Raw genomic sequence first — 47,160 nt, 5'->3', positions numbered from 1 at the left:
CAATTAGTCGCATATTGTTTCAAAAATTGAAACTTTAAGAGTTTTCGTGTGGATTTGAGCGGTCAATCGAACGTATGGTTCTCCCCCAACTGAGAGACCGATTCGAGCGATAGCCTGATTGAAGCGCTAGCGCCGGGTTGGATACCAACAATCCGAGACCCGCATTCAATGCAGCCTACCGTCAGAAACGCCGTTGCCAATCCAAACCACGTCACGACCAACCGCTATACCGTGGAGATCCCCGGTACGAAGCTCTCGCTGTCTATTGTTGAATACGAGTTGGTCGAGCGCTTCAACGAGCCCTTCTGGACCAATATTGTTGTTACTTCACCGAACATGGCGATTTCCGGCGCCGAGTGCATCGGACGCTGGTCCATCTTCCATATCGACGCGGAAGGTTCTTTTGCTTGGTCGTCGTCAGCACGAGAAGTCGAGAGGCTGCGCACGCTTCACGGGGTAGTCGGCAGTTGGGAACACGTTTCATCGAGCGCCGATGAAGCCACCTATCGGCTATTTATCAAACCGCGTTTCGCGCTACTGCGCCAGACCACAGATTCGCGGGTGTTCCTTGACGCAAGTCTCAAGGACATCATCAACGCGTCAATCATCGACGACAAAATTTTTAACCATTGGGATATCGAATGGCAGTTTGAAGGTAACGAACCGGTCTTCGAACAGGTCTTGATGTACGAGGAGTCCATTGAGGCGTTCATCTCGCGCTTGTGCCGCAAATACGGTGTCTTCTATTACTTCAAGCAATCGGACGATCAAAACGGCGCTCGCCGGGAGACGATCGTCTTCGGCGATTCAGCAAAGGGATATGTTCGAGCGCTCGAAGTGCCGCTGCTGGGTGAGGCAGGGCTGACGAATACCGGACAGGAATCGATCCATACGCTGCGCACTTTGCGCACCTCTGTTCCCGAAACCATCAGCTTACGGGAACACAACTACCGCATTCCGGATGATCCGCTTAAGGCTGAAGCGAGCGTTGCCTTTGAAGACCGCTCGGTTATCGGCACGATTCGACGCAGCAACGAGCACCATGAATCGCAGGCCGATGGAGAAGCCGTTGCCAACCTCCGGCGCGAGGAACAGATTGCGCGCCAGACAACCTATGCCGGCACCAGCAACGTCGTTGGCTTGACACCGGGAATGGTTGTGCGACTGACCAATCGTGAACTGCCCGATGCGAAGTATGGGCTGGTGATTACGTCGGTGACGAGTCGCGGCGCACGCGGCAAGGCATTCGTGAACGAGTTCGAGGCAATCCCGTCGCACCTGCCATATCGGCCTGAATACGATCCGCAAAAGCACTGGCGCTGGATGCCAGGCCCGGTGAAGGCAGTGATCGAATCACGTTACGCCGACGAATATGCGCATCCGGACGAGCACGGCCGGTATCAGGTGAAGTATGGCTTCGATTGGCGCGAGACGAAGCCTGGGTTTAGCAGCGCGCCGCTGCGGCTCTTGCGATCTTCGGCGTCGTTCACCAGCGGTTCGCATGATCCGCTTTTGCCCGGCTCTGAAGTAAGGGTGGACTTTACTGGCGGGGATATTGATCGTCCGGTAATCGTGGGCGCCGTACATGATTTTCAACGCACCGACATTGTTTACGGCCGTGAGGGATGGAATACGCGTTCGATATGGCGTTCGCCACTGCGCCGTAACGACGTGCGTTTGGAAGACTTCAAGGGGCACGAAGGCGTCAAGGTCGCGACGGTGTTTCAGAATACGTCGGTAAGTCTCGGGTTTCTGGTCGATCGTGAGAAGAAGGAGAGGGGGCAGGGGCTTGAAGCGACGACGCAGGGTTGGGCAACCTTGCGCGGTGCCAAAGGTGTATTGCTGTCCGCTGACGGGTTAACGAGCCCGGGTGCACCTCATCTTGAGATGCAGGCTGCGTTGGCGCAATTGCAGTCCGCCTTGGGCGAAGCATCGGCGTTGCGCTCGGCGGCTGAGCGGGCAACGGCCGAACTTGCTGAGGTTAAGGCCCAGCAGGTTCAACTGGAGAGCGCTTTCAAGGACTTGCAGAAGGCCGTCATTGTGCTGTCGGCGCCCGACGGTATTGCAGCCGTGACACCTAAGGGTATCCATCTTGCGAGCGGCGAGCATTTGACTGCCGTCGCGGGCAAAAACGCTGACTTTAGCGTCGGAGGAAATTTTACGATTGCGGCGACTAAGGCGGCTTCGATATTCGCTCATCAAAACGGCATTAAGGCGCTGGCGGCAAATGGCAAAGTCGATGTGCAGGCGCAGAACGGTGCCATGAATCTCATTGCACACGATGGCATGAGCATTACCAGCGCCAACGGGCGCGTGGTCATTACCGCGAAAGAGGAAATTCTACTCGTATGCGGCGGCTCGTATCTGCGGATTCGTGATGTGGGTATTGAAGACGGAACGCGTGGAGACCGGCTAATCCGCTCCGCGTCATTTCAGAAGGTCGGTCCACAAAGCTTGTCTTCCGCGATCCCATCGTTGCCAACGTCGACTGGGGATTACGACCAGGCTTTTGTCGTTCGTTGGGCGGGTACCCCGATCGTGGCTGCGAATACCAAGTACCAAATGTATTCGGAAGGAAAGCTGATCGCCGATGGCATCACTGGAGAGCACGGTGAGACGTTGCTCGGAAAGAGCCATGTTCCTCAAGATGTACTGATCAAATTACTGGACCGCTGAGAATGGCAGCAGATGAAAAAGTAGTGGGCACAGCGACGTCCTACATGACGCCGACGGACTACAAGCAACGCGCGCTGGTTGAGAGAAACGTGTGCGACAAGATGGTGCCGGCCGCCGCGGCGTCCATTGTCGGGACATGTCCGTACTACTACCGGCCGCTCCACGGCGAGTACTGGGAGACGGTTGAGAAGGTGAGCGTTTCGAGTACGTGGGAGGCGGTGAAGGCGTGGGCGAAGTTCTGGGATCCGTACAGGGATCACGCTACGTTTGCGACGCTCTTGCATCGACGGGAGAAGCTCATTGAAGCTGAGAGTACGGACTCGGACTGGTCGCGTCACGGGAATTTCATGATGCGTCATGTCGGGTGTGGACATAAGCCACCGGGTTACTACGTCAGCTACGGGTACTACTACTGTTCGACCTATGGGGCGAAGTTATTTCCAAAATTAAGTCCTTCAGGACAAGCGTGGCTGGTCCTCGCAAAAAAGAAACTCCAGGTGCATATGGAAGACGGACTTCATCAAAATATGACTGGAAACACGATAAAAATGACTAGCGAAAAGGGAAATCGTAACGTGCGAATGTCCCCGCCTCAATTCGGCCTCGAACTGAATGACGAGACTTTCACATCCTTCGCATTCGAAACACACCCGCTCGCGTACCTTGAGGGAGGTTTGGCTGATCTCGGTTTTTTAGACTTGTGGTACATCCTTGGGGAACCGAACATGCAGGAGTGGGGCGATGGTCGCACGTGGGGGCAGGCGAAGGAGAGTTCGTTTGGAATGGCAAGTATTGGGTTAAATAAGGTGGAAGAGTCGGCTAATAAATTTCGGTCCGAAACGAGCGAATTGGTCGATCGCGCATTGAACCGCTTGATGGAAAGGTGAAATGCACGCTACGTGGCATTGGAAAGTCCTGGTTTGTGGATTAGCGGCCGTTGTCGGCCTAACTTATGGGTATCGGAAGATGGCAGCAAGCTGGGAAACGGTCACGACGACCTTCACTAAAACCGACAAGCCGTATGGCGGCGGCGCTTTCCGTATTCACGGGAACGACGTATTAAGTTTAAAAACCGCTGATCCTGAGATTCACTACCACGTAGTTGGATTGGATAAAGGTTATGACGGGGCACAGGCGATTGCAGAAGAGCCGTGGGCAGAGGACTCCGGCGAGAGGCTTAGCCGTTCTACTGTTCGTATTTTGCGGGGCAAGCTTGACGATAACCTGACACGTGCCTTCGAACAACGCGGCCAGGACGCTGCCTGGTCGTACTCAAAAGACTGGAGCACGTTATACGTAAGCACGGGCTGGATGGACTATACAAAGCCCGTGCCGAAGGATGGCATGTCGCCGCAGATCACCAAGCTCTGGCGATCGCACGACAGCGGCAAGACATGGACACAGCTCACGTGGCCGGAGAACCAGAACATCGGAAAATTGCTATTCCTCGACCCATTGCGCGGTTATGCCATCGGCTGGGGGCCGCATATATGGCGCACAGCCGACGGCGGCCAGTCCTGGCAGGAAATCAAGATGCCGCCGCTGGCGACCCACTACGATCAACCGCGCAAGACATTCGACGCAGTGAATCTGGGTCCAAACGGGGTGTTGCGCGTGGCGTACTACGTAACGAGTCTTGGTGAGATTCGCACATCGAGCGTGGTCTGCCGGTTGGCGTGGGATTGGCAGGATTTTGAGCAGGATGCGGTGTTGCCACAGCAGACGGTGGTCGATCTGCAGTCGTCGCAGGAGGCCAGCGGAATCTACTCGCTTTATGCACTTTCGCGTCTTGGTCCGCCACGCAACTGGGATGACAGAACTGACAAGGGTCATCGCACGGGCGCTATATCGAGTTGGCTGAGCTACCAGCAGCCCGAGGTCAAGCAATCGCACACATTCGATGAACGGTTGACGCTTGATGGTTTGAGCGTGGGCACGCGCGGGGTTCTTCTAGTCTACGCGACTGATGCGACACGCGACGGCGCACCGCATGACTTTACGTTGAGCAGCACCGACTCGGGCAAGTCATGGAAGGAAACTGACGACGGAATCATGCAGGGCGGGTACTTCGACGCCGAGACGAATACGCAATACGGTTTGTATGCGTACACGCTCAAGAAACGCACGTTCTAGGAAAATGACACATCTCCTTCTCACCGCACTCAGGACCAGAAAACGATGACAAGACGCGCATACATCTGCAATGGTGACCGAACAAACGTGGAAGGTGTAGTTGAGGCGCCAAGACGCAACGACCTGCTCGACGGACGCGAAGCGGCGTACGAAGACGATCCGGTTTGGTGTCCGCAGTGCAAGACATACGGGCGGATTAGTTGCGTGGGCACAAGGTCGTCGAGCAAAAACGCAAGTGGTAGGGAAATGGCCCTTGCTAACGATCTGTGTCTTTGCAACTGCCAGCCCTATCCCGTGTTGATCGCGTCGCAAACGGATTCGTTTTCCGACGCTTAACCGGTGAATCGGGAAAAACTAACCGCCAATGCCTATCAACCTCTCAAACATCGGACCACCAAAGCCGTACCCAGTACGTGGGCTGAGGCTTCGTCCGTGGTTGTTCATCTGGGCTATGTGCTCTGTGTTCGGAGCCGTTGTGGTATTGCTGATCTGGTCAACCGGCACGCCGGCGCGGGGATTATGGTTTTGGCTGTGCATCCTCGGAGGTCCACAGGCCCTGTTCGCTCTCATTCTCGGTTTCACGCGCGCGGTCTATGAGACGGAACATCTGCATGCGCTCTACTACAACCAGCACAGGGAAAACCGGCGTCGTGTCCTCATTGCACGCGGACAGGAGCCACTTCTGATTCTGGCCTACGCATATCAATTCCCGCTGGACGGTCAGGGACTTGCACGAACGGTCATCGACGGACCGCCGATGCTCCGGACCCAACCACTGCAAGACGGTAGCACGGTAGTGCGACATACACGTCTGCTGGAAGGTCGATCGCATAGCGAACAGGTTGACTCTGTGCTTTCTCGGGTGCTGCAGCAAGCGCCCGTAACACCCTATGGCAAGCTCTATGCCCACCTTCTTATACCGATTTCGGAGCAGCTGCACGTGCTGGCAGCGATGGGCTCGAGTCGCTTGCCAACCGTGCAGCTCGTCGTAACCGGCGGCCACAAGACAGCGGGTCAATTACAGCAGTTACGCGCGGTGATTGCCGCCTGCGGATTACCGCCGTTCGATTGCAAGGTTGCATCGGATAGCGACGGATTGATGATTGCGGACGCGTGGCTCGACTCAACAACGCGCCGGCCCCTGCTGGTCATTGCAGCGCAGTTGCATGACCTGTCACCAGCAGAAAGCACAGAAGGCGGAGTCGCGGTTTTGCTAGCCAAATCTGGGATGCGCTTGGCTCTTATCGAACCTCTGGCTACTTTGCATCGTCCCGTTGCTGCGGCGCCGGATAGGCTGGCGGAGGGCGTTGTCGCCGCTGTTGGCTGGGGAAAGGCTGCCCCAGCTGCTGTTCGGCACACGTGGACAACCGGCATGAAAGGAGACGAAAACGTGCTCCTCTCAAGCGCATTCAGGCAAGCCGGAATGTTAGGCGTATCGGGAGCCGATGCACGACATGAGCCTGATCTTGCGATCGGTCATGCCGGTGGGGTTGCCCCCTGGCTCTCGGTCGCTGCGGCGACGGAATCAGGTCTGGATGGTCCACAAATACTTTTGAATCGCACGCAGACCATACAGGCAGCGATCCTTTACGCTCATAAGAAGCCTTCGCATGAAAATCGAGCAGACAAACCCGCCAATTGAGGCGGTCGCACCGACACCCGAGGTAAAGCCTATCGCTGTGTGGGGTTTCGCTCTGCTGGCTATCGTCCTAGCAGCTCTCGCGCTCGCGGTAGTTTGGGTAAAGGGCGACTTGGTGCACATCCAGGGAATCGAGGAAAAGAAGACCGCGTCGTTGTGGATTCTTGGCGTCCTCGTTGCGATATTCATGCTCCATGTCTGTGCGTCGGAAGCGGGCGCATATCGCGCAATGGGCTTGCTGTTTCGTCGCCAAGACCGGAGCGCATCGACGGAAGGGGATCTTGTCAAGCCGTCAAAATACGACCCACGCTTAACTGAGCTTCGCTCTGAACTCCATGCGCAATTCGGCTGGCGCTGGAAGTACCGCCAACCTTGGCTTCTCGTCACCGGCGAAGACGCGCTAACCGAAACAGTCGCACCGGGTCTGCGTCAGACCGGTTTTGTACTTACTGAACATGCGGTCTTGCTGCATGCATCGCCTGAGAACGTAGATGCGAAAACTTGGCGCGAGCAGATCAGCCGAATGCGTTGGCGCCATCCTATTGATGCAGTAGCGCACGTCATGCGCACGACCGATGCCAGTCGTCCCGACACCGAGCTTGCCCGCACCCTTGCGACCCAGGCAATCGATCTGAAATGGGCTGCTCCGGTCTACCTGCTCCATAGCGTGGAAGTCGGCGGCCGCCGCCCCGACACCTACGAGGCTGTCGGCCTGACCCTAAACGAGCCCTCGACTTTCTCATCCGATCTGTACACCATCATGCGCGGCAGCAGCCACCGCGGAACGCTTGCGTTGTTCGAGCCGCGCCGGATTCCCTACATGGCGCAGCTCTCGCAATACATGGACCATCAAAGCAGTCGGATCACCGCGCAATTCGATGCGCTGGTTGCATCGAAATGGCGTCGTGCGTCGCTTGCCGGCATGGTGTTCGCGCCTGCCTATGCGGCGTCATTTGTCATCGATCCCGATCAACCTGCGCTGCTACCCGCGTCGGTATTGCCAACGTGGCAGTTTCTAGCCACAGCGGTACGCGCTCAACGCGGTAAGCGCATCGGATTCCATTGGCCGAACGCGATTGCTGCAATGGCCGCCGTCGCGACGATGGCGTGGTACGTGGCGCTCGTGATCTCTTTCATCGGCAATCAGAGCATCGTGCGATCGGCGGATGCGACGGCAAAGCAGGCATTGGCCGCTTCGTCGGGCAGCAGTGCTGCGATACGTACGCAACTGCAGCTCCAGCAAACCATAGAGATGCTCGAAGAGCGCCGCCAACACGGCGCACCTTGGTACCTGCGCGCGGGCCTGAATTCCAACGATGCCATCCTCGCTACGCTCTGGCAGCCGTATAGGACGGTGAGCACGCGCAACCTACAAGAGCCGGTCGCGCGGTCGTTGCAATCAACGCTCGTCACGCTTACGGAGCTGCGGTCCGACAGTCCGCAGGGTCCTGAGGCCATGCAGCGTTACTACAACGCACTGAAGGCTTACCTGATGCTTGCTGAACCAAAGCGAGCCGATCCAGCGTTCCTCACGCAACAACTTCTCGTTACGTGGGCCGCGCCGCCCGACATGCCCCCGGGCGAGTGGCTCGACAAGGCACCGTACCTCGCTGGCTTCTACGCGAATCAACTTCCGGCACATCCAGAATGGCGGACAGATATCAATGACGTTTCGCTCGATCCGACCATCGAGGGCGCTCGCGATGCGCTGGTCAACCAGATCGGCCTGCAGAACGCTGACGACGCTCTTTACAGGAGCCTGATAGACGAAGCCAAAGGAAAGTATTCCGATGCAACGCTCACCACTCTTCTGAACGGTGCGGATGCGCGCGGCTTGTTTGCTACGGTGCAAAGCGTACCGGGCATCTTTACGCGAGCCGCTTGGGACGGTGTCGTCGCCGAATCGATTGACAGGATTTCTCGTGAGCGCAAAACCGGCGGCGATTGGGTGCTTGCCGCAACATCCGGGAAAAAGGATGCGACGCAAGACGCCGGCGATGACTCGCAGGAAAACATCAAACAACGCCTCATCCAGCGCTATTTCGCTGACTACGCTGCGGCGTGGGAGGGTTTTCTCAATAGCGTGCAGTGGCAGCCGTCGACAAACCTGAGTGGCGCTATCGATCAATTGACCCGACTCGCCGACGCCCAGCAGTCGCCTCTGATTGCACTGATGAAATCAGTGCAATTTCAAGCTCAAGCTGGACGGCAATCACAAGCGCTATCAGATACGCTTGTGCGCAAGGCTCAAGATCTCTTGCACGGTGGCGATGCAAGCTCGCAGGTTCAATCGTTGCAGGTGAATCCTCTTGACCCCTCATTCGGACCATTACTGGCGTTGATGGGCGATAGCGCGGACAACCGAAGCGGGACGAAAACAGCGGCAGCATCAAACGATATCAGTCTCGCGCATTACCTCAATCGCGTGACGGCGGTGCGCTTGAAACTGCAACAAATCGCATCGAGCCCCGAGCCGCAAGCAATGGCCCGAGCACTGGCGCAGGCCATATTCCAGGGTAAGTTGTCGGAGCTGATGCAAGCTCGCGACGATGCCAACTTGACGGCAGCCAGTCTCGGCGCACACTGGGCGGGGTTCGGCAATGCGCTGTTTGCACGACCGCTCGACACCGCTTGGCAAACAATCTTGACCCCAGCCGCTGCAAGCCTTAACGATCTCTGGCGAAATGGTGTCGCGACGCCGTTCAAGACGGCATTCGACGGGCATTATCCTTTCGCTGACGCTTCCGCTGATGCATCGTTTGCAGAGCTCGGCCGCTACATACGTCCCGATACCGGTCTGATTGCCCGTTTCATAACGACGCAGCTGGCCGGCGTGCTTCAACAAAGCGGTGACCGCTGGATGCCGAACGAACTTGCGCCACAAGCGCTTCGATTCGACCCGGCGTTCCTGAAAGCGCTCGCGCAACTATCCGCTACCGGCGCACGGCTTTATGCGCAAGGCGATGCGGGCTATCGCTTCGATCTGATGGCGCTTTCCACCGTGGACGTAACGCGCACGGAGCTCACTATCGATGGCGTGCCGATTGTGTATTTCAACGAGCGCGAGACCTGGAAGGCATTGCAATGGCCGGGCAACGGCTTGAACGGCCGGGCAATTCTGACGTGGCAGACGTTTGATGCAGGCACGCGAATCGCCTTTGAGAACACCGGGGACTGGGCCTTCTTGCGTTTGCTGGAAAAGGCGGAGACGAGCCCTCTGGACAGTACGCGTACGGCATTGACCTGGACTCAGGGAAACGCGGAACCATTGCATTATGTGCTCCGTACTCAAACGGGTGCTGGACCGCTCGACCTGCTCAAACTACGCGGCTTCAAGATGCCTGAGCGGATCTTTGCGATTGGCGCCGGCTCGTCAAAAATAGCAGCGGTCGCAATGCTGCCTCCTCTTCCACTGGAGCTGCAGCCGTGAGCGAAAATAAAACCCTCAAGTATTACGAAGCTGAAATGCGCTATCTCCGCGAGGCGAGCAAGGAGTTCGCGCAAGCGCATCCGGAAGCAGCGCGTCGTCTCGGATTGACGAATGTTGGCGCTCCAGACGAGAACGTCGAGCGCTTGTTCCAGGGTTTCGCCTTTTTAAGCGCGCGCTTGCGCGAAAAGCTCGACGACGATATGCCGGAAATAACGGAGCCTATCGTCAGCATGCTTTGGCCGCACATGGTACGCACGATCCCTTCGCTGGCAATTCTTGAGTGTGCACCGCGCAGGGACAGGGTTGGATCGAATTTAGTGCCGGCAGGCGTTGCAGTGCGCTCGAAACCTGTCGGACCAGCGAAGACTACTTGCATCTACCGCACGACGAGAGCGGTTCATGTTCTACCGCTAACACTAACCGATGCCTCCACATCAACACGCGCGGACGGTCGGAGCGTAGTCCGTATCGTATTTGAACCGCAACGCTTTGATCAACACGCGCTGGGTGACTTGTCGTGTATTCGCCTTTACCTGCACCGTGCACGCGCGGATGCGTCGGTGCTCTACGCTGCGCTTACCCGCGACGTAAGTTCGATCACGGTTTGTATGCCATCCGTTCACGACGGTCGTGGCCAGGTGGCAAGAGGTTTGCGTATTGAGGCGTCGGGCTTCGGTCCTGAGACCCGTGTATGGCCCGATGCAAACCCGCAATGCGATGGCGAGCAAGGTCTGCTCGAATACTTCACATTCCCCGAGAAGTTTCACTTCATTGATCTGTGCGGCTTTGATTCGGCAACGGTTCCTGTGGACGAAATGCATGTCGAGTTCGAGATCGTACTCAGCCGTCCATTGCCGTCTGACACGCGGATCGATGCGTCCAATTTTCGCCTGCACTGTACACCTGTGGTCAACCTGTTCGAACTGGATGCCGAGCCAATCCAGACGGATGCATATGAGCATGACTACCGCGTACGTACGCCACGCGCGGTTGGTGAGCACGTCGAACCCTATTCTGCGTTGACCGTGATTGCAGTTGATCATAGATCAGCTGAGAAGCACCATTACGTACCGTTCGAGGAGTTCCGGCATCGTGGTGGAATGCTGAGGCATGAAGCACCCGAACGCTATTTCCATACGCGGAATGTTCTCGGGCCATCCGGGACACGCGAGATGTGGTTGGCGCTAGGCGGTCTTGCTTGGGATGTGCCCGGCAGCGTTCCGGACGACCATATCACCGCGCGTGTGCTGGCTAACAACGGTACGTTGCCACGCATGGAGCTGCGCGAGGCCGCTTTGACAGAGCCGATATCGGCGCTCTCCGGTATTGAGAAGGTAAGCAATCTGACGAAGCCAAGCGTGCCGGCTTATCCTCCTGAAACAGAGCGCTATCAGTGGAAGGTGATGTCGCACTTCGCGGCTAATGGACTAGCAATGTTGGACACGGTGGTATTGCGAGAAGTGCTGTCGCTCTATAACTGGACCCGGGATGAACAAAACCAGCGCCGCATTGACGCGGTGCACGATGTCCGCTTGCGCACTTTGCAGCGCCTCGGGCGCAACCGGTTGGAGCGTGGAGTTGAAATCGAGGTGTCGCTTCATTCCGGCGGATTTCTGGGGGCAGGTGACGTCGCCTTATTCAGCGATGTGCTGAACCGGTTCATGGCGCGGTACGCTTCGTCGAATATTTTCGTGCGATTGGTCGTGAGGACGGATGGCGTCGAGAAGCGGTATCCGAGCTGCGAGTTTGATGGGCCGAGCTTCTAACCATGCGCGCGCATGGCCTTTGCATCGACGCATTGCCGGAGCTAAAGGAGGCGTACGCAGATTAAATGCGGAAGACGGCCGCAAAGACATCAATGCAAGCAAGCCAGGATTCCCGGTCGCAAAGCTCACCGCCGCGCACCCCTTACGACCCCTTGCTTTTACCCGACTTCGCGTTAGCCGGCGACCTCGCCCGCCACCGGATAGTCGTCTCTTTCCCCGCAACCTCGTCCATTGCCACGGCGATCAACTCGACCCGCTGCTCGCGCGTAAAACTCGCGTAAGAAACACCATCGATCACGCCATGTTTCTTCAGCAAATGAACCGCAGCCGACCGGTTTGCCTTCTCGAGTTCCAGGTCTTCCTGCGCGCTGAGCAACGCCGCTGTCAAACTCGCGACCGCGGCTTTTTCCTGCGCGACATCGAATTTCATCAGGTCCATCTTGACGTCGATGCCAGGCTCAACCGATGACATCCTGAGCTGCAATTGCGTCAGTTCGCGTTTCAAGTCGCCTTCGCGCCGAAGCGCGCGTTCGAGCTTTTGCGCCATGCCGGGGTGTGACCGCCCGTGGCTGCGGAAAAACGAGCTGAAGGTGTTTCCGAGAATTCCCATACCGTCATGACCTCGAGATGATTTGTTCATCGGCAAGTGCTGTCCGATGGCCGCAGGTGTGAACTCGATACGAGAACAGAGTCTCACCCCCGGTATCTACGGCAGCTCAAGGTAATTCTTTAGACAATTTATAAATCGCCCAATTTGCGGCATTTTTTACATGATGAAAGCTCGAGCGAAAATGAAAAAACGCCCGATAATCAACATGGTAGGTGATTATCGGGCGTTCGAATGCAGCAACTAGATCAGGCTTAAGCAGCTATTCGTAAGGTGAAACGCTTCACGTAATTGTTTCAGGCCGCGACTTCCTCGGCATTGGCCTCGACCATTTCCGTCTCCGAATTCCGGATCAAGTAATCGAACGCGCTGAGCGACGCTTTGGCGCCTTCACCGACCGCGATCACGATCTGCTTGAACGGCACGGTGGTGACATCGCCGGCCGCGAACACACCCGGCACCGACGTCGCGCCCCGTGCATCCACCACGATCTCGCCGTGACGCGACAACTCGACCGTGCCCTTGAGCCATTCCGTATTCGGCACCAGCCCGATCTGGACGAACACGCCTTCGAGCTCGATGTGCTTCGCTTCGCCCGAACTCTGGTCCTTGTAGATAAGACCGTTGACCTTCTTGCCGTCGCCGGTGACTTCCGTGGTCTGCGCCTGGGTGATGATGGTCACGTTCTTGAGGCTGCGCAGCTTGCGTTGCAGCACGGCATCGGCACGCAACTCCGAACCGAATTCCAGCAACGTCACCGCGCTGACCAGTCCAGCCAGATCGATTGCCGCTTCAACGCCGGAATTGCCGCCGCCAATCACCGCAACACGCTTGCCCTTGAACAGCGGGCCATCGCAATGCGGGCAATACGCCACGCCGTGATTGCGATATTGCTTCTCACCCGGCACGTTGATTTCGCGCCAGCGAGCACCCGTGGCAAGCACGATCGTCTTCGCTTTCAGCACCGCGCCGTTGGCGAGACGCACTTCATGAATCTTGCCCGGCACGAGCGCTTCGGCACGCTGTACGTCCATGATGTCGACGTCATAGCTCTTCACGTGCTGCTCGAGCGCGGTGGCGAACTGCGGTCCTTCGGTCTCTTTCACCGAGACAAAGTTTTCGATGGCAAGCGTATCCAGCACCTGTCCGCCAAAGCGCTCAGCCGCCACGCCCGTCGAGATGCCCTTGCGCGCCGAGTAGATGGCAGCCGCTGCGCCGGCAGGTCCGCCGCCGACGATCAGCACATCGAATACGCCTTTCTTTTCGAGTTCTTTCGCGGCGCGGGCGCCGGCGTTGCTATCGAGCTTCGCGAGGATTTCCTTCACGCCCGTGCGGCCTTGACCGAACACTTCACCGTTCATGTAGACGGTCGGCACGGCCATAATCTGCCGCTGCTCGACTTCGTCCTGGAACAACGCGCCATCGATGGTGACCTGGCGGATACGCGGATTGATCAGCGCCATCACGTTCAGCGCCTGCACGACTTCCGGGCAGTTCTGGCACGACAGCGAGATATAGGTTTCAAACTCATAGTCACCGTCGAGCGCGCGGATCTGTTCGATCACCGCGTCGTCGAGTTTGACCGGATGACCGCCGGTCTGGAGCAGCGCCAGGACCAGCGACGTGAATTCATGACCCATCGGAATGCCCGCGAAGCGGATGCCCGTGGGTTTGCCCGGTTCGCCGATGGAAAACGACGGCTTGCGTTGCGCATCGTCGCGCTTCTCGATCACCGCAATGCGGTCCGACAGCGTGGCGATTTCATGCAGCAGGCCTTGCAGCTCAACGGATTTCGGCGAGTTGTCGAGTGAAGCGACGATCTCGATCGGCCGGCTGACCTTTTCCAGATACGCTTTCAACTGAGTCTTCAGGTTGGCTTCCAGCATGGCGATTCGAGTCCGTGTGACGAGGGTTTTTGAGGTTGTTATTTAAGCGAGGAATGCGAGGCGAGCGTCATCCGGGCCGCGAGCGGCCCGGATACTACACTGCTGTTACAACCGGGATGTAAAGCTTAGATCTTGCCGATGAGGTCGAGCGACGGCGTCAGCGTTTCAGCGCCCGGCGTCCACTTCGCGGGGCACACTTCGCCCGGGTGAGCGGCCACGTATTGCGCTGCCTGCACCTTGCGCAGCAGTTCGCCGGCGTCACGGCCGATGCCGTTGTCGTGGATTTCGCACAGCTTGATCTCGCCTTCCGGGTTGATCACGAACGTGCCACGCAGCGCCAGGCCTTCTTCTTCGATCAACACGTCGAAGGCGCGCGAGATCACCAGCGTCGGATCGGCAATCATCGGATACTTGATCTTGGCGATCGTTTCCGACGTGTCGTGCCATGCCTTGTGGGTGAAGTGGGTGTCGGTCGACACGCTGTAGATTTCCACGCCCAGCTTCTTGAATTCTGCGTAACGGTCGGCCAGATCGCCGAGTTCCGTCGGGCAAACGAACGTGAAGTCAGCCGGGTAGAACACCAGGACGGACCATTTGCCCTTCAGGCTTGCTTCGGTCACGGTGGTGAAGTCGCCGTTGTGATAAGCGTTGGCTTTGAACGGTTTGACCTGGCTGTTGATGATCGGCATTGCGTGCGTCCTTGTGTTAAGTGGTTAAGTGATTCAGGGAGTGAACGAAGTATGACGGGCGGCGCCCAACATGGAAAATCGAATGATTTAATAGGGCCGATGTGGTGAGGCTATCAGGGTTAATACGACAGGGTTTATACCAGAAGGGCTCGCATTTTATCGTCACCCGGAAACTGCTGCCAACACCGGGAATCGAGGCTGGATCAACAAACACGACGGGCATGGGCGTTGCGCGCATCCCGCTTTAGCTAACTGAATCAACTGGAGGGTGTATGAAAATTGGCATCATTGGCGCAGGGAATATCGGCCGCGTGCTGGCGTTGCGCTGGGTCGAACGGGGGCACGAGGTCCTGATCGGCAACTCGCGCGGGCCGGATACGCTGGCCGAAGTCGCTGGCGAAACCGGGGCAAAGCCGGCCGAGCTGACCGACGTGGTACGCGGTGCGGCCGTGATCGTGGTCACGATCCCTGAAAAGAAAGTGCTGAATCTGCCCGCAGGCTTGTTCAAAGACGTGCCGGAAACCACCGTCTTCATCGATACGGGCAACTATTATCCGCGTGAGCGCGATGGCCGTATCGAGGGGATCGAGTCCGGCATGATGGAAAGCGCGTGGGTTGCACAGCAGATCGGGCGTCCGGTCATCAAGGCTTTCAACAACATTTACGCGGCGCATTTGCGCGATCTCGGCAAGCCTGAAGGCACGCCGGGACGCGTGGCATTGCCGGTCTCGGGCGACAACGCCGATGCCAAGGCCGTCGTGATGCAACTCGTCGACGAGATGGGCTTCGATCCGGTGGATAACGGCAGTATCGACGACTCCTGGCGCCAGCAGCCGGGCACGCCGGTCTACACGAAGGATTTCGACAAAGAGGGCCTGAAGGCCGGTTTGCAGCAGGCGGAGCGGGCTCGCAAGCCGCAATGGAGTGGAACCGACAAGAGCCCCGGCAGCTTCGATCACCCCGCATGAAGCCAAGCGGCGACGGGCCTTTCAAAGCCCGTCGCCTTTCGTGTAGTTAAAGCCGGCGTTCTCAGTCGAGCGAGATGCCGTCGAACCGATGACCGCCCAGCGGGCTGATCTCGTAGCCCTTGACGTTCTTCGTCATCAACTGAAACGCGTTGGCGTGGGCGATCGGCGTGTACGGAACCTGGTCCTTGAACACGACCTGCGCCTGCTCATACAGCTTGGCGCGGGTCGGCTGGTCCGTGATCAGCCGCGCTTTCCCGATCAGATCGTCGAATTGCTTGTCGCACCACTTCGCCACGTTGCTGCCGTGCACCGCGTCGCAGCCGAGGGTCGTGCCGAGCCAGTTGTCCGGGTCGCCGTTGTCGCCCATCCAGCCGTAAAGGATCGCGTCGTGCTCGCCGCCTTCCTTAGCGCGCTTGTTATATTCGGCCCATTCGTAAGTGACGATGTTTGCTTTAACGCCGATCTTCGCCCAATCCGATTGAATCAATTGCGCCATCAGGCGCGCGTTGGGGTTATAGCCGCGCTGTACTGGCATAGCCCATAACGTGATCGAAAAACCGTTCGGAAAACCGGCTTGCTTCAGCAGGTCGCGGGCCTTCGCGGGATCATAAGGCGCATCTTTCAACGCCTTGTTATACGACCATTGCGAGGGCGGCATCGGATTCGAGGCCACGGTCGCAGCCCCCTCGTAGACGCTCTTCAAGATGGCCGGTTTGTCGACGGCCATGTCCAGCGCGCGGCGCACCAGCACGTTATCGAGCGGCTTGTGGGTGGTGTTGTAGCCGACATAAGCCACGTTGAAACCTACGCCCGACAGCACCGCGATCTTCGGATTGTTGCGCGCCGTCTGGATGTCGGCGGGGCGCGGGAAAGCGGTCATCTGGCATTCTCCGCTCGTGAGTTTCTGCATGCGCACGGCGGCGTCCGGCGTGATGGCAAACACCAGTTTGTCGATATGCACGTCCTTCTTGTTCCAGAAGTCGGGGTGCGCGTCGTAGCGGATGGTTGCGTCTTTCTGATAGTCGCGGAACACGAACGGCCCCGTGCCCACCGGCTTCTGGTTCAGGTCCTCCGTCTTGCCGGCCTTCAGCAACTGGTCGGCGTATTGCGCCGACACAATGGAGGCGAACTCCATCGCTATGTTGCGCACGAACACCACGTCCGACGTGTGCAGCGTGAAGCGCACCGTGTAGTCGTCGAGTTTTTCAACCGATGCAATGTTCTTGTCGTAACCGAGGTCGCTGAGATACGGGAAGCTGACCGGATGCGCTTTCTGGAACGCATTGTCCGGGTCAATCATGCGTTTGAACGTGAAGACGACGTCGTCTGCGTTGAAGTCGCGCGTAGGTTTGAACCAGGGCGTGGTCTGGAACTTGACGCCGTGACGGAGATGGAACGTGAAGGTCTTCGCGTCGGCCGACTCGTCCCACGATGTGGCCAGGCCCGGCACCAGGTCGAGCGAACCGCGCTGGAATTCGACGAGGGTGTCGTAGACTGCGTGCGCGCCGGCGTCGAAGTCCGTGCTGGTGGTGTACTGCGCGGAATCGAAGCCCGCCGGACTGCCTTCCGAACAGAACACCAGGGTTTTGCCCGCCGCGTGGGCCGTGCCGGCAAGTGCGCCAAAGGCGGCAAGCGTGCAAACCGCGGTGCGGACCAGCGTGCGGGCAGGAGCTAAGAATGAGCTGGATGTCAGGCTTTGATGTGGCATGTAAGGTCGGTGAAGGTTAAAGGGCGCACAACGAGCGGCGCCCCTAGGCGAACAGGCGCGCCTAAGTAGGCATGTACTTTACCAATCACGGAATTTTTGACGAAGCGATACGTTCTTCTTTAGATATATGGAAATCAGTCGTGGGAATTTAGGGCGATTTCAGTGTGCCTTTCCAAACAGCTTCCGAACCGCTTTTTACGCGGCCGCCGCGAACTCAGGCTTGCGGGCTGCAAATATTTCCCGGGCGTTTTAACATGTCGGACCGGGCGCTCCCGCTTTTTCCGGGCTTCTTGCTAAAGTGACCGATTAAAATGTCCGACTAAATACCGGCATGCGGCCCACGCCCTCCTATGCAGTACAAGAGAACATGAAAAACGTTTCTGATTCACCGGCAGCCACTGCCGTAGCAGCCCACGAAGAATGCGTCGAACTCGTGGCGAAGGCCACCATTCCCACGCGTTACGGCGTGTTTGAGTCGCATGTGTATCGCGTGAAGAGCACGGGCGCCGAGCATCTGACGCTTGTCATGGGCGATGTCAGCGCCGGTGAATCCGTGCTGTGCCGGCTGCATTCCGAGTGCGTCACGGGCGATGTATTCGGCTCGTATCGCTGTGATTGCGGCGAGCAACTGGACCTCGCCATGCGGTATATCGCGGCTGAAAACCGCGGGATCCTGCTGTATTTGCGGGGGCATGAAGGGCGCGGCATCGGGCTGGCGAACAAGATCCGCGCGTATGCACTGCAAGAGCAGGGTTACGACACGGTCGATGCCAACCTGCATCTGGGTCTACCTGACGACGCACGGGAATACGATTCGGCCGCCGCTATCCTGCGTGCGCTCGACGTGCGCTCGGTGCGCTTGATGAGCAACAATCCCACGAAGTTCGACACGCTGCTCAAGCACGATATCCCGGTCTGTGAACGGGTGGCGCTGGCCATTCCCGTGCGTGAGGAAAACGAGCGCTACATCAAGACGAAGCAGGTCCGTTTCGGCCACTACTTCGACGAGAACGAATAGTCGATTGCAGCGGTTTCAGGTTGCGTCGTGGAAAATGATGCCAACCGTATGCCGATGCCCCGATCTCAGCCGGCTCACGCCATGCCTGAGATTCACGCGATACGCCCCGCGCGTCCCGTTCACCGGCCGGTTATGCACGGCAAAAATCACAGCGTCCCCTTGCGCTAACGGCACGACTTCGGCCCGCGACTGCATGCGCGGCCGTTGCTCGGTCATCACGAACTCTCCACCCGTAAAGTCACGTCCCGGTACCGACAGCAGAATCGCAAGCTGAAGCGGAAACACGTGCTCGCCGTACAGGTCCTGATGCAGGCAGTTGTAGTCGCCTTGCGCGTATTGAAGGATCAACGGAGTGGGGCGAAGCTGGCCGGCCGCGTGGCATCGATCGATAAAAGCAGCGTGGTCCGGTGGATACCGGGTGTCGATACGCATGATCTCGTTCCATCGATTAGCGATTGGGACCAAGTGCGGATACACCACGTTGCGTAAGCTGCCGATCATCTCAGGCAGCGGATAAGCGTAGTACTTGTACTCTCCGCGCCCAAAACCGTGGCGCGCCATCACTACGCGGCTTCTGTACAACTCGTCGCGCGCATAGAGCGCTTTCAACGCGTCACATTCCGCGGGCGTGAGCAGGCTCGCGATCGTCGCACAGCCGAATCCATCCAGTTCTTCTTGCACCGCATGCCAGTCGACGGCGTTCACGCGGGCTTCAATATTCGTCGCCAGGGCATCCATTCAGAGTTTCTCCAGGCAGGTTTCGATGACCCTCAGTGTCCGCTGCCCCGCGTTTGAAAACACTCCGGATGTTGCGTTCATATTGGCGATGCGCACAAACATATGATGAATGTATTGAAGCCTTCCTTGAAGCCTTCTCGAAGCCTTCTTGAAGCCTTCCCGCTCACGCAGCTCAGTGCTCCACCGGCGGTGATCGCACCGCAACGGAATCGCGCGATGCCGCGTCGCGCAGGCGGATGATTGTCTGCCGCGACGTGCTGAGCACCCGTGCGATTGCCGTCACGGTGCTGCCTGCGGCAAGCGCCTTCAGTGCTTGTTGCTGCTGTGAGTCGGACAAAGAAGCGGGACGTCCCTGATGCATGCCGTCCTTCTTGGCGATCGCGGCCGCGTCGAGCGCGCGGGCGCGTTTGGCATCGCGCTCCAGTTCGGCGGCAAGCTGGAGGATGCGGATCGGTGAGCCTTCGCCGTTCGCGCAAAGATCGGTTTTGCCTGCATCGAGGCAGAAGACGTGCGCTCCTTTGGCGGCCAGCGTGGCGAGCGTCGAAACAGCGTCGCTGATACTGCTTCCCAGGTAACCGAGGCGCGTAACCACCAGTGTGTCGCCGGGCTTGATGCGGCGGATGGCCCGCTGCAGCGCGACGCGCGACGCGGCGTTCACCGCATGGCTGCAGTGATCGACCAGCACGCAACCCATGTCGACCAGGAAGCCGGCCGCGTCGATCTGGAACAGGTCGTTGTCGCGTCCGGCCTGATTGCCGGCGGTATTGGTGTACACGATGAGGGTCACGAGGCGCGCTCCGTTGTTGCCTTGCACGGTCCGCCGGCAGCGTCGCTACCGGCTGCTGCTTGAACCATGTTAGCAAACTGGCGCACGATGCGCGTCGGGTGGTCCTAGTGCTGCCTCAATGCTATGTCGCAACTTTGGTGATCCGGCTTTGCAAGGCGTCGCGGCGTGTGGGTTGCAGCCGTAGTGACGGCCCTAACGACAGAAATGATAATTCCTCGCGCGGGTGGGGGCGAGCCGGGGTGACTCGCTCGCGAGATTCATGGCAAAGCGGATGCCCGAGCGGCAGCAGCCGAAGCCACGGTGTGCCGCACGATCTCCACCCGCCACCACGCGGGCAGCAGGCGGCGCACGTCGGCACGGGCAAAGCGGTCGTCGATGAGATACAGCACCCCCTGATCCGTCTCTCCTCGAATCACGCGACCGGCGGCCTGTACCACTTTCTGCAGCCCGGGGAACAGGTACGTGTAGTCGTACCCGGCGCCGAACTGCTCGTCCATGTGCGCTTTCATCTGCTGGTTGACCGGATTGAGTTGCGGCAGTCCAAGGGTCGCGATGAACGCGCCGATCAAGCGCGTGCCGCTCAGGTCGATGCCTTCCCCGAACGATCCGCCCAGCACGGCGAAGCCGATACCGCGGCCGGTTTGCGTGAAGCGCGCGAGAAAAGCCTGCTGGTCTGTTTCGTTCATTGAACGCGATTGCGTCCACACCGGAATGTCGGGGTGTTCGCGAAGCAATGCGTCGGCAACCTGATCGAGGTAGTCGAAGCTGCTGAAGAAACTCAGGTAATTGCCGGGCGCGCGCAGGTATTGAGCCGCGATGAGATCGACGAGTCGTGGTACGGACTGCTCGCGGTCGCGAAACCGCGTGGACACGTTCGCTATGGCCCGCACCTGCAACTGATCCGCATGAAAGGGCGACTCCACATTCACCTGCAAGCAGGTTTCGGGAAGACCCAACATGTCGCCGTAGAAATGCATGGGGGTGAGCGTGGCTGAGAACAGCGCGACTGAATGAGCGCGGGCAAAGCGCGATTTCAAATGTGGCGCGGGTACACGGTTGCGCAGGCACAGCACGGTGTTGCGCCGCGTCGAGGCGTGCGGGGACAGGGTGGTATCGAAGAGAGTGTGGGTGTCGAAGCGCTCTGCGATGCGCACGAAATGCATGGCATCGAAGTAAAAGCGCAGCATCTCGCGATCAAGTGCGGCGGGTTGCTCGCCCACGAACTCGGTTACTAACCCAATCATGTTTTCCAGCGCTTCAATGAAGCGCACGGGCAGGGCTGCATGCACCTCGTAGTCGGTTTCCTGCTCGCTTGAAATGGTTTTCCATGCCCGGGCGACCTTGTCGAACGCGCGCTTCAGCGGTGGCGGCACGGTGTGGCGCACGCTGCGCCGAACGCTGTGAAACCGCGCTTCATCCAGTGTGGCCGAATACATGGCGCGGCCGCGTTCAACGAGGTTATGCGCCTCGTCCACCAGGACACCGACGCGCCATTCCTTCGACTCCGCGAGGGAAAACAGCATGGCGTTGGTATCGAAGTAATAGTTATAGTCACCGACAATGACGTCACTCCAGCGCGCCAGTTCCTGACTCAGGTAGTACGGACAGACAGTGTGCTCAATGGCAACCTCGCGCAGCACGCGGCGGTCCAGTTGTGCGGCCCCGAGCGCCGCCTGCCGCGCGGCGGGCAAGCGATCGTAGAAGCCGCGTGCGAGCGGGCAGGATTCGCCGTGGCAGGCTTTGTCGGGGTGCTCGCAAGATTTGTCCCGCGCGACCAGTTCGAGCACGCGCAGCGGCATGTTGCGGCCAAGCGTGGCGAGTGCGTCGAGCGCCAACTGGCGGCCTGAACTCTTCGCGGTGAGGAAGAAGATCTTGTCGAGTCGCGCAGCGGGCCATGCTTTCAACATGGGAAACAAGCTGCCCAGCGTCTTGCCTATACCCGTTGGTGCTTGCGCCAGCAGACTGCGTCCGTGCAGCGTGCAACGGTAGATCGCCGCCGCCAGTTCCCGTTGTCCCGGATGCAACGACGCGTGAGGGAAAACCATTTCCGCCAGCGCGCGGTCCAGTGTGCCGCGATGGTCGAGTTCCTGTTGCGCCCAATCCAGAAAACGCTCGCAGTGCTCGCGAAAGTGCTCGCGGAGTGCGTCGGCGGATTGCAGTTCGGTGAAGACCGTTTCCTCCTCGCTGGCGATATTGAAGTAGACAAGAGCAACGCGGATCTCCTTGAGGTTTAGCATTTTGCAGCACAGCCAGCCGTAGATGCGCGCTTGTGCCCAGTGCAGATGCCGATGGTTATCAGGGATGGCGCCGAGCTTGCCACGATACGTTTTGATCTCTTCGAGCTGGTTCACGCGGGGGTCGTAGCCGTCCGCACGACCGCGTACGTGCAGCGGACCGAAGCTGTCTGAAAGGCTTAATTCGGCTTGGTAGTCCTTGCCGCGACGGGCAGTGACGAGCTTATGCCCTGCCACGCCCTGTTGCGCGGTGGGCGAAGGTGTGAAGCGCAGGTCGAGGTCGCCGCGCTTGGCGGTGAACTCGCACAACGCGCGTACAGCGATGGTGTAGGCGGGTTGGTCTGACATATTTACTGTATGAATGTACAGTAAATATTATCATGTTGTGATCCGCCGGAAACATCGCGTGGAATACGGTTGCTGCGGCTTTAGAGTACGAAGTTGCAGCCATCGATCATCGACTCCGGACACAATAAAAAAGCGCCCGCAGGTCCGCAAGAAATGCAGCGTGAATATAATGTGCGCCGCCTGTGCGTCCGCAGATAAAAGCCGCATGATCGGACGCCCGCGTGCAGTCCAGGCGCGCCTATACTGCGCAGCGCTTCACCCCGGGCGCTGGAAAGCGCGTTCGTTCGAACGCGTGGTGGTATCTTTAATCCGTCAAGGCACCCCGAACCGAGGCCCCTCGAGTGAGCGAAACTACAACATCAATTGCGGCGCCGGCGGGAGACGACGGGCCAGGCGCGGCTCATCACCCAAGCTCGCTGGATTTTCCTGTTGTCGGAATCGGCGCGTCCGCAGGGGGCGTCCAGGCGCTGTTGCGCTTCTTCGAGAACGCGCCGTCCGACATGGGCATGGCGTTTGTCGTGGTTCTGCACTTGTCGGCGAAGCATGTCAGCAGCGCGGACAAGGTGCTGCAGAACGTGACCCGCATGAGCGTGTTGCAAGTCAGCGGGCCGACACGAATCGAAGCGAACCACGTATACGTCATCGCACCGGGCACGAGCCTGACGATGGCGGACGGTTTCCTGAACGCACGCAACGCTGAGCCCACGGTGGGCCGGCCGGTCACTATCGACCGTTTTTTCCGGAGCCTGGCGGATGCGCATAGTCAGCGCGCAATGTGCATCGTGATGTCCGGCACCGGCAGCGACGGTTCGGTCGGCATTGCCAGCGTGAAGGAGAAGGGCGGCGTGACGCTCGCTCAGGAGCCCAACGACGCCGAGTACGCCGAGATGCCGCAGAACGCCATCCTGACGGACCAGGTCGACCTGGTGCTGCCCGTGGTGGAGATGCCGCAACGGCTGCTCGACATATGGAACAACGCCAAGCGTATCGCGCTGCCCGAACTGGAACCGACTACGCCCGGTCCGGACGACCATTCCGAAAACCGTTCCGACATCCGCGCCGACATCCGCGCTGACAACCGGGGCGAGGCCGAACTTGCGTTGCAAGCCATTTTGGCGACGTTGCGCACCCGCACCGGCCACGACTTCCGCTTCTACAAGCGTGCGACCATGCTGCGCCGGATCGAGCGGCGCCTGCAAGTCAACGGCGTGCCGGACCTCATTGCCTACCGCGACCTGCTGCGGGACAACCCGCGTGAAACGGCGGCCTTGCTCAAGGACATGCTGATCGGCGTGACCAGTTTTTTCCGCGATAGGGAAGCGTTCGAGTCGCTCGAGCGCGCTGTGCTGCCAGCCTTGTTCCAAAGCAAGGCCGACGGCGATCAGGTTCGCGCGTGGGTCGCGGGATGCTCGTCGGGCGAGGAAGCGTATTCGCTTGCCATGCTCCTGTGCGAGCAGCGCGACGCGTTGCATTCCTCGGCCAATATCCAGCTGTTCGCCACCGACATCGACGAAAGCGCCGTCGCGCGCGCACGGGCGGGACTGTATCCCGAGTCGATCATGACCGACGTTCGCCCCGCAGTGCTGCGGCAATTTTTCGTCAAGACCGACTCTCGCTACGAGGTGGTGAAAAGCGTGCGCGAGAAGATCCTGTTCGCCATGCACAACGTGCTGCGGGACCCTCCGTTCTCGCGGCTCGACCTGGTTTCCTGCCGCAACCTCCTGATCTATCTCGACCGCGGCGTGCAGAACCAGGTGCTGGAGATGTTCCACTACGCGTTGTACCCCAACGGGTACCTGTTCCTCGGCACGTCGGAGTCGGCAGACTCGGTTGAAGAGCTGTTCAGCGTGGTCGACAAGAAGAACCGCATATACCGGGCGAAGGCGGCGAAGGCGGCGAAGCTGCCGAACCGCCCGACGCTGGGCGCGCCTTCGCTGCTGAGCCAAGGGCGCTTTACGCATGACGAAGAGGCGGCGTCCGCGCTGCTCCCGGGGCGCCGCAATTTCTCGTTCAGTGCGTTACACCAGCGCGTGCTCGAGCAATATGCGCCACCCAGTGTGATCGTGAACCGCGATTCGAAGATCGTGCATATGTCGGACAACGCAGGACGTTTCCTGCGGTATGTCGGCGGCGAACCGTCGAGCAACATGATTGCCGTCGTGCTGCCCGAGCTGCGGCTCGACCTGCGTACCGCGTTGTTCCAGGCCGCGCAGACGGGCAATAGCGTGGAGGCCCGGCGCGTCAAGCTGCAGCGCAACGGTCTTTCTTCATACGTCAACATGACTGTGCGCCCGTTCCATGACGCCGCCGCCGACGCCGACTTCCTCCTCGTCCTGTTCGACGAGGTCCAGGAGGCAATGACGGAAGACAAGGCCGCAGTGGCGTATCAGGCGGGCAATGACACCGTGATGCAGCAACTCGAACAGGAGCTGCACGCGAGCAAGGAACAACTGCAGACCACGATCGAGCAGTACGAGACATCGATGGAAGAGCTGAAGGCGTCCAATGAAGAATTGCAGGCGATCAACGAAGAGTTGAGATCGGCAACGGAGGAACTCGAAACCAGCAAGGAAGAGTTGCAGTCGGTGAACGAGGAACTCATCACGGTCAACGCTGAACTGCAGGCGAAGATGGACGAGACGGGCAAGGCCAATGACGACCTGCAGAACCTGATCACCTCAACGGACATCGCCACCATTTTCGTCGATCGCGCGATGTGCATCAAACGCTATACGCCGGGCGCGGCTACGGTGTTCAACCTGATCGACGCGGATGTCGGGCGCTCATTGTTCGACATCACGCACCGGCTGGCTTATCCCGAACTGGCGGACGACGTGAGTGCGACGTTCCAGTCCTTGCGCCTGACCGAGCGCGAAGTCGCCACGTCCGACGGACGCTGGTTCTTCGCGCGCGTGCTGCCCTACCGGACGGCGGACGACCGGATTGACGGCGCAGTGCTGAGTCTCGTTGAAACCACGGCGCGCCATCGCGCGGAGGCGAACGTGCGGGCGGGCGAGGAGCGCCTGAGACTCGCGGCGCAGACGACGAACGACTTCGCGATCATCGTGCAGGACCCCGAAGGCCGCATCGTCAGCTGGAATGCCGGCGCCGAGCGCGTCTTCGGTTATACGGCAGAGGAAGCGGTCGGGCAGAACGTCGACGTGATCTTTACGGCGGAGGATCAGGCAGCGCACATGGCGGCGCATGAACGCGGCACCGCGCAACGCGACGGCCGCGCCGATGACGATCGCTGGCATGTCGCAAAGGGCGGACGCAAGGTGTATTGCAGCGGCGTGGTGACGCCGATGTCCGATCCCAAGTTCACGGGCTACGCGAAGATCGCGAGAGACCTCACGGAGCGGAAGAGCCAGGAAGACGCGCGTCAGTCGCATCTGGCGGAGGAACGTGCGGTGAGGGCGCAGGCGGAGGCGGCGAACCGGATCAGGGATGACTTCCTGGCCGTGCTGTCGCATGAACTGAAGCACCCGCTCAACCTGATTCATGTGAAAGCGGAAATGTTGCCGCGGATTCCCGAGGCGCGTGGTGTGCCGGCGATCCAGCTCGCGGCGGACGCGATCCAGCGCGCCGTGCTCGGGCAGGCGAAGATCATTGACGACTTGCTGGACCTGTCGCGCGTGCGTACCGGCAAGTTGGCGTTGAACCTGGCGATGGGCGATGTCGCAGCCATGTTGCGAACCATCGCCAATGCAATCGAGCCGGACGCGGCATCACGGGGCATCGCGCTGTCGTTCGAGGGTCTGGACGAGCCGGTCTGGACCAAGGTCGACCCTGTACGCTTCGACCAGATCGTGTGGAACCTGCTTAGCAACGCGTTGAAATTTACGCCGCGCGGCGGCTCGGTTTCTGTTCGCCTTACATGCGAGCAGGACGAGTTGCGAATCGATGTCACGGATACCGGGCCGGGGATTGACGCGCCGCTGTTGCAACATGTCTTCGAGATGTTCTCCCAGAGCAGCGAAGTTCGCCGCAAGACCGGCGGCGGCATGGGCATCGGCCTCGCGCTGGTCAAGCAACTCGTGGAGATGCATGCGGGAAGCGTGCTCGCGCATTCGGACGGGCCGGGACGCGGCACGCGGATGAGCGTCTGGCTGCCGCTGGTCGACGGTCATCCTGCGGGCAAGCATGCGTCGCCGGAGCGCAGTGGAACGCTGGCGGGCGTGCGCATGCTGGTCGTCGATGACGACTCCGAAACCGCGAGCGCATTTGCGGCCTTGCTGGAACTCGAAGGTGCGCTGGTCGCGACCGCCCACGACGGCGAGGACGCGCTTGCGCTGCTCGAACGTAACCCCGTGGACCTGCTGCTCTGCGACATCAGCATGCCCGGCGTGGACGGCTACGATCTCATGGGCCGGGTACGGGCGAATCCCCGCCTGGCCCAGTTGCCGGCCATTGCGTTGACAGGCTATTCGACGGGCGCCGACGACCAGCGCGCACGCACGTCGGGCTTCGACCTGACGCTGACCAAGCCCGTCTCCCTTGAGGCGCTGATTGGCGCCGCCGATCAGGTGTTCTTCTGGCGCGGCGCGCATGGCGGGGGCACGCATGAGCATGGCTGACGGGGTTGCTTTACGACGTGGATCAATTCAGCCGGCTGCTTGCCGCCTAAGCAGCGCGCGGCAGTGACGCGCAATCTGCCGCTCTTCCTGCGTCTCGATCACGTCGAACTGAACATCGAGAAATTCGAGTCCTTCGCAAATGCGTTCACGCACGCTCGCGGCGTGCTCGCCTATACCGCCGGTGAACACCACGCGGTCGAGACCGCCCATCAATGCGGCATACGCGCCGATGGTCTTGCGCACAGCAGTACAGAAGATATCGATGGCAAGCTCCGCGTCCGCGTCGCTGCGTTGCAGAAGCGCCTGCATGTCATCGTTCGAATCGGAGAGACCCTTGAGGCCGCTTTCGTGATTGATCAGGTGTTCGAGTGCATCAGCGTCAAGCGTTCCGGTCCGCATCAGATAGACCAGCACGCCAGGGTCGAGGTCACCGGTGCGGGTTCCCATGGGAATGCCACCCGTTGGCGTGAGGCCCATGCTTGTATCGATTGAGCGGCCATCGCGAATGGCGCACAGGCTTGCGCCGCTGCCCAGATGCGCGACCACCAGGCGCGCCGGAAGGTCGTTGCCCAGCGATGCGACGATCGACTCATAGGACAGGCCGTGGAAGCCATAGCGCACCACCCCTTCGTCAGCGTAGTGTTTCGGCAGCGCGAGGTGAGTGGCTCGCGCGGGCATGGTCCGGTGGAACGCGGTGTCGAGGCAGGCGAAATGCGGCACGTCGTTGAAAATCTGCTGTGCCAGATCGAGCAGTTCCAGCGCCTGCGGCAGATGCAACGGCGCAAATTGCACCGCATCGCGCAAGGTCTGTTTCACCTCGGGCGTGATGAGCGCATGGTCGGTCAGGTGCGGACCGCCATGCACTACCCGATGCCCCACCGCGGCCAGCGGCTGGTCGAGATGCGCATGCAGCGCGTCGGCCACGCGCTGCAACGCATCGTGCTGCGACTCCATCACGTGGTTTTGCGTGACATCGATCGCACCATCCGATGAACGCATGGTCAGCGAGCCATCATCGCGGCCGATGCCCTTCGCGCTGCCGGTCAGCCACGGAATTTCGTCGCCGCTGTCGGGGTTGATACCGGGCGATTTGCCCGGTAGATAAACGCCGAATTTAAGCGACGACGAACCGCTGTTCAGAACCAAAATACCCAGGGTCATGGTCTCAGCCTTTCCAGACCCAGTTGCGGATTTCATCGCGGTCAATACCTTCCGCGTGGGCGTAGGTAATGCTCGCGTTGATCTGGTCCTTGAGCCAATTCTTCGTGTGAGCGCCGGTATCGCGAAGCCGCGGCACACGATCGATCACATCAATACACAATGAAAAGCGGTCGACCTGGTTGATGATCGCCAACTCGAACGGCGTATTGATGTTGCCGCGCTCTCTATAACCATGCACATGCATGTTTTCGTGATTCGTGCGGTTATACGTGAGCTTGTGAACGAGCGACGGATACGAGTGGAAGTTGAAGATGACCGGCTTCTCGCGCGAGAAAATGGAATCGAAATCGCGACCGGACAAACCGTGCGGATGATCGGTGTCGGGCATCAGCCTGAACAGGTCAACCACGTTGACGAAGCGGATCTTGAGGTCGGGGAAATGTTCCTTCAGTATCTCGACGGCGGCGAGCGATTCCATGGTGGCAATGTCACCGGCAGAGGCCATCACCACGTCCGGTTCGCTGTTCTGGTCCGTCGATGCCCAGTCCCAGATGCCGATACCCTTGGTGCAATGCGCAAGCGCCGCTTCCATGTCGAGGTACTGCAAGTGCGGCTGCTTGTCCGCAACAATCACGTTGATGTAGTCGCGCGAACGCAGGCAATGATCCATCACGCTCAGCAGGCAGTTCGCATCGGGCGGCAGGTAAATGCGCACGACTTCGGGGCTCTTGTTCGTGACGACATCGAGGAAACCCGGGTCCTGGTGGGTGAATCCATTGTGATCCTGACGCCATACGAGCGAGGTAATCAACAAGTTCACTGACGGCACCGGTGCGCGCCAGTCGAGTTCGCTCTTCGCCTTTTCCAGCCACTTGGCGTGCTGGTTGAACATGGAGTCAATCACATGCACGAACGCTTCGTAGGTCGCCAGCAAACCATGCCGGCCTGTCAGCACGTAACCTTCGAACCATCCTTCCAGCGTGTGCTCGCTGAGCATTTCCATCACGCGGCCGTCAGGCGATAACGCACCGCCGTCGCTGTCTTCCGGCTTGATCTCGGCGATCCAGCGTTTGCCCGACGCTTCAAATACGCCATCGAGTTTGTTGCTGGCGGTTTCATCGGGACCGAACAGCTTGAAGCTGCTCATGTTGCGCTTGATTACATCGCGCAGCCAGATTGCAAGCACTGCCGTGGGCGACTGGTACGTGCCGGCGGGATCGTCCACGCCGAACGCGTAGTCGCGGATGTCAGGCAGGTCCAGCGAGCGCCTCAGCCGGCCGCCGTTCGCGTGCGGATTCGCGCTGATGCGGCGCTCGCCCTTCGGCGCGATCTCACGAAGCTCTTCAATCAGCGTGCCGTTTTCGTCGAAGAGTTCTTCGGGTTTGTAGCTGCGCATCCACGCTTCCACGATCTTCAGGCTCTTCGCGTTGGTCACCGGATCGAGCACCGGCACCTGGTGCGCGCGCCAGAAATCTTCGACCTTGTGACCGTCGACTTCCTTCGGACCGGTCCAGCCTTTCGGTGAGCGCAGGACGATCATTGGCCAGCGCGGACGCGTGGTGTCGCCGGTCGAACGCGCATGCGCCTGGATCGCGCGAATCTCGCCGATGCAAGTCTCCAGCGTCTCGGCCATCAGTTGATGCATGACGGCGGGATCGTTGCCCGAGACAAAGTGCGGTTTGTATCCGTACCCGGTCATCAGCGCTTCGAGTTCTTCTTGCGGAATGCGCGCGAGGATGGTCGGGTTCGCGATCTTGTAGCCATTCAAGTGCAGGATGGGCAGCACGGCGCCGTCCACCACCGGGTTCAGGAATTTGTTCGAATGCCACGAGGTGGCGAGCGGACCCGTCTCGGCTTCGCCGTCACCCACCATCACCGCCACGATCAGGTCAGGGTTATCGAATGCCGCCCCGAAGCCGTGCGAGAGGCTGTAACCCAGCTCACCGCCTTCGTGTATTGACCCCGGCGTTTCAGGGGTGCAATGCGAACCGATGCCACCGGGCGACGAGAACGCGCGGAACAGGCGCAGCATGCCGGTTTCGTCGGCGCTGCGATCCGGATAGACCTCGGAGTAATACCCTTCCAGGTACGAGTTCGACAAGGTTGCGGGCGCGCCATGCCCCGGCCCCGAGACATACATGACGTTCAGGTCGTCCTTCATGATCAGGCGGTTCAGGTGCACCCAGGTGAACGACTGACCGGGGTCCGAACCCCAATGTCCAAGCAGGCGCTGCTTGATGTGCTCCGCCTTGAGCGGTTCGCGCAGGAGCGGGTTGGCGCGTAAATAGATCATGCCTACCGACAGATAATTGCAGGCGCGCCAGTACGCGTCGATCTTGCGCAATTCGTCGGGGGAAAGGGGGAGGGAGCGGGGAGTTGCCTGTGTGTCCATATCGTGTCCGTTGTATCCGTTGGTTGGAGGGCGGTGTCACTCGATCCGGCGGGTCACTCTTGCGGGGCGCTCTTGCGGGTTACTCTCGCGGGTCGCTCTTGCTAAGGCATTCAGGCGCTAAGGCATTCTGTATTGTGCCGCGTGCGGCGGGTTTCCGGTCAGTCACGACCATGACATGGATCAATGGCAAGGCTATGACTGGCGGTTTTTTCGCGGGGAGCTAGCATGCAGGAGCGGGTTGAAACCGGCTGACGGTGCTGTCTTGCGCGCGGTTTTAGCGGCTCTTTTCCTGCCACTGCCGCCGGATAACTGGTTGATCAGGTCGCTGTCGGGTTCGTCGCCGGGCGCTTCATCGGCTTCCCCAGGTTCGTCATGCTTTTCAGCACCGATACCACCAATATGTCCGATCACCGCGAAAAATTCCTTCGATGCCTGGCGGATGGTTCGTCCAGGCATCATGGTCATGGCGACCACTTCATGCAGCGACTTATTATCGACAGTTAGAAGTTGCGGCGGGGTGTTCCAGTCGATCGCGCTGTTTGCAAAACCCGCTATGACACGTTGTAGCACCGCCGGAGAAAGCACGCCGCTGTCATAGAGACCGATCAGCGTGGCTTCGGCGGCGGCGAACAATCCGTTCGCTGGGGCGGCACGTTTTGCCATCAGTTTTGCGAGGGAGTCGAAGACGGCTTGACGCGCCAGACCGCGTTGCCCACGTCGTCGGCAACCAGCAGCGCGCCATCACGGTCGAGCGTCACGCCGACCGGGCGTCCCCGTGCGTCGCCGTCCGGCGAGAGGAATCCGGTGAGGATGTCTTCAGGCGGTCCCGACGGCTTTCCCCCGGAAAACGGCACGAAAATCACCTTGTAGCCGCTGCGCGGCTTGCGATTCCACGAGCCATGCTGACCGATGAACGCACCATTGCGATACTTCGCGGGGAACAGGGTGGCGTCGTAAAACGTGAAGCCCAGCGGAGCAGTATGCGACCCCAGCGCGTAGTCCGGCGATATCGCCTTGGCGACCATCTCGGGATTCTGTGGCTTCACGCGGGTATCGACGTGCTGGCCGTAATAACTGTAGGGAAAACCGTAGAAAGCGCCATCTTTCACTGCTGTCATATAGTCGGGAACAAGGTCGTTACCCAGTTCGTCACGCTCGTTGACCACGGTCCAAAGCGCACCGCTTTCGGGGTTCCATGACATGCCATTAGGATTGCGCAAGCCCGATGCGAAGATGCGCGATTGGCCCGTTGCCCGATCGATTTCCATGATCGACGCGCGTCCTGTTTCCGCCTCGATCCCGTTCTCACCCGCGTTGCTGTTCGACCCGACCGTCGCGTAAAGCAGTTTGCCGTCGCGGCTCGCGATCAGGTTCTTGGTCCAGTGATGATCGATAGGTCCTGCCGGCAGATCGATGAGTTTTTCGCCCGGCCCGGTAATCGACGTGTCGCCCGTGTGGTACTTGAAATGCAGTATGGCATCCGTGTTCGCCACGTAGAGATCGTCGCCAACCAGCACCATGCCGAACGGGGAATGCAGCTTGTCGATGAACACGTAGCGCTGGTCTGCTACGCCGTCATGGTTGCTGTCGCGAAGCAGGATGATGCGATCCGGGCTCGCCGTGGCTGCGCCTGCGCGTTTTTGAAATAGTTTCGTGATCCAGCCTTTGATGCCGCTCTTCGAATCGTGTACGGCGGGCGCATTGCTTTCTGCCACAAGCACGTCCCCGTTGGGCAGTGTGGTGAGCCAGCGTGGATGATCGAGTCCCTTGGCAAATGCCGCTACGCTGAAGCCCGCTGCGGCCGTGGGCATCGTGCCTTCGGGCCAGGGTTTCGCGGGTGCTACGTTGAGCGTGGGAATCAGCGTGGTTTGCGGGGGAGGCAGCGTGGGATTCGGGCCATAACCGATCGCCGTGTTGTCTGATGCGTTCGCGCAACCGTCCAGCAACGCGATACCGCTAAAGCTCACCGCGCACACGGTCGCTGTCGCGATCGCCTTGAGCGCTCTCCGGCGGGGGAAGCAAAACGCGCGGCTGGCAAGGTAATCAAGCACCGCCAATGCCCTCGATCATTTTGCCGGTGCCGGTGCCGGTGCCGGTGCCGGTGCACTGTTCGCACTTCTGGCTGTCCTGCTTTCCCGAGCCGTCGCGTGCGGGACAAAGATTCTCGCCAGTTCCAGGCGTGCCGGGCGGAGCTTCGTCCCCGGGAATCAGTTTGGTGTTATCGGGCATGGCGCCTCTTTGGGTGACCGGCAATATGGCAATACTTATCGCCTGGGCGTGCCTGGAGCCAGTGCGCCTTAAGTGCGGTAGCAAGGCGCGTTCCACTTACGCGTTCACGCAACCATCACGGCTTGCGGCCGAACGCTTCGCGCAGGCGCTTCTTGGCGCTATCAAGGATGGTCCGACGTGATTTCGGCAAGTTTCGGCCGGCGCGATTGATGTAGAAGTTCAGCATCGACATGGCGGACTGGAACGGCGTGCCTTTGCGCCGGCTGCTGCGCGTAGATGATTTCTTCAGCGAATCGGCGATCTCCTGCGCGCTGCCTTCCTTGAAAATCTCGTGCTCGATGTCCATTGCATCGCTCGTTTCCATCACGTGATGCGACCAGCGCCCGGTGTTCGAGCCGCTTGAACGCTGCTTTGATTTCGGCTTTGCGCGCGCATGTTTTTGCTGCGTGGTCTTGCGCTTGCCATTGCTGCTCGTGCTGCTCTTCGATGCGGTCGCCATGTCGTCTCTCCCGGGTTATTTAGTCTGTTTTTCAATCAATCTTCAATCGATCGACAGGCGTGTTTGAAAGCCTCGACGATCGCGCGATAAGCACTCTCGTGCGTCCCGGCATCGGGGGCTCGAAGCGCATACGATGACTGCATTAACCGGCGGCGGCGCTGCGCGCTTGTGCGAGCGTCAAGCTAGAACGCATGGCTTCTGCCAACCGCGCGGCAGGCGCCTCGCGCTCACATGCCACGGCCGCTGCAACCTGGCCATCCTTCAGCAGATAGGCGATGAACGCCTGAGCATCGAGATCACCGTCGATCACCACGTCGTCGTGCTCGCTCGCATGGCCGAGATATTCGAAGCGCTTGCCGAAGTGATAGGTCCAGAAATACGGCACGCCCGTGTAATGCTCGTCGCCGCCGGCCATGTTCAGCGCGGCGACACGCGCGTGTTGTTGGGCGACGCGCCAATGTTCTATGCGGAGGGTTTGGTCCGAGCGCGGCAGGGGAAATTGCGCGATGTCGCCGGCGGCGTAAAGGCCGGGCGCGGCACGCATCGATGAATCCACGGGAACGCCGCCGTCGTCCGCCAGTTCGACGCCCTGCAGGAAGTCGGTAGCAGGGCGCACGCCGGTGCCGATGATCACCGCATCCGCCGGCAATTTTTCGCCATTATCGAGCTGCGCTGAGCTCACGACATCATCGCCCAGGAACGCTGCGACCTTGGACTGCATGCGAAAGACCACGCCGTTTTTCTCGTGCAGGCGTTGAAACATCCGCCCTAATTCATCGCCGAATTGCGAGCGAAGCGGCACCTTTCCCGGCGCGATAACGGTGACGTCCATTCCTCGCTTTCTCAACGATGAAGCCACCTCCAGCCCGATGAAACTCGCCCCCACGATCAGCGCTTGCCTTGCGCCTTCGAGCGACGCGAGAATCGTGGAGGCATCGTCTCTCGAGCGCAGCAGGAAAACGCCGGGCAAGTTTGAACCTGGCACATCCATTCGCTTGGGGATTCCACCTGTGCAGATCAGCGCGGCGTCGTAATTCAGCGTGAGTTTGTTGGACAGGTCGATTTGCTTCGTACCGGCATCGAGTTTCTCGACGTGCGCTTCAACCCGTTCAATGCGCTGCGTCGACAGGAAATCATCGGGCAACAGCGGGGGGATCTTCTCGGGCGGCATATCGCCGGCAAGCACGAACTTGCTGAGCGCCGTGCGATCGTAGGGCATGCCGTGTTCGGGTCCGATCAGCACGAGACGGCCATCGAAGCCGGCTTCGCGCAGCGCGGCGCAGGCGGCCGCGCCCGCTGCGCCCGCACCGATCACGACCATCGTGCGTGTGTCAGCGCCCGGCGTGTGCACGGGTCCGGTTTGCTCGTGCGGTGACACCAGAACGTTGCCGTTTTCAATGGCTACCGGATAGCGTTTCAAACCGGTCAGCGGCGGCGGCTCGATCAGGCTGCCATCGGCAACGGCGAACGTCCCTTTATGCCACGGACAAACAATGCGTCCATTGCAGATTGCGCCCTCCTCGAGCGGCGCCCCGGCATGCGGGCAATCGGCTGAAAACGCATGGACCTGGTCGCCTTGGCGGACCAGCAGGATGGGGGTATCGGCGATGCTCACGCGCGTGCCGCGGTCCTCTCGAAGATCGTCGAATCTTGCTGCTTGCTGCATGGAACCGGCCATCTCGCACTCCCGTCAGTCGTTCTTCAGCTTTCAGCAAAAAGCGGGCCGTCGAGCTTGGGCGATGCGTGAATGACTTATAAATGACCTTCGACTTTCTCTTTCCTGCAAATCCCGTAACGTAGCGCCGCAAAAACGCCGCTCACGCTGCGATCCGGCCCAGCGACGCCGACCCGCCGCGTACGGATTGAAGAATGAGCGCCGCGAGTTGCTGCACTGGCGGCTTGGGTGTAGCCGACGCAAGCACGAGTGACAACGGCAGCGAGGGCAGCCCGGGTAATCCCAGATCCCGGCCCTCGAATGCGCTGACGGAAGCGGGCAAGCCATAGCGCGTGCGCACGGTAAGCCCAAGGCCTGCCGCAGCGGCGGCCCACAGGCCGGAGAGGCTCGGACTCGTGAACGCTACGCGCCAACGGATATTCGCGCGATCGAGCGCATCGGTGGCCGCGCTGAAGAACAGGCACGCGCGATCGAACGCGACCAGCGGCAGCGGTTCTGCCGGATCAGGATTCCACGGCAAGGTCGATGAACCGATCCAGCACATCGCAGGCTCGGCGATCATCTCGTGCCGGTCGCTGCCGGGGAGTTCATGGGCCAACGAGACCGCGTCGTCCCAGATCAGGGCAAGGTCGAGATCATTCGAATCGATCCGGCCGAGCAGTTCCGTATTGCGCGCGACCCGTGCCTCGATCCGCACTTTCGGATGCGCGCGCGAGAAGCGTCCCAGGACGTCGGGCAACATGACTTCGCCAAAATCCTCCTGCAGCCCGAGCCTGATCCATCCTTCCAGGTCGGGGCCGCGCACGGCGACGGCTGCTTCGTCGTTGAGATCGATGAGCCTGCGGGCGAACCGCAGCATGGTTTCGCCCGCCTCGGTCAGCGCGAGATTGCGCCCGGCCTTCTTGAACAGCGGCGCGCCCGACTGCTCCTCCAGTTTCTTGATCTGCGCGCTGACGGCCGAGGTCGAGCGTCCGACGCGGTCCGCCGCCTTCGCGAAGCTTCCCAGCTCCATGCCGACCACGAAGGTCCGCAGCGAAGCGACATCGAAATTGGTCTGCGACATGGTTGATCGTCCTGTTTTGTCGAATTATCGATTCAATATTACTTGATATTCAGGATGATGATAAACCGCGACACTGGGTTCATCGACGGCTTTCAAGAGAAAAAAACATGGCAACTCAATGTGCAATCCCCTTGCCGGCAGCGGTGCACCGCAATCTGGGCGCGTCGCACCGATGGAAGGTGCTGGGCGTCGGCGTGGCCGCGAACGTCAGCTTTTCGGCTGCCGCCGCGGGCATTCCCACGACCGCCGTCTGGCTGCGCGCGGATTATCACCTCGGCAACGCCGCGCTCGGGCTGGCGCTGGGGGCCATGGGGCTGGGCGTCGCGCTCACGGAGTTGCCGTGGGGCGTGGCGACCGACCGTTGGGGTGACCGGCCGATCCTGCTGACGGGTTTGGCCGCAACCGCTGCCGCGTTGCTCGCGATGATGCTGTTTGTCGTGCCGTCGCATGCGGCTGTTCCGGGCTTGTTGTGGCTCGTGATGTCGATGGGCCTGGTCGGTCTGGTCGGCGGGAGCGTGAACGGATCCAGCGGGCGTGCGGTCATGCGCTGGTTCCAGGAAGGCGAACGCGGTCTGGCGATGAGCATTCGCCAGACCGCCGTGCCGCTTGGCGGCGGGCTGGGCGCGTTGGTGCTGCCCTGGCTTGCATCTACCGGAGGATTCCGCCCGGTCTACGGGGTGCTGGCGGTCATGTGCGCAGTCTCGGGCGTGCTCGCCTGGTTCTGGCTGCACGAGCCGCCGGAGGCGCCTGTCGAAGCGCATGCCGGTTCGAATGCGAGTTCGCCTGTGCCACCCGCGGCTGTAGTTAGTCCGCTGCATGACAGGATGATCTGGCGTGTCGTGGCGGGCATCGGCATTTTGTGCGTTCCGCAGTTCGCGGTGCTGACTTTCGCCACCGTGTTTCTGCATGACTTCGGGCACGTCGGCATAGCGGGCATTACCGCGACGATGGTCACCGTCCAGCTCGGCGCAATGATCATGCGGGTCGCGAGCGGCCGTTTCACCGATAAACGCGGCAACCGGCGTTCGTATTTGCGCGCGTCGACGCTGGTCGCGGTGGCGTCGTTCGTGGTGCTGGGCGCTGCGGTGGCGTCGGGTCACCGGTTGCCGGAGGCGTTGCTGATGGTGCTGATCGCGTTCGCCGGAATCTGCGTGTCCGCGTGGCACGGCGTGGCCTACACCGAACTCGCGACGCTGGCCGGCAAGGATCGCGCGGGCACCGCGCTCGGGATGGTCAATACCGGCGTATATCTCGGCTTGTTCCTGACGCCGGTGTGCATACCGCATTTGCTCGCGATCGGATCGTGGGGCGTGGTCTGGCTCGTTGCGGCTGTCTGTGCGCTGGTTGCTTATCCGCTGTTTCCGAAACCGGTGAAGCCGGTGACGCTCGTGGCGCGGGTGTCGTGACAGGTTTGGTCGCGGGCTGGGTCAATTCGGAAAGGGCGGTTTAACGCGTTCTCTGATGTCTACGGGCTTCGCTTCACGCTGTTTGCGTATCGGCATTGGCCGGCATCGCTGCAAGTTTTTTACATTGTTTGCGAATGCCTTTGAAAATGGCGTCGGCGACGTCAGCGGGAAAGTCCGTCGGCAACCGCGATGCGACACGATCAAGATTCGTGTCGGTGGTCTCGATCAGTTCCCCTATCATTTGCTCCACGCTCGCCGGGCTCAGTCCTGTTTGGCGGCCTTGGCTGATCCAGTGCCGACGTTGGATCTGCATGATTGAATAGTGGTTCGAACTGCCGCGCACGGCCATCGCAAGCTTCGCTTTCTGCGGCGCGAGTTTGTTCGCGCCCGAACCAAGGATTGGATGCGCTGACAAAATGTCGTAGAGCGGCGTAGACCGATAGTCTCCGCGCGGCAGCAACGCGAGGCTGAAATTCTTAGCGTGACCATCGGTGGCGGCAAGCAGCCAGAACACGATCTGCGTCTTGAAGAAGTTCTGCCGGTCACGCTCCGCTTCAATCGAACCGGACAGAAAATCCATGATCGTGCCGATGCCGGGGCCGCCATCCATTTGATATTTCAATGCCGGCGGCGTGCCTGTCGCCTGGCAGAAATCTTCTTGCGGCAGCCGGATGATCCAACTGCCGTCGCTTGCCATGCGTCGATCGAAGCGCTCAACGGATAGCACCTTGACACCATCGAACGATTCGATTGCCGTGTGCGCGACCGGCAGTCCGTACCCTGCCACGATCTGGGCGCATAACCACTCGTTTTCCACTGACGTGCGCATATCCGCCTGCATGTTGCCGACCTTGCCGAGCGGCAGCTTCAGAATGTGGCTGGTGGGTGTGCTGTCCGTGGGCAACAACCAGCGACCTTCGTGGTGGAGCAGCGCGGTCTTTTCCTGCGCACCGGCAATAGAGAGCCGTAGGTCTGCGTTGTGTTCGTCGCGCACGAGCGAGGTGGCCGCTGTCGTATTGCGCAGGATCTGCGCAATAGCGGCGCTGGTGAGGGGTGTTCCGGCGATCTGGAACAGGCCGGAGGGCTCTTCGTCGTCGGGCAACAATTGCAATGCACCCACACAGTCCCGGCCGAGCGCGCTAAGGAGCAGGAACGGAGTGGTGTCGCGAAGCTTGTAACGGGCCGCAAGACGTCTACGAATGGCGACACTGTCGGGCAGGAGGTTGTCGAAGAAGTCCGTGACCACGTGGCCTGTGTACGGCAGGTTGCCAGGGCGAAACGGTAACGACAGCGACAATGGGCGGCCTTGGGGGTCGCCAAGCCAGTCGGTGAAATAGGAAAAAGATTCGCGACCTCGGACGTTTTCCCAAATGCCGACGGGGATGCCATTCATCCAGACGTTGAGTCTTTGCGTGCGTGATATCCGGGTCATGCCTACCAGTTCTCTTTCTTCAATGCACCCTGCTTTCTCGCGGCCGGTTTAGGCTGCTTGCGCGGGGCGGCACGCGGTTTTTGCGTGGCAGGGTTGTTGTACGGAATTTCCGGTTCGGCCAGGAAAAGCGGCGGGTGCTCGCCGGCTTCGGGGGCGTCGTCGCTCAAGACCAGATCCACGTGCAAAACCCGCAGCACTCGGAAAAGCCGCTCCACGCTCGCGGAGGCGGGATTTGCCTCGAGTTGAGCGTAACTTTGTTGCGTGATGCCAAGCTTCTCTGAAAGTGCTGCCTGAGTCAGGCCGGCGGCCCGACGATAGCCTTTGAGAATGGGCTGCAACTGGCTTATGGCCTTGATTCGGTAGTCCAAGGAATACCTCGGGAAAAGTCACTCTACCTACATTCTACAGGTTAAAAGTTGTGTTTTACAAATACAGTCTAAAAATTGTATTTTGAAGATACAGCTTAAAAGCTGTATAGTGAATTTACAGGTTAAAAACTGTATATAGACTGCGCGAATCGACCTGTCTTGCAAACCCGCCGCCGCGCGTTGCGTGAACCCGTCGCGCGTTGCCAGACCGTTTCCCGCGCTCCAGCAGAAAAAGCGTGTTGCCGCTACTATTGCGAAGATGAAAAATCTTCCGGACTACGCGTCTCGAACGCTTTCAAACCCACTTTTCGATTTCGTCGAACGGCATCCGCGGCTGTTCGTTTTGTCTGGTGCTGGAATTAGTACGGAATCCGGAATACCTTGTTACCGGGATACTGAAGGGCAGCGTACCGGTCGAGCGCCTATTTTGCTGAAAGACTTTATGGGCTCGGAGTTTTCGCGCAAACGCTATTGGGCACGCAGCATGATCGGCTGGCCATTGGTCGCGGGTGCCGCACCGAATGCCGCGCATCTCGCGGTTGCCCGGCTCGAGCGCCTGGGTTTGTTCGAAAGGCTTGTCACGCAAAACGTCGATGGGCTGCATTCAAGCGCGGGCAATACGGACGTGATCGAGTTGCACGGCAATATCGGCCGGGTGCGGTGTATGGGGTGTGGCGATGAGACCTCACGCGCAGCGCTCCAGCAGAGGCTTATTGCCGATAACCCGGGCTTCGTCGGCTTGGCTGCGTTGCCGGTGGCGGACGGCGATGCGCAGCTCGAAGGCTATGACTTCGATGCTTTCCACCCGCCGTCTTGTACGCGTTGCGGCGGTTTGCTCAAGCCTGACGTGGTGTTTTTCGGTGAGGGCGTGCCGAGGACCCGCGTGGACGCGGCGGCTGCCGCGCTCGAGCAGGCAGATGCCATGCTCGTGCTCGGTTCGTCGCTGATGGTGTATTCGGGTTTTCGCTTTTGCGAGTGGGCGGCACGTGCTGGCAAGCCGATCGCGGCGATCAATCTTGGGAAGACGCGCGCCGACGCGCTATTACAACTGAAGGTCGAAGCGCCGTGCGGGCCGACGCTCGATGTGCTGGCGAGCGAACTGGAGCAGCAACTGGACAGAAGCGCTTAGCTATCGAGCTCCTGCTCGCGTCTCACCCGCGCTTCCTCCTCAAGCCGGATGTCCTCGATTTCCTGCATCACAGCTTCGAGATCCACCGGCGTGGTGTCCACTTCCACGTGACCGGTAAGCTTCGTATCGATAGTGAGCAAACCCGCCTCATACAGCGCCCACATTTCCTTGCCGTAGCTCGCCTTCAGCAATTCCGGCGCGAACTGGCCGAAGTAGGTCGCGAGGTTATCGACGTCACGTTGCAGCATGGCTGCCGCTTCGTTATTGCCGGCGGCATCCACGGCCTGCGGCAAGTCGATGATCACCGGACCGTCGGCGGCCAGCAGGATGTTGTATTCGGACAAATCGCCGTGAATCATGCCGGCGCACAACATGCGCACGACTTCACTCAGCAATAGTTCATGCAGCTCGAGCGCGCGCGCATGGCTCATGTCCACGTCATTCAGACGCGGCGCGACGTCGCCCTGGGCGTCTACCACCAGTTCCATCAGCAACACGCCATCCGTGCAGATGTACGGTTGCGGCACACGCACGCCGGCATTGGCGAGCCGGAACAGTGCGTCGACCTCGGCGTTCTGCCACGCTTCTTCCTGCATCTGGCGGCCGTAGCGCGTGCCTTTCTCCATCGCGCGCGCTTGCCGGCTGTTTTTCACCGTGCGGCCTTCGCGGTACGAAGCCGCTTGCCGGAAGCTGCGCTGCTTCGCGTCTTTATAGACCTTCGCGCAACGGGTTGAGTCGCCGCTGCGCACGACATAGACGGTTGCTTCCTTGCCGCTCATCAACTGGCCGATCACTTCGTCGATCAGACCCTCTTCCAGCAGCGGCAGCAGCCTTTTGGGGGTTTTCATACGGCCACCGCATAGGGAAGGGCTTCGCGTAAGGCGCGAAGGGGGTGGCAGGCGGGGAGGGAGGAAATTGGAATCATGGCGGATTATAGAGGCAACGCGGATTTGCCCGCGCAGAAGTGGATGCGCGGGTCGTTACCCGGGTACCTGAAGCCCCGTTGTCTGCTGAATAGAAAAACGCCGCTGCGAGCTTGACTCGCAGCGGCGTTTTATTATTAGCTCAGGTTTCAGCTTCCAAGTGCCGGGTCAGACATGCTGCTATTGCCGGTTTCCACATGTCCTGCAAGACGCCGGACGAAAGTGGCGTCTGAAGCGGTGGTGATGCTCAGGTCATACCAGCCATACGACGCGCGCAGGTCGAGATAAAGGCTTTCGGTGTCGCCACCACGCACCTGGCGCGTAATGACCGTACCGGGCGCATAAGCGTTCGCCACCTTGAACTGGCAGCTCGTTGTGCCCAGGTTCTTCAGGCGCAATTGCAGGTTGCCGTTGGCGACGTCGTAACCCTCGGCGACTTCCGGCAGCGCCTGCTTGTCATTCCACCAGTGCTGCTGGACCGCCGTGCCGGTAAAACGGCGCAGGAAGCCGTTCGGACCGTACACGATGAAGTCGTAGGTATTGGTGGCGCTCAGCGGGAATTGATCCTGCAGGCGTTTGTCGGCTTCAACGGTATAGCAGCTCGGCGCGGTCTGGCTGTTGGCCGTGTACACAAGGAAGGTCGCGCCGGCATTGCCGGTATTGATGAAGTCGAAGGTCACGCCCTTGCCCGTATTCGTGTGGGCGTGAACGAAGAACTCATAGGGCAACGCGCGAGCGGGACGCACGCCGGGTTCCTGTTTCGGCACGGCCTGGACGGCAGGCGGCACAGGCACATAGTCAGGATGACGAATCTGTTGCGTGGGGGCGTAGCCGCTCGTGTCCGGCAAGCTCGGCAATGCGGCGTTCGGGTTCTTGAAATTGAATGCGGACGTCAAGTCGCCGCAGATCGCCCGGCGCCACGGCGTGATGTTCGATTCTGTAACGTTTGCACGTGAACCAAAACGCTTTTCGATAAATTGAATCACCGAGGTATGGTCGAACAGTTCCGAGCACACGTAACCGCCTTTCGACCAGGGCGAGACAACCAGCATCGGCACCCGTGTTCCAAGGCCGTAGGGACCCGCCTGATAGCTGCTGCTGCCCGGGAAGATCTCATTGACGGTGCTGACCGTGGATTTGCCGTTCGCAGCGGAAGAAGGCGGGAACGGCGGCACGACGTGATCGAAGAAGCCATCATTTTCGTCGTAGTTGATCAGCAGCACCGTCTTGCTCCATACCTCCGGATTCGACGTCAGGATCTGCAGCACCTGATCGACGTACCACGCGCCATAGTTGGCCGGCCAGTTCGGATGCTCGGAGAACGCTTCGGGCGCAACAATCCACGAGACCTGCGGCAACGCGTTGTTCTGCACGTCGCGCTTGAGGATGTCGAAATAACCGTCGCCGGCTGCCGCGTTCGTGCCGGTGCGCGCCTTCTCATACAGCGGACTGCCTGGCTGCGCATTGCGATACTGATTCAGGTAGAGCAGCGCATTGTCACCATAGTTGCCGATGTACGCGTCGCTGGTCCAGCCCCACGAGCCGTTAGCATCGAGCCCGGTGCCGATGTCCTGATAGATCTTCCACGAGATGTTCGCACTCTCGAGCACTTCCGGATACGACGACCAGCTATAACCGAGTTCGGCATTGTCGATCACCGGGCCGCCGCCGTTGCCGTCGTTGCCCACCCAGCCGGTCCACATGTAATAGCGGTTCGGGTCCGTCGATGAGTTGATCGAGCAGTGATACGCGTCGCAAATGGTGAAGGCGTCGGCGAGCTGGTAGTGAAACGGAATGTCCTGGCGCGTCAGATACGCCATCGTGGTCGTGCCTTTGTAGGGCACCCACTGATCGTAACGGCCCTGGTCGTAAGCACCCTTGCCCGTGGTCCAGTCGTGCGGCAGATCCTGGATGAACTGGTTGCCGAGATCAGGCGCGCTCGGGCGGAACGGCAGCACTTCGCCGAGTCCCGCAGCAATGGGCTGGTTGAACACGGGTTGGCCGTTGGGAAGTTGCACGGCGCGGGTGTCTCCAAAACCGCGCACGCCCTGGAGCGTGCCGAAGTAGTGATCGAAAGAGCGGTTTTCCTGCATCAGCACGACGATATGCTCGACGTCCTTGATGCTGCCGTGCTGATTATTGGCGGGGATGGCGAGTGCATTGCGGATGCCGGCCGGCACGATACCTAGTGCGGTGGCGGAACCGGCTGCCTGTGCGGCAGCCTTGAGAAAGTCACGTCGGCTTTTTAAGTTCATGGGTCTCTGTCGGTCGTGGGGGGAAGGCAAGAACAGGCTCGCCGGCCGCTTTAGTTGTCGCCCTTGTGTCACTCGGCGTCGTGGATAACCGGCGGCAACAAGGGCTCGGAAGCGGCGGCGAGCGGGGAGGCTTGGGTAACACTGGACGTCGCTGTTGCCGGCTGGGTCTGCTGCAAAGCCCAGCGCTGTATGTCCGACGATCCCGCTGAAGCAGATGCATCGGTTTGCTGAATAGAAGAAGCGGAAGGAGAGGAAGAAGCGGAAAAAGCGGGTGATGAAGACAACGAAACTGCGGACTGCTCCGGCGATGAAGTGGACGCCGCGGGTTGATCATGGTCCCCGCATGCGGTGAGCATCGTGCACACGAGCACGGCGGCGCATAGCCAACCGGTATTAAGTAATCTGCTGAGCACAAGCGTCCTCTGGACGGTTTGCGTATTTGCGCGACGGGGCGCCATGCGCGTGCGAATGGCGTCGGGAAACGGCAAGCCAGAGGATAGAAATTACACGTGTAGGAATTATTAAATAATCGAAATAACCTCCTTATCGTAATTAAATCGTAATTAATATGTTTAATTAAAGAAAGAATTGTTAGTCGAGAGGAAGAGGGTTAGCCGCCGGTTAATAACATTTACCGGTCGTCGTGACACCACCCACGGTTTGTCCATGCCGCCGCCACGGAAAACCACATGGTTGTGAAGAATTCGTTAAAGCTCACGATTTGCATGCCGTAAAGAGGGGAGCAGGGGCAGCTATCGACTGTCACTGGCTGTGATCCGAAGTCCCGCAACGGCGACTCCTGCGTGCTCGACGAGGAACGCCGGCCGGACCATAACAACATTGTTGCGGTCCGGTCGCGCCAGATTCAATTGATCCAAAACGCATCTGGCCGACCGGACGAAACAGGAGAACACGATGTTCACCGATACGGCGCAGCGGGTCTTGCAACTAAGCGACTACGCGGTGCGCCTTGCCGCTGCACGTGACCGGAGCTACGTGCTCGCACGTGAGGTCGAGAAGTCGCAAGCCACGCTGAACGGGGTGGCCCAGGATCCCGCAAGCGACGCCGCCCTTTGCCGCTATGCGGCCGACGCCCTCGAATCCTTGTGCGAGAACCTGGTGCGGCTGTGTGCGCTGACCGACCAGGCGTCGGCGAATGCCGAAGCGCTTGCGGCCTTGCCGCTCAAGTTTTTCTCCGATAACGAAGGCGCTGCCGAGGACCTCGAAGCCGCGGTCCTGTCGCTGGGCGAGGCAACGTCGACCGCTGAAACCCAGCTTGCCGAGCTGGCGCAAGTCGTGGCGGAGGCGTGCGGCGCCGTCAATGAAATGCGGCGACCGACGCAAATCGGGTAAACCCCGGTCCAGGAATTTTGACACGGTAATATGCGGGTATACGCGAGGCGGTAATTCGTTTCGCGTGCGCCGCATGCATTGCGCTGGTCCGGTGATCCCGGTCCAGCGTTTTGCCTGGCGCACCAAACAGGAGGGTTCGCCGCGTGGCGGACTCGTCGTATCGGAACTGGCCATAAGCCGTGACCGACACTTGTCCCGGGTATTACACATGTCCATTGCAGCATCCCTATGCTCACTCGCGCGAGGTTTGCACCGCGCACGCGATCACCGGTCCATCGCCCGTGGCGTTGTCTCCCCTTCATCTCGTCTGCTGACCCGTCTGCTCGGCGCCGATCCCGGCCTGCTGCGTTTTCACACCGCGCTTCGCAGTGCGATTGCCTGCGTGCTGACGGGCGTAGTGACGATCGGCTGGACCGTTCACACGCATCAGCCGCCGACGCTCGCCGCGTTCGCGTTGCTGTTCGCGATGGTCGCGCCGCTATTTCTCCGTGATGCCTCGCCGCGTGGCTGGTTCCGTTCACTTGCTGTTATCTATGGCGCGGGGTCTGCGAGCCTGATCGCAGCGAGCACGCTGGCGGCCTGGCCGCTCGTAGCGGACGCGGCATTCCTTGCCGTACTGTTCGCGGCGATGCTTGTACAGGCATGTGGACCGCGTGCGCTTGGCGGCGCGATGACGGCAGTTGTTTCGTTCTACCTAGGGCTTTATCTCCATCCGGCGCTCGCGCACGTGTTCGCGATGCTCGGGTTGTCGACGGTCGCGCTTGCTTGCGTGGCGTTCACCGGTCGCGTGCTGGTGCCGACCCGGCCCGAGCTCACGTTGCGTCGCGCGCTGTCCGCGGTGATGCAGCGAGCCACGACCGTACTTGCCGACCGCCGTGCTGATGAGCCCAACGCCATGCGTCATTTGTCGCTGTTAAACGAAGCGGCGCTTGCTGTTGAAGAGCAGCTTGGCCTGCTCGATCTCCCGGGCGCGCAGCGACTGCGGGCGTGCCTGATCGATGTCGAGGTCGCGGCGGGTCAGCATGCGGTGGATTCGAGCCGGCTTGATCGAAGCGATGTGCGCTTGACGGTTGCCCTCCGACGTTTGTCGCGTGCGGGCCGTGACGCGGTGGCATCGACCGCACGCGCCGCGAAAACCGGTGTGAAGCGCGGTGTGAAGCTGACAACCGGCGCAGCGCTTGTTTGGCGCGATGCGCTTTCCTGGCTACCCGCCTGCCGCGCGACGACGGCCGCGTTGATCGCCATGCTGATCGGCCATTCGGTGTCGCCGGAGCGATGGTTCTGGGCCGTCATCACGACCTTCGTGGTGTTCCTCGGCACACGTTCGCGCGGCGACACGATCCGCAAGACCGGCGAGCGCGTGCTTGGCACGCTCGCAGGCGTGGCCGTCAGTGCAGCGCTCGTGGGCGCGCTTCATGGCACGCCATGGTTGCTGGTTGCCGCGATGGCCGCGTGCGTGTTCGGCTGGGCATACTTCATCCTGACCTTGTATGGGCAGGGCGTGTTTTTCATCACCGTGCTGGTCGGGCTTATCTATGGCGAGTTGGGCTTCGCTATTGGACCGCTGATCGAGATGCGCGTGGAGGAAGTGTTCGTTGGCTGTGTTGTGTCGATAGCCGTAGCGGTATTGATGATGCCGCTGCGCACGTCTCATCACGTCGATGTCAAGGTGACCGGCGTGCTTGATGCGCTCGACGAGGTCTTGCGCGTTTGCAATACGAGCGTTGATGTACCCGGGCTCCATCCGCTTACGGCCATGCGAGCGCTCGACCGGCGTTGGCACGAGTTGCGAGTCGCATTGCGGCCGTTGCAGACGCAGCGCGTGTTCGCATGGAACACGCAGATGGAACTTGCCGTCGGGTCGCTGTTCGCGTGCGTGCAAGCGGCGCGTGAGTTGGCGAGTGAGACGGCGCGTGAGACGGCACGCGGCGCAGCCGTTGCGGCAACCGATGAAGCCCGCGCACGCCTCGCCGGAGCAATGGTGTTGTTTGCTGCGCGGTCCGGGCGCAACACCCGGGGCTCGGACGCGGCGCTCGCCGGGGAGGTTGTTGCTGCGCGTTAGCGGTTAAGG

General features: G+C 60.2%; 33 protein-coding genes. 14 read left to right on the top strand and 19 right to left on the bottom strand.

Annotated features, from left to right (window positions below):
* The first annotated feature begins 168 nt into the window (after positions 1 to 168).
* From FH08_RS0144390 to tssF, 7 genes are all read left to right on the top strand, one after another.
* Positions 169 to 2,676, top strand: coding sequence for a type VI secretion system Vgr family protein (locus FH08_RS0144390; RefSeq protein WP_051889001.1), 2,508 nt, complete (start codon positions 169 to 171; stop codon positions 2,674 to 2,676).
* Positions 2,677 to 2,678: 2 nt separating this feature from the next.
* Entirely contained in the window at positions 2,679 to 3,563 is an 885-nt protein-coding gene (locus FH08_RS0144385) for a hypothetical protein (RefSeq protein WP_031364542.1), read from the top strand.
* Between the two features lie 79 nt (positions 3,564 to 3,642).
* On the top strand, positions 3,643 to 4,809 hold the full coding sequence (locus FH08_RS0144380; protein WP_031364541.1) for a hypothetical protein: 1,167 nt from the start codon (positions 3,643 to 3,645) through the stop codon (positions 4,807 to 4,809).
* A 45-nt stretch (positions 4,810 to 4,854) separates the two neighbouring features.
* Positions 4,855 to 5,145: a PAAR domain-containing protein gene (locus FH08_RS51040; protein ID WP_075583460.1), complete on the top strand. Its 291-nt coding sequence runs from the start codon at positions 4,855 to 4,857 to the stop codon at positions 5,143 to 5,145.
* Between the two features lie 28 nt (positions 5,146 to 5,173).
* On the top strand, positions 5,174 to 6,451 hold the full coding sequence (locus FH08_RS0144375; RefSeq protein WP_152603080.1) for a hypothetical protein: 1,278 nt from the start codon (positions 5,174 to 5,176) through the stop codon (positions 6,449 to 6,451).
* Positions 6,420 to 9,878 carry an ImcF-related family protein gene (locus tag FH08_RS0144370; protein WP_031364539.1) on the top strand — a complete coding sequence of 1,153 codons (3,459 nt, stop codon included), beginning with the start codon at positions 6,420 to 6,422 and terminating at the stop codon, positions 9,876 to 9,878. Before FH08_RS0144375 ends, FH08_RS0144370 begins: the two co-directional genes overlap by 32 nt.
* Positions 9,875 to 11,644, top strand: a complete 1,770-nt coding sequence (gene tssF / locus FH08_RS0144365) for a type VI secretion system baseplate subunit TssF (protein WP_075583459.1) — start codon at positions 9,875 to 9,877, stop codon at positions 11,642 to 11,644. The genes FH08_RS0144370 and tssF overlap by 4 nt, the downstream gene beginning before the upstream one ends.
* A gap of 142 nt (positions 11,645 to 11,786) precedes the next feature.
* Here tssF and FH08_RS0144360 read toward each other — a convergent pair whose 3' ends face one another.
* From FH08_RS0144360 to ahpC, 3 genes are all read right to left on the bottom strand, one after another.
* Positions 11,787 to 12,284, bottom strand: a complete 498-nt coding sequence (locus FH08_RS0144360) for a hypothetical protein (RefSeq protein ID WP_152603079.1) — start codon at positions 12,282 to 12,284, stop codon at positions 11,787 to 11,789.
* 263 nt (positions 12,285 to 12,547) lie between these two features.
* Positions 12,548 to 14,137, bottom strand: a complete 1,590-nt coding sequence (gene ahpF / locus FH08_RS0144355; RefSeq protein ID WP_031364536.1) for an alkyl hydroperoxide reductase subunit F — start codon at positions 14,135 to 14,137, stop codon at positions 12,548 to 12,550.
* Between the two features lie 125 nt (positions 14,138 to 14,262).
* The gene (ahpC, locus tag FH08_RS0144350) at positions 14,263 to 14,826 is read right to left on the bottom strand and encodes an alkyl hydroperoxide reductase subunit C (RefSeq protein WP_031364535.1); all 564 of its coding nucleotides are present in this window, start codon (positions 14,824 to 14,826) and stop codon (positions 14,263 to 14,265) included.
* Between the two features lie 272 nt (positions 14,827 to 15,098).
* On the opposite strand from ahpC, the gene FH08_RS0144345 reads away from it, so the two are divergent.
* Entirely contained in the window at positions 15,099 to 15,794 is a 696-nt protein-coding gene (locus tag FH08_RS0144345) for an NADPH-dependent F420 reductase (protein ID WP_031364534.1), read from the top strand.
* 61 nt (positions 15,795 to 15,855) lie between these two features.
* Here the strand turns inward: FH08_RS0144345 and FH08_RS0144340 are convergent, their stop codons facing one another.
* Positions 15,856 to 17,502: an ABC transporter substrate-binding protein gene (locus FH08_RS0144340; protein WP_051889000.1), complete on the bottom strand. Its 1,647-nt coding sequence runs from the start codon at positions 17,500 to 17,502 to the stop codon at positions 15,856 to 15,858.
* Positions 17,503 to 17,869: 367 nt separating this feature from the next.
* Between FH08_RS0144340 and ribA the strand changes: the two genes are divergently transcribed.
* Positions 17,870 to 18,520 carry a GTP cyclohydrolase II gene (ribA, locus tag FH08_RS0144335; RefSeq protein WP_035568852.1) on the top strand — a complete coding sequence of 217 codons (651 nt, stop codon included), beginning with the start codon at positions 17,870 to 17,872 and terminating at the stop codon, positions 18,518 to 18,520.
* A gap of 15 nt (positions 18,521 to 18,535) precedes the next feature.
* Here the strand turns inward: ribA and FH08_RS0144330 are convergent, their stop codons facing one another.
* The 3 genes from FH08_RS0144330 to FH08_RS0144315 all read right to left on the bottom strand — a co-directional run bounded on the left by FH08_RS0144330 (position 18,536) and on the right by FH08_RS0144315 (position 22,627).
* Positions 18,536 to 19,258 (bottom strand): 2OG-Fe(II) oxygenase, encoded by a 723-nt coding sequence (locus FH08_RS0144330; RefSeq protein ID WP_031364531.1) that lies wholly within the window; start codon positions 19,256 to 19,258, stop codon positions 18,536 to 18,538.
* Between the two features lie 172 nt (positions 19,259 to 19,430).
* The gene (locus FH08_RS0144320; protein WP_051889003.1) at positions 19,431 to 20,045 is read right to left on the bottom strand and encodes a recombinase family protein; all 615 of its coding nucleotides are present in this window, start codon (positions 20,043 to 20,045) and stop codon (positions 19,431 to 19,433) included.
* A 257-nt stretch (positions 20,046 to 20,302) separates the two neighbouring features.
* Positions 20,303 to 22,627 (bottom strand): ATP-dependent DNA helicase, encoded by a 2,325-nt coding sequence (locus FH08_RS0144315; RefSeq protein WP_051888999.1) that lies wholly within the window; start codon positions 22,625 to 22,627, stop codon positions 20,303 to 20,305.
* 362 nt (positions 22,628 to 22,989) lie between these two features.
* On the opposite strand from FH08_RS0144315, the gene FH08_RS0144310 reads away from it, so the two are divergent.
* Positions 22,990 to 27,204, top strand: a complete 4,215-nt coding sequence (locus FH08_RS0144310; protein ID WP_152603081.1) for a CheR family methyltransferase — start codon at positions 22,990 to 22,992, stop codon at positions 27,202 to 27,204.
* Between the two features lie 27 nt (positions 27,205 to 27,231).
* Here the strand turns inward: FH08_RS0144310 and FH08_RS0144305 are convergent, their stop codons facing one another.
* From FH08_RS0144305 to FH08_RS0144270, 8 genes are all read right to left on the bottom strand, one after another.
* On the bottom strand, positions 27,232 to 28,365 hold the full coding sequence (locus tag FH08_RS0144305) for an acetate/propionate family kinase (protein ID WP_031364527.1): 1,134 nt from the start codon (positions 28,363 to 28,365) through the stop codon (positions 27,232 to 27,234).
* 4 nt (positions 28,366 to 28,369) lie between these two features.
* Positions 28,370 to 30,757: a phosphoketolase gene (locus FH08_RS0144300; protein WP_031364526.1), complete on the bottom strand. Its 2,388-nt coding sequence runs from the start codon at positions 30,755 to 30,757 to the stop codon at positions 28,370 to 28,372.
* Positions 30,758 to 30,949: 192 nt separating this feature from the next.
* Complete coding sequence (locus FH08_RS0144295) at positions 30,950 to 31,390, bottom strand: hypothetical protein (protein ID WP_235210701.1); 441 nt, start codon at positions 31,388 to 31,390, stop codon at positions 30,950 to 30,952.
* A 29-nt stretch (positions 31,391 to 31,419) separates the two neighbouring features.
* Positions 31,420 to 32,709 carry a PQQ-dependent sugar dehydrogenase gene (locus FH08_RS0144290; protein ID WP_051889002.1) on the bottom strand — a complete coding sequence of 430 codons (1,290 nt, stop codon included), beginning with the start codon at positions 32,707 to 32,709 and terminating at the stop codon, positions 31,420 to 31,422.
* Between the two features lie 91 nt (positions 32,710 to 32,800).
* Positions 32,801 to 32,986 carry a hypothetical protein gene (locus tag FH08_RS0144285; RefSeq protein ID WP_031364523.1) on the bottom strand — a complete coding sequence of 62 codons (186 nt, stop codon included), beginning with the start codon at positions 32,984 to 32,986 and terminating at the stop codon, positions 32,801 to 32,803.
* A 115-nt stretch (positions 32,987 to 33,101) separates the two neighbouring features.
* Positions 33,102 to 33,485, bottom strand: a complete 384-nt coding sequence (locus FH08_RS0144280; protein ID WP_031364522.1) for a DUF3175 domain-containing protein — start codon at positions 33,483 to 33,485, stop codon at positions 33,102 to 33,104.
* 142 nt (positions 33,486 to 33,627) lie between these two features.
* Positions 33,628 to 35,163: an FAD-dependent oxidoreductase gene (locus FH08_RS0144275; RefSeq protein WP_031364521.1), complete on the bottom strand. Its 1,536-nt coding sequence runs from the start codon at positions 35,161 to 35,163 to the stop codon at positions 33,628 to 33,630.
* Between the two features lie 139 nt (positions 35,164 to 35,302).
* Positions 35,303 to 36,223 (bottom strand): LysR substrate-binding domain-containing protein, encoded by a 921-nt coding sequence (locus FH08_RS0144270; RefSeq protein ID WP_031364520.1) that lies wholly within the window; start codon positions 36,221 to 36,223, stop codon positions 35,303 to 35,305.
* Between the two features lie 107 nt (positions 36,224 to 36,330).
* Here FH08_RS0144270 and FH08_RS0144265 point away from each other — a divergent pair, with 107 nt between their 5' ends.
* Positions 36,331 to 37,629: an MFS transporter gene (locus FH08_RS0144265; protein ID WP_051888997.1), complete on the top strand. Its 1,299-nt coding sequence runs from the start codon at positions 36,331 to 36,333 to the stop codon at positions 37,627 to 37,629.
* Positions 37,630 to 37,702: 73 nt separating this feature from the next.
* Here the strand turns inward: FH08_RS0144265 and FH08_RS0144260 are convergent, their stop codons facing one another.
* Complete coding sequence (locus FH08_RS0144260) at positions 37,703 to 39,061, bottom strand: type II toxin-antitoxin system HipA family toxin (protein ID WP_031364518.1); 1,359 nt, start codon at positions 39,059 to 39,061, stop codon at positions 37,703 to 37,705.
* Between the two features lie 2 nt (positions 39,062 to 39,063).
* On the bottom strand, positions 39,064 to 39,429 hold the full coding sequence (locus tag FH08_RS50125) for a helix-turn-helix domain-containing protein (RefSeq protein WP_031364517.1): 366 nt from the start codon (positions 39,427 to 39,429) through the stop codon (positions 39,064 to 39,066).
* A 259-nt stretch (positions 39,430 to 39,688) separates the two neighbouring features.
* On the opposite strand from FH08_RS50125, the gene FH08_RS0144250 reads away from it, so the two are divergent.
* Positions 39,689 to 40,558 (top strand): NAD-dependent protein deacetylase, encoded by an 870-nt coding sequence (locus FH08_RS0144250; RefSeq protein ID WP_031364516.1) that lies wholly within the window; start codon positions 39,689 to 39,691, stop codon positions 40,556 to 40,558.
* Here the strand turns inward: FH08_RS0144250 and FH08_RS0144245 are convergent.
* On the bottom strand, positions 40,555 to 41,406 hold the full coding sequence (locus FH08_RS0144245) for a PA4780 family RIO1-like protein kinase (RefSeq protein WP_031364515.1): 852 nt from the start codon (positions 41,404 to 41,406) through the stop codon (positions 40,555 to 40,557). The two genes, FH08_RS0144250 and FH08_RS0144245, sit on opposite strands and share 4 nt — an antisense overlap.
* A gap of 224 nt (positions 41,407 to 41,630) precedes the next feature.
* Entirely contained in the window at positions 41,631 to 43,736 is a 2,106-nt protein-coding gene (locus FH08_RS0144240; RefSeq protein WP_031364514.1) for a phosphocholine-specific phospholipase C, read from the bottom strand.
* Between the two features lie 915 nt (positions 43,737 to 44,651).
* Here FH08_RS0144240 and FH08_RS52820 point away from each other — a divergent pair.
* Together FH08_RS52820 and FH08_RS0144230 are read left to right on the top strand one after the other, a co-directional pair.
* Complete coding sequence (locus tag FH08_RS52820) at positions 44,652 to 45,089, top strand: hypothetical protein (RefSeq protein ID WP_031364513.1); 438 nt, start codon at positions 44,652 to 44,654, stop codon at positions 45,087 to 45,089.
* A 208-nt stretch (positions 45,090 to 45,297) separates the two neighbouring features.
* Complete coding sequence (locus FH08_RS0144230; protein ID WP_160172563.1) at positions 45,298 to 47,151, top strand: FUSC family protein; 1,854 nt, start codon at positions 45,298 to 45,300, stop codon at positions 47,149 to 47,151.
* Positions 47,152 to 47,160 lie beyond the last annotated feature (9 nt).

The organism is Caballeronia sordidicola (assembly GCF_000729995.1).
GTDB classification, from domain to species: Bacteria; Pseudomonadota; Gammaproteobacteria; order Burkholderiales; family Burkholderiaceae; genus Caballeronia; species Caballeronia sordidicola_A.
This window is presented reverse-complemented; position numbering and strand designations above follow the sequence as displayed.

Bases quoted from the DNA above. Each gene is read 5' to 3' on its own strand.
- FH08_RS0144265 (WP_051888997.1), top strand. From the start codon at position 36,331: ATGGCAACTCAATGTGCAATCCCCTTGCCGGCAGCGGTGCACCGCAAT.
- FH08_RS0144270 (WP_031364520.1), bottom strand. From the start codon at position 36,223: ATGTCGCAGACCAATTTCGATGTCGCTTCGCTGCGGACCTTCGTGGTC.
- FH08_RS51040 (WP_075583460.1), top strand. From the start codon at position 4,855: ATGACAAGACGCGCATACATCTGCAATGGTGACCGAACAAACGTGGAA.
- FH08_RS0144330 (WP_031364531.1), bottom strand. From the start codon at position 19,258: ATGGATGCCCTGGCGACGAATATTGAAGCCCGCGTGAACGCCGTCGAC.
- FH08_RS0144375 (WP_152603080.1), top strand. From the start codon at position 5,174: ATGCCTATCAACCTCTCAAACATCGGACCACCAAAGCCGTACCCAGTA.
- FH08_RS0144315 (WP_051888999.1), bottom strand. From the start codon at position 22,627: ATGTCAGACCAACCCGCCTACACCATCGCTGTACGCGCGTTGTGCGAG.
- FH08_RS0144285 (WP_031364523.1), bottom strand. From the start codon at position 32,986: ATGCCCGATAACACCAAACTGATTCCCGGGGACGAAGCTCCGCCCGGC.
- FH08_RS0144240 (WP_031364514.1), bottom strand. From the start codon at position 43,736: ATGAACTTAAAAAGCCGACGTGACTTTCTCAAGGCTGCCGCACAGGCA.
- FH08_RS0144390 (WP_051889001.1), top strand. From the start codon at position 169: ATGCAGCCTACCGTCAGAAACGCCGTTGCCAATCCAAACCACGTCACG.
- FH08_RS0144250 (WP_031364516.1), top strand. From the start codon at position 39,689: ATGAAAAATCTTCCGGACTACGCGTCTCGAACGCTTTCAAACCCACTT.
- FH08_RS0144260 (WP_031364518.1), bottom strand. From the start codon at position 39,061: ATGACCCGGATATCACGCACGCAAAGACTCAACGTCTGGATGAATGGC.
- FH08_RS0144385 (WP_031364542.1), top strand. From the start codon at position 2,679: ATGGCAGCAGATGAAAAAGTAGTGGGCACAGCGACGTCCTACATGACG.
- FH08_RS0144245 (WP_031364515.1), bottom strand. From the start codon at position 41,406: ATGAAAACCCCCAAAAGGCTGCTGCCGCTGCTGGAAGAGGGTCTGATC.
- FH08_RS0144360 (WP_152603079.1), bottom strand. From the start codon at position 12,284: ATGAACAAATCATCTCGAGGTCATGACGGTATGGGAATTCTCGGAAAC.
- ribA (WP_035568852.1), top strand. From the start codon at position 17,870: ATGAAAAACGTTTCTGATTCACCGGCAGCCACTGCCGTAGCAGCCCAC.
- FH08_RS0144345 (WP_031364534.1), top strand. From the start codon at position 15,099: ATGAAAATTGGCATCATTGGCGCAGGGAATATCGGCCGCGTGCTGGCG.
- FH08_RS0144275 (WP_031364521.1), bottom strand. From the start codon at position 35,163: ATGGCCGGTTCCATGCAGCAAGCAGCAAGATTCGACGATCTTCGAGAG.
- FH08_RS0144230 (WP_160172563.1), top strand. From the start codon at position 45,298: ATGTCCATTGCAGCATCCCTATGCTCACTCGCGCGAGGTTTGCACCGC.
- FH08_RS0144305 (WP_031364527.1), bottom strand. From the start codon at position 28,365: ATGACCCTGGGTATTTTGGTTCTGAACAGCGGTTCGTCGTCGCTTAAA.
- FH08_RS0144380 (WP_031364541.1), top strand. From the start codon at position 3,643: ATGGCAGCAAGCTGGGAAACGGTCACGACGACCTTCACTAAAACCGAC.
- FH08_RS0144300 (WP_031364526.1), bottom strand. From the start codon at position 30,757: ATGGACACACAGGCAACTCCCCGCTCCCTCCCCCTTTCCCCCGACGAA.
- ahpF (WP_031364536.1), bottom strand. From the start codon at position 14,137: ATGCTGGAAGCCAACCTGAAGACTCAGTTGAAAGCGTATCTGGAAAAG.
- FH08_RS52820 (WP_031364513.1), top strand. From the start codon at position 44,652: ATGTTCACCGATACGGCGCAGCGGGTCTTGCAACTAAGCGACTACGCG.
- FH08_RS0144340 (WP_051889000.1), bottom strand. From the start codon at position 17,502: ATGCCACATCAAAGCCTGACATCCAGCTCATTCTTAGCTCCTGCCCGC.
- FH08_RS0144370 (WP_031364539.1), top strand. From the start codon at position 6,420: ATGAAAATCGAGCAGACAAACCCGCCAATTGAGGCGGTCGCACCGACA.
- FH08_RS0144280 (WP_031364522.1), bottom strand. From the start codon at position 33,485: ATGGCGACCGCATCGAAGAGCAGCACGAGCAGCAATGGCAAGCGCAAG.
- ahpC (WP_031364535.1), bottom strand. From the start codon at position 14,826: ATGCCGATCATCAACAGCCAGGTCAAACCGTTCAAAGCCAACGCTTAT.